General features: G+C 42.1%; 58 protein-coding genes and 11 tRNA genes (2 of these 69 cut by a window edge). 27 read left to right on the top strand and 42 right to left on the bottom strand.

Annotated features, from left to right (window positions below; all coding sequences use genetic code 11):
• The 18 genes from K8Q91_01270 to serS form a co-directional block, all read right to left on the bottom strand.
• A protein-coding gene (locus tag K8Q91_01270; GenBank protein ID MCE9628603.1) for a pyridoxal phosphate-dependent aminotransferase crosses the window boundary here: on the bottom strand, positions 1–88 show its beginning. 1,121 nt of this gene lie to the left of the window's left edge; only the first 88 of its 1,209 coding nucleotides appear in the window; the start codon lies at positions 86–88; its stop codon lies off the left edge, out of view.
• A gap of 26 nt (positions 89–114) precedes the next feature.
• Positions 115–1,377, bottom strand: a complete 1,263-nt coding sequence (locus K8Q91_01265) for a diaminopimelate decarboxylase (protein ID MCE9628602.1) — start codon at positions 1,375–1,377, stop codon at positions 115–117.
• A gap of 276 nt (positions 1,378–1,653) precedes the next feature.
• On the bottom strand, positions 1,654–2,025 hold the full coding sequence (locus tag K8Q91_01260; protein ID MCE9628601.1) for a hypothetical protein: 372 nt from the start codon (positions 2,023–2,025) through the stop codon (positions 1,654–1,656).
• Between the two features lie 2 nt (positions 2,026–2,027).
• Positions 2,028–2,438, bottom strand: coding sequence for a hypothetical protein (locus K8Q91_01255; GenBank protein MCE9628600.1), 411 nt, complete (start codon positions 2,436–2,438; stop codon positions 2,028–2,030).
• Positions 2,439–2,458: 20 nt separating this feature from the next.
• Positions 2,459–3,361 (bottom strand): hypothetical protein, encoded by a 903-nt coding sequence (locus tag K8Q91_01250; GenBank protein MCE9628599.1) that lies wholly within the window; start codon positions 3,359–3,361, stop codon positions 2,459–2,461.
• A gap of 151 nt (positions 3,362–3,512) precedes the next feature.
• A complete protein-coding gene (locus K8Q91_01245; GenBank protein ID MCE9628598.1) occupies positions 3,513–4,145 on the bottom strand; it encodes a hypothetical protein in 633 nt (210 codons plus the stop codon).
• Positions 4,146–4,238: 93 nt separating this feature from the next.
• Positions 4,239–4,829: a hypothetical protein gene (locus K8Q91_01240; GenBank protein ID MCE9628597.1), complete on the bottom strand. Its 591-nt coding sequence runs from the start codon at positions 4,827–4,829 to the stop codon at positions 4,239–4,241.
• The gene (locus K8Q91_01235) at positions 4,829–5,428 is read right to left on the bottom strand and encodes a hypothetical protein (protein MCE9628596.1); all 600 of its coding nucleotides are present in this window, start codon (positions 5,426–5,428) and stop codon (positions 4,829–4,831) included. The genes K8Q91_01240 and K8Q91_01235 overlap by 1 nt, the downstream gene beginning before the upstream one ends.
• A gap of 3 nt (positions 5,429–5,431) precedes the next feature.
• Complete coding sequence (locus K8Q91_01230; protein ID MCE9628595.1) at positions 5,432–5,617, bottom strand: hypothetical protein; 186 nt, start codon at positions 5,615–5,617, stop codon at positions 5,432–5,434.
• 281 nt (positions 5,618–5,898) lie between these two features.
• A tRNA-Gln gene (locus K8Q91_01225) sits at positions 5,899–5,972 on the bottom strand.
• A 29-nt stretch (positions 5,973–6,001) separates the two neighbouring features.
• A complete protein-coding gene (locus K8Q91_01220) occupies positions 6,002–6,688 on the bottom strand; it encodes a histidine phosphatase family protein (GenBank protein ID MCE9628594.1) in 687 nt (228 codons plus the stop codon).
• Positions 6,672–7,718, bottom strand: a complete 1,047-nt coding sequence (gene dnaX / locus K8Q91_01215) for a DNA polymerase III subunit gamma/tau (protein MCE9628593.1) — start codon at positions 7,716–7,718, stop codon at positions 6,672–6,674. Before dnaX ends, K8Q91_01220 begins: the two co-directional genes overlap by 17 nt.
• Before the next feature lie 18 nt (positions 7,719–7,736).
• Complete coding sequence (locus K8Q91_01210) at positions 7,737–8,726, bottom strand: tRNA-dihydrouridine synthase family protein (protein ID MCE9628592.1); 990 nt, start codon at positions 8,724–8,726, stop codon at positions 7,737–7,739.
• Between the two features lie 39 nt (positions 8,727–8,765).
• Complete coding sequence (locus K8Q91_01205) at positions 8,766–9,752, bottom strand: CapA family protein (protein MCE9628591.1); 987 nt, start codon at positions 9,750–9,752, stop codon at positions 8,766–8,768.
• 5 nt (positions 9,753–9,757) lie between these two features.
• Complete coding sequence (locus K8Q91_01200; GenBank protein MCE9628590.1) at positions 9,758–12,256, bottom strand: AAA family ATPase; 2,499 nt, start codon at positions 12,254–12,256, stop codon at positions 9,758–9,760.
• Positions 12,257–12,260: 4 nt separating this feature from the next.
• On the bottom strand, positions 12,261–12,650 hold the full coding sequence (locus K8Q91_01195; GenBank protein ID MCE9628589.1) for a hypothetical protein: 390 nt from the start codon (positions 12,648–12,650) through the stop codon (positions 12,261–12,263).
• Positions 12,651–12,665: 15 nt separating this feature from the next.
• Positions 12,666–13,550 (bottom strand): FtsQ-type POTRA domain-containing protein, encoded by an 885-nt coding sequence (locus K8Q91_01190; GenBank protein MCE9628588.1) that lies wholly within the window; start codon positions 13,548–13,550, stop codon positions 12,666–12,668.
• A 5-nt stretch (positions 13,551–13,555) separates the two neighbouring features.
• Positions 13,556–14,818, bottom strand: a complete 1,263-nt coding sequence (gene serS / locus K8Q91_01185; protein ID MCE9628587.1) for a serine--tRNA ligase — start codon at positions 14,816–14,818, stop codon at positions 13,556–13,558.
• A 409-nt stretch (positions 14,819–15,227) separates the two neighbouring features.
• Here serS and dprA point away from each other — a divergent pair, with 409 nt between their 5' ends.
• The gene (gene dprA, locus K8Q91_01180) at positions 15,228–16,097 is read left to right on the top strand and encodes a DNA-processing protein DprA (GenBank protein MCE9628586.1); all 870 of its coding nucleotides are present in this window, start codon (positions 15,228–15,230) and stop codon (positions 16,095–16,097) included.
• A 154-nt stretch (positions 16,098–16,251) separates the two neighbouring features.
• On the top strand, positions 16,252–18,435 hold the full coding sequence (topA, locus tag K8Q91_01175; GenBank protein MCE9628585.1) for a type I DNA topoisomerase: 2,184 nt from the start codon (positions 16,252–16,254) through the stop codon (positions 18,433–18,435).
• 58 nt (positions 18,436–18,493) lie between these two features.
• On the opposite strand, the gene K8Q91_01170 is transcribed toward topA, so the two are convergent.
• Complete coding sequence (locus tag K8Q91_01170) at positions 18,494–18,961, bottom strand: hypothetical protein (protein MCE9628584.1); 468 nt, start codon at positions 18,959–18,961, stop codon at positions 18,494–18,496.
• A 121-nt stretch (positions 18,962–19,082) separates the two neighbouring features.
• Between K8Q91_01170 and K8Q91_01165 the strand changes: the two genes are divergently transcribed.
• On the top strand, positions 19,083–20,522 hold the full coding sequence (locus tag K8Q91_01165) for a RelA/SpoT family protein (GenBank protein MCE9628583.1): 1,440 nt from the start codon (positions 19,083–19,085) through the stop codon (positions 20,520–20,522).
• 48 nt (positions 20,523–20,570) lie between these two features.
• On the opposite strand, the gene K8Q91_01160 is transcribed toward K8Q91_01165, so the two are convergent.
• Positions 20,571–21,554, bottom strand: coding sequence for a ParB/RepB/Spo0J family partition protein (locus tag K8Q91_01160; protein ID MCE9628582.1), 984 nt, complete (start codon positions 21,552–21,554; stop codon positions 20,571–20,573).
• Positions 21,555–21,623: 69 nt separating this feature from the next.
• Here K8Q91_01160 and K8Q91_01155 point away from each other — a divergent pair.
• The 3 genes from K8Q91_01155 to miaA all read left to right on the top strand — a co-directional run bounded on the left by K8Q91_01155 (position 21,624) and on the right by miaA (position 23,273).
• A tRNA-Leu gene (locus K8Q91_01155) sits at positions 21,624–21,704 on the top strand.
• A 296-nt stretch (positions 21,705–22,000) separates the two neighbouring features.
• A complete protein-coding gene (locus K8Q91_01150; GenBank protein MCE9628581.1) occupies positions 22,001–22,327 on the top strand; it encodes a hypothetical protein in 327 nt (108 codons plus the stop codon).
• 64 nt (positions 22,328–22,391) lie between these two features.
• Positions 22,392–23,273 (top strand): tRNA (adenosine(37)-N6)-dimethylallyltransferase MiaA, encoded by an 882-nt coding sequence (gene miaA, locus K8Q91_01145; GenBank protein MCE9628580.1) that lies wholly within the window; start codon positions 22,392–22,394, stop codon positions 23,271–23,273.
• On the opposite strand, the gene K8Q91_01140 is transcribed toward miaA, so the two are convergent.
• The 3 genes from K8Q91_01140 to rpmG all read right to left on the bottom strand — a co-directional run bounded on the left by K8Q91_01140 (position 23,260) and on the right by rpmG (position 24,530).
• Positions 23,260–24,087 carry a VanW family protein gene (locus K8Q91_01140; GenBank protein MCE9628579.1) on the bottom strand — a complete coding sequence of 276 codons (828 nt, stop codon included), beginning with the start codon at positions 24,085–24,087 and terminating at the stop codon, positions 23,260–23,262. The two genes, miaA and K8Q91_01140, sit on opposite strands and share 14 nt — an antisense overlap.
• A gap of 140 nt (positions 24,088–24,227) precedes the next feature.
• Positions 24,228–24,298, bottom strand: a tRNA-Trp gene (locus K8Q91_01135).
• 73 nt (positions 24,299–24,371) lie between these two features.
• Entirely contained in the window at positions 24,372–24,530 is a 159-nt protein-coding gene (rpmG, locus tag K8Q91_01130; protein MCE9628578.1) for a 50S ribosomal protein L33, read from the bottom strand.
• A 127-nt stretch (positions 24,531–24,657) separates the two neighbouring features.
• Here rpmG and K8Q91_01125 point away from each other — a divergent pair, with 127 nt between their 5' ends.
• The gene (locus K8Q91_01125; GenBank protein MCE9628577.1) at positions 24,658–25,353 is read left to right on the top strand and encodes a hypothetical protein; all 696 of its coding nucleotides are present in this window, start codon (positions 24,658–24,660) and stop codon (positions 25,351–25,353) included.
• 311 nt (positions 25,354–25,664) lie between these two features.
• Here the strand turns inward: K8Q91_01125 and K8Q91_01120 are convergent.
• The 5 genes from K8Q91_01120 to K8Q91_01100 all read right to left on the bottom strand — a co-directional run bounded on the left by K8Q91_01120 (position 25,665) and on the right by K8Q91_01100 (position 31,216).
• Positions 25,665–25,747, bottom strand: a tRNA-Tyr gene (locus K8Q91_01120).
• Between the two features lie 61 nt (positions 25,748–25,808).
• On the bottom strand, positions 25,809–28,502 hold the full coding sequence (locus K8Q91_01115; protein ID MCE9628576.1) for an AAA family ATPase: 2,694 nt from the start codon (positions 28,500–28,502) through the stop codon (positions 25,809–25,811).
• Positions 28,503–28,525: 23 nt separating this feature from the next.
• Positions 28,526–29,308, bottom strand: coding sequence for a S1C family serine protease (locus tag K8Q91_01110; protein MCE9628575.1), 783 nt, complete (start codon positions 29,306–29,308; stop codon positions 28,526–28,528).
• A 51-nt stretch (positions 29,309–29,359) separates the two neighbouring features.
• Positions 29,360–29,968, bottom strand: coding sequence for a superoxide dismutase (locus tag K8Q91_01105; GenBank protein ID MCE9628574.1), 609 nt, complete (start codon positions 29,966–29,968; stop codon positions 29,360–29,362).
• Positions 29,969–30,016: 48 nt separating this feature from the next.
• The gene (locus tag K8Q91_01100) at positions 30,017–31,216 is read right to left on the bottom strand and encodes a cysteine desulfurase (protein MCE9628573.1); all 1,200 of its coding nucleotides are present in this window, start codon (positions 31,214–31,216) and stop codon (positions 30,017–30,019) included.
• A 52-nt stretch (positions 31,217–31,268) separates the two neighbouring features.
• On the opposite strand from K8Q91_01100, the gene K8Q91_01095 reads away from it, so the two are divergent.
• The 9 genes from K8Q91_01095 (at position 31,269) to K8Q91_01055 (ending at position 36,970) form a co-directional block, all read left to right on the top strand.
• Positions 31,269–31,742, top strand: a complete 474-nt coding sequence (locus tag K8Q91_01095; protein ID MCE9628572.1) for a DUF4446 family protein — start codon at positions 31,269–31,271, stop codon at positions 31,740–31,742.
• A 5-nt stretch (positions 31,743–31,747) separates the two neighbouring features.
• Complete coding sequence (gene infB / locus K8Q91_01090; protein MCE9628571.1) at positions 31,748–33,259, top strand: translation initiation factor IF-2; 1,512 nt, start codon at positions 31,748–31,750, stop codon at positions 33,257–33,259.
• A 13-nt stretch (positions 33,260–33,272) separates the two neighbouring features.
• Positions 33,273–33,596, top strand: a complete 324-nt coding sequence (locus K8Q91_01085) for a ribosome-binding factor A (protein ID MCE9628570.1) — start codon at positions 33,273–33,275, stop codon at positions 33,594–33,596.
• A 7-nt stretch (positions 33,597–33,603) separates the two neighbouring features.
• A tRNA-Cys gene (locus tag K8Q91_01080) sits at positions 33,604–33,675 on the top strand.
• Positions 33,676–33,716: 41 nt separating this feature from the next.
• Positions 33,717–33,797, top strand: a tRNA-Leu gene (locus K8Q91_01075).
• Between the two features lie 194 nt (positions 33,798–33,991).
• A tRNA-Lys gene (locus K8Q91_01070) sits at positions 33,992–34,067 on the top strand.
• A 168-nt stretch (positions 34,068–34,235) separates the two neighbouring features.
• A tRNA-Leu gene (locus tag K8Q91_01065) sits at positions 34,236–34,317 on the top strand.
• Positions 34,318–34,898: 581 nt separating this feature from the next.
• A complete protein-coding gene (locus K8Q91_01060; GenBank protein ID MCE9628569.1) occupies positions 34,899–36,092 on the top strand; it encodes a hypothetical protein in 1,194 nt (397 codons plus the stop codon).
• Entirely contained in the window at positions 36,089–36,970 is an 882-nt protein-coding gene (locus K8Q91_01055) for a hypothetical protein (protein MCE9628568.1), read from the top strand. Before K8Q91_01060 ends, K8Q91_01055 begins: the two co-directional genes overlap by 4 nt.
• A gap of 85 nt (positions 36,971–37,055) precedes the next feature.
• Here the strand turns inward: K8Q91_01055 and K8Q91_01050 are convergent, their stop codons facing one another.
• The 10 genes from K8Q91_01050 to K8Q91_01005 are packed head-to-tail and all read right to left on the bottom strand — an operon-like array spanning position 37,056 to position 44,484.
• Positions 37,056–37,292, bottom strand: a complete 237-nt coding sequence (locus K8Q91_01050) for a hypothetical protein (GenBank protein MCE9628567.1) — start codon at positions 37,290–37,292, stop codon at positions 37,056–37,058.
• Between the two features lie 5 nt (positions 37,293–37,297).
• A complete protein-coding gene (locus tag K8Q91_01045; protein MCE9628566.1) occupies positions 37,298–37,678 on the bottom strand; it encodes a hypothetical protein in 381 nt (126 codons plus the stop codon).
• A 60-nt stretch (positions 37,679–37,738) separates the two neighbouring features.
• On the bottom strand, positions 37,739–38,269 hold the full coding sequence (locus K8Q91_01040; protein ID MCE9628565.1) for a hypothetical protein: 531 nt from the start codon (positions 38,267–38,269) through the stop codon (positions 37,739–37,741).
• Positions 38,270–38,276: 7 nt separating this feature from the next.
• Positions 38,277–38,666: a hypothetical protein gene (locus tag K8Q91_01035; protein MCE9628564.1), complete on the bottom strand. Its 390-nt coding sequence runs from the start codon at positions 38,664–38,666 to the stop codon at positions 38,277–38,279.
• A gap of 46 nt (positions 38,667–38,712) precedes the next feature.
• On the bottom strand, positions 38,713–39,189 hold the full coding sequence (locus K8Q91_01030) for a pilin (protein MCE9628563.1): 477 nt from the start codon (positions 39,187–39,189) through the stop codon (positions 38,713–38,715).
• 6 nt (positions 39,190–39,195) lie between these two features.
• Positions 39,196–40,497, bottom strand: a complete 1,302-nt coding sequence (locus K8Q91_01025; GenBank protein MCE9628562.1) for an extracellular solute-binding protein — start codon at positions 40,495–40,497, stop codon at positions 39,196–39,198.
• A gap of 8 nt (positions 40,498–40,505) precedes the next feature.
• Positions 40,506–41,033, bottom strand: a complete 528-nt coding sequence (locus K8Q91_01020) for a class I SAM-dependent methyltransferase (protein MCE9628561.1) — start codon at positions 41,031–41,033, stop codon at positions 40,506–40,508.
• A 14-nt stretch (positions 41,034–41,047) separates the two neighbouring features.
• Entirely contained in the window at positions 41,048–43,516 is a 2,469-nt protein-coding gene (gyrA, locus tag K8Q91_01015) for a DNA gyrase subunit A (protein ID MCE9628560.1), read from the bottom strand.
• A gap of 36 nt (positions 43,517–43,552) precedes the next feature.
• Positions 43,553–43,849, bottom strand: coding sequence for a hypothetical protein (locus tag K8Q91_01010; GenBank protein MCE9628559.1), 297 nt, complete (start codon positions 43,847–43,849; stop codon positions 43,553–43,555).
• Between the two features lie 8 nt (positions 43,850–43,857).
• Positions 43,858–44,484: an MBL fold metallo-hydrolase gene (locus K8Q91_01005; protein ID MCE9628558.1), complete on the bottom strand. Its 627-nt coding sequence runs from the start codon at positions 44,482–44,484 to the stop codon at positions 43,858–43,860.
• Positions 44,485–44,873: 389 nt separating this feature from the next.
• Between K8Q91_01005 and K8Q91_01000 the strand changes: the two genes are divergently transcribed.
• Positions 44,874–46,031: a S1 RNA-binding domain-containing protein gene (locus K8Q91_01000; protein MCE9628557.1), complete on the top strand. Its 1,158-nt coding sequence runs from the start codon at positions 44,874–44,876 to the stop codon at positions 46,029–46,031.
• A 572-nt stretch (positions 46,032–46,603) separates the two neighbouring features.
• Here the strand turns inward: K8Q91_01000 and pth are convergent.
• Positions 46,604–47,203, bottom strand: coding sequence for an aminoacyl-tRNA hydrolase (pth, locus tag K8Q91_00995; protein MCE9628556.1), 600 nt, complete (start codon positions 47,201–47,203; stop codon positions 46,604–46,606).
• Positions 47,204–47,358: 155 nt separating this feature from the next.
• Between pth and lepB the strand changes: the two genes are divergently transcribed.
• The 7 genes from lepB to K8Q91_00960 all read left to right on the top strand — a co-directional run bounded on the left by lepB (position 47,359) and on the right by K8Q91_00960 (position 53,562).
• Positions 47,359–47,970 carry a signal peptidase I gene (gene lepB, locus K8Q91_00990; GenBank protein MCE9628555.1) on the top strand — a complete coding sequence of 204 codons (612 nt, stop codon included), beginning with the start codon at positions 47,359–47,361 and terminating at the stop codon, positions 47,968–47,970.
• Positions 47,971–47,980: 10 nt separating this feature from the next.
• Positions 47,981–49,330 (top strand): histidine--tRNA ligase, encoded by a 1,350-nt coding sequence (gene hisS / locus K8Q91_00985; protein ID MCE9628554.1) that lies wholly within the window; start codon positions 47,981–47,983, stop codon positions 49,328–49,330.
• Between the two features lie 21 nt (positions 49,331–49,351).
• Positions 49,352–49,606: a hypothetical protein gene (locus tag K8Q91_00980; GenBank protein MCE9628553.1), complete on the top strand. Its 255-nt coding sequence runs from the start codon at positions 49,352–49,354 to the stop codon at positions 49,604–49,606.
• On the top strand, positions 49,590–50,042 hold the full coding sequence (ybeY, locus tag K8Q91_00975; GenBank protein ID MCE9628552.1) for an rRNA maturation RNase YbeY: 453 nt from the start codon (positions 49,590–49,592) through the stop codon (positions 50,040–50,042). The genes K8Q91_00980 and ybeY overlap by 17 nt, the downstream gene beginning before the upstream one ends.
• A complete protein-coding gene (ftsA, locus tag K8Q91_00970) occupies positions 49,960–51,126 on the top strand; it encodes a cell division protein FtsA (GenBank protein ID MCE9628551.1) in 1,167 nt (388 codons plus the stop codon). Before ybeY ends, ftsA begins: the two co-directional genes overlap by 83 nt.
• Positions 51,127–51,204: 78 nt before the next feature.
• On the top strand, positions 51,205–52,413 hold the full coding sequence (ftsZ, locus tag K8Q91_00965; protein MCE9628550.1) for a cell division protein FtsZ: 1,209 nt from the start codon (positions 51,205–51,207) through the stop codon (positions 52,411–52,413).
• Between the two features lie 222 nt (positions 52,414–52,635).
• Positions 52,636–53,562, top strand: a complete 927-nt coding sequence (locus K8Q91_00960; GenBank protein MCE9628549.1) for an FAD-dependent oxidoreductase — start codon at positions 52,636–52,638, stop codon at positions 53,560–53,562.
• A 50-nt stretch (positions 53,563–53,612) separates the two neighbouring features.
• Here the strand turns inward: K8Q91_00960 and K8Q91_00955 are convergent.
• Positions 53,613–53,684, bottom strand: a tRNA-Val gene (locus tag K8Q91_00955).
• Positions 53,685–54,028: 344 nt separating this feature from the next.
• Positions 54,029–54,100 (bottom strand) — tRNA-Glu (locus tag K8Q91_00950).
• An 89-nt stretch (positions 54,101–54,189) separates the two neighbouring features.
• On the opposite strand from K8Q91_00950, the gene K8Q91_00945 reads away from it, so the two are divergent.
• Together K8Q91_00945 and K8Q91_00940 are read left to right on the top strand one after the other, a co-directional pair.
• Positions 54,190–54,276, top strand: a tRNA-Ser gene (locus K8Q91_00945).
• Between the two features lie 2 nt (positions 54,277–54,278).
• Positions 54,279–55,439: a tRNA (adenosine(37)-N6)-threonylcarbamoyltransferase complex transferase subunit TsaD gene (locus K8Q91_00940; GenBank protein ID MCE9628548.1), complete on the top strand. Its 1,161-nt coding sequence runs from the start codon at positions 54,279–54,281 to the stop codon at positions 55,437–55,439.
• Positions 55,440–55,452: 13 nt separating this feature from the next.
• On the opposite strand, the gene K8Q91_00935 is transcribed toward K8Q91_00940, so the two are convergent.
• Positions 55,453–56,271 carry a DUF1189 family protein gene (locus tag K8Q91_00935; protein ID MCE9628547.1) on the bottom strand — a complete coding sequence of 273 codons (819 nt, stop codon included), beginning with the start codon at positions 56,269–56,271 and terminating at the stop codon, positions 55,453–55,455.
• Between the two features lie 90 nt (positions 56,272–56,361).
• Here K8Q91_00935 and K8Q91_00930 point away from each other — a divergent pair, with 90 nt between their 5' ends.
• Positions 56,362–57,671 carry the 5' portion of a valine--tRNA ligase gene (locus tag K8Q91_00930; GenBank protein MCE9628546.1) on the top strand. It continues 877 nt past the right edge of the window, so only the first 1,310 of its 2,187 coding nucleotides appear in the window; it begins with the start codon at positions 56,362–56,364; its stop codon lies beyond the right edge, outside the window.

The following is a 57,671-nucleotide window of genomic DNA, read 5'->3' as shown; positions in this document are numbered from 1 at the left end:
GCTGCTTCCCCTCTTCTTCCGCCTCACGGCAGATGGCCTTGATCAACTGGAACAGGTTTGCTCCAGTCTGAATGCGTGGTCTCAACATTTCAGATTCCTCACTTTTTCCTGGCGTTAAAGCGCCAAGCTTTCGGGTTCGAAGGTTAAGGTTGCGAAAAGATCGTCAATGGTTTCGGCTCGGCGGATGAGTTCCACCGTTCCATCAGATCGAAGCAAAAGTTCCTTCGGCCGCAAGCGACCGTTGTAGTTGAAGCCCATAGCCAGACCATGAGCCCCAGTGTCGTGGATCATCAGCAGATCACCCTCGCTGATGACCGGCAGTTCGCGTTGCTTGGCGAACTTGTCGCAGTTTTCGCAGATGGCTCCGACAATGTCCACCACTTCAGTGGGGCGGCCATCGCCATTAAGCACTGTGATGTGGTGATAGGCATCGTAGAGGGCCGGGCGCATGAGTGCCGTTTGGCAAGCATCGACACCGACATACTCACGATAGGTGGATTTGCGATTGATCGCTTCAGCCACCAAAACACCGTGAGGGCCGGTCATAAACCGACCACTTTCCATACACAACTCCGGCGCGTAGCCATGCTTCTGCTTGAAAGCTTCCAACAAACCAAAGGCTTCGTTGCCCAATGATTCTAGATCGAGCGGGTTATCTTCGGGGCGATAGGGTATTCCCAGACCGCCGCCGAAATTGATGTAGTCGAACTTGATCTTGTGGGCCAAGCTGATCCGCTCGACCAGTTCGAGCAACATCTTGATAGTTTCCACCATATAGGTGTAGTTCCGTTCGTTCGAGCAGAGCATGGTGTGCAACCCGAAGCATTCGGCTCCCCGAAGAATGGCTTGGCCGTAGGCGTCCACGATTTGGACATCGGACACGCCATACTTCGCCTCCACCGGATTACCGATGATGGCATTGCCGGTTCGCTTTTCGCCGGGGTTGTACCGGAAACAGATTCCGCGAGGAAAAGGTTCCGGTACTTTCGAAATGAAGCTGATATCGTCGAGATTGAGCCGGCAACCGCCGTCAGCCATAGCCGCGTCAAACTCTTCTTGCGAAGTATTGTTTGACGTGAACATGATCTGACCGGGCATGGCTCCGGCTTCGCGAGCCAAAACAAGTTCGGGAATACTGCTGCAGTCAAACCCGAAACCCATTTCGTACATGATCTGGAGAATGCGCGGATTGGGCAGGGCCTTCACCGCAAAAAACTCCCCAAAACCTGACGGGAGATTCGCAAATGCTTGTTTAAGGCGTTTGCCAGTCCCCTTGATCCCCGCCTCATCATAGATGTGGAAGGGGGTGCCGAAGTGATCGGCGATTTTTCGAAGATCAGGGTGTAGCCTGTCCTCGAACGCCTTTGACATAGGCATCTGTCTAAATCCTCCTCTTTCAAGGTCCTCTAGTTTCCAAAAATACCAAGGCATACATACCTTGGCGTCCGGATATATTTCTACCACATTTTTAGGTAAAGTAAATATTAACAACAAAAGCCGCCTCCCCGACTTTTGCCTGTCGGTAGAAGCGGCATTACAGTTTCTCCATAAGCACCCCAAACAACTCGGGATTTTCGATCACAAACGTTTATTTAAAGAAAAAATTAGAACTGGGGTTAGTTTACATATTCAATGAGTCTTCGTATATTTTTATTATTCCTCCCAATAGGCTTTAAAGTTATCAATCTCTTCCACTAGCTCTTCAGCTTTCTGACCCTTAAAGCATATAGATCGATCATCTACATAGACATACGCTATTGGTTTACCAGGGTTGTCCCCTTCTTTGTCGGGTCTTCGATTAATGTAATCAAAAGGAATATCGTATTGTGTGCAATAATTGCGCAAAAAATCATCCCCGCGCGTTGAATGGAGGAGAATTTTAAATTCTTTTTCTTTAAGCAGTTTGATTGCCTTGATAGTTTCTCCAATTGGTTCTTCAGCATGATCTTTGCCTTTGAAGCCCGAGTAATTTGCAATAACTCCATCAAAATCAAACGCAACTGTTCGGCCTGGTTTTTTGTCCATAGTTAAATTAACGAGGTTATCTTACTTTTAATTTGATCTCTAACATTGCGAGTAAATTCAAGTGTCTGACCTTTTGGATCTTGGACATCCCAACGAGTGACTTTGGGATTATTGAGTAGGTAGTTTGGAATTGGATCATCGTCATCTACCACCAAAATTATTTTGTCAGCATCCTCTGCCATTTCTTCCGTGACCTGCTTCCGTAGATTGCCAGTCACATCAAAACCTTCTTCTTTCATCACTTCAATAACATTATCAGTAGAGGGCGACAACTCTCCAATAGGCTGTTCTGGGCCACTCAGCTTAGTTCCGGCTGAGGTAATAATATGTTTATCATCTAATAAAGACTTAGCCAAGGTTTCGGCTATTTGGCTCCGGCCCACGTTACCACGACAGATAAATAGGATTTTCATAGCTATAGAGCAATTCTCATTTAAATTTTAGTAAGAATGTTTTGAGGTTTTTCTGAAATATATGCTTCGATATTTTGTATCGCTATTTCTCTCCCCTGCGCGCTTGCCTCTTTTGTAGCAAAAGCAATATGAGGTGTAACTAATATCTTTCTATGCTGGACACACTTTTGATAGAACGCATTTGTTACATCGTAGGGATCTTCCGGATCGCAGTCTATTCCAGCACCAACGAGAATGTCCGAATCAAGCGACCTGATCATTCCGTCGATGTCATAAGTATATCCTCGAACAAAGGAAACATAATAACTACCTTTTTTCAATGACATAAAAAATTCTTCATCTAGTAGATTCTTGCTTGAGGAATTGCAATTAAGAGCATTGATAATCAAGTCCGCATTAGCAGCCTTTGTTTTTAAATCGTCTTGTCTCGTAAAGTAATCAACTTCCATCTTAAAACCCTGACAGACTTCACCGATCCCAGTACCGATACTGCCTTTACCAACAACAAGAACTCTCTTTCCAGCCAAGCTTTGATTAAGAGTGAACTCGTGACTTTGTGCAGTATTTAAATATGTCGGAAACTTACGAAAAAGCGAAAGTATCATAAACATAGTCCATTCAATAATCGAGTCACGATTACTTCCTTGGGTATTAGCGACCACAACTCCGTTAGCTTTTAGTTTCTCTGAATCGAATGCGCCAAGTTCGATATATGGGTATGTTATAAAAACATTCTTGAGATTTGAGAGATTTTCTAGAAGATAACTACCATCACTCAGGATAACATCTGCACCTTGTACAGATGAAAGCCATTCTTCTGACGAAGAAAAACTGGAGACGGTTGAAACTTCTCCAAGTGCTTCCAATCGTGACTTTTGCTCTTCAGTAAAGGGGAAATTACCTGTAATAGCTATCTTTTTCATGTTTGGCATTATAACACTCATCCACAAGAAAGTTGTAATACTTCTCGGACTCCGAACCTATCTCAAGTTGGCTGACCTTCTCGAGCTAGAACCGTTTTCGATCAAGCCCCACTTACTTCGTTTAGCTTATCGGAACGACGCGTCTCGTTCACTATGGATTATAAACGTTTATGATTATCCAAGCAGAAATTGGGTTTATTACAACCGATCCCAAGATTAGAATAATCCCAGAAGTAACGAGAAGTAACGTAATTAGGTTATAGGAACGTAGTTTCTTTCTTAAAACCAGGAGGTGTGGAGATGGAGTGTTGTTTAGACCAAGATGACCCTCCACCTCTCGGGTCCTCTTTTGGTAATCAAACATTCCATTTATTCGTTTAGTTGAGTCATTGTTAACATCCTCCATTTGCCAAAGACCAAATTGTGCAAATACCCAACTAATTTCAGCTCGACTCGTTCTGTGTTCATAAGCATCTGAAAGTCTAAATAAAAAAAATTGAGATAAGATGATCGCATAAAGCAGAAAAGAAAATCCAAACATTAAAGCTAAATTGTTTATATCGAATTGATTCGCTCCAAGTAAAGTGAGCGAAAAAGGCGCGACCGTACCAGCCACAATTCCTAAATTACGCATATCATTTGAATAGACAGCTAAGAGTTCTTTTGTTGTAGAGCTAATGGCATCCTGGAGATTAGCGAGTCGAGCATTCCCATGCTTGGATATTTTGACGTATCCGGTCTCGATTGTAGAGTTAAGATCTCCCAAATCCTTTTCATTATTCATTATTCATTATTCATTGAATTATATCATTTCCTATACCCTTGCTAAAACAACAGATCTAATACTCGTTAAAAAGTGAAACATTATGAAACTTTTTTAAATAACATCATTATTAGTTAGAGTTGGTACAGCTAATCTCATTACTGAGGTTAGCTGATTTTTTGCTTCCTCTGTATCAAAATACTGTTCACTATACGGGGTACTAAATTTTTGTGCATAATCACAAAACTCATTAATAATGCTATCAAGGGTGCTTTGAGCTAGCATGATAAGGTTTTCCTTTATAATTCCTGTCCTTCTAGAATCTGGAAATTGATTATTAGGGTTACTTACATCTTGATGAGCAATTAACTGATCTCTTATTGTTTTTAATGGTCCATTATTAAATGAATCTGTTATGAGTTTCAATTCAGAAGATTTATAACTAGTAAAGTCTTTCCAATTCCAAAGCCCAATCACTCTAGAATCCTTACTATCAAGCAAAGAGCTAATGATTAATAAGCTGTCGTGAAAAAATACATTGCAGACACTTTTATAGAACTGATCTACAGCTGACAAGGGATCAAAGTTCTTTTTACTAGAAAGCCCAGGATACTCCGTAATCAAATTACAATATGCCAATTGCTCATTAGCAACACGCAGTAAACCTGCTATTTGGTATTCTTTGATATTTCCTACACCATCCATTATGTTAAAAACGGCTCTATATATTCTTCAGCCATTTGGTAAAACTGTACGACACCTTCAAGAGTTGATAGCACTGATAACCCAGCCCAAGCTTGTTTTATGATATTCTTATTGGGTTCTTTTTTAGCCAGCTGGCTTTTAATAGTCTCTATTTCTGATTGATAATCGAGCTTATCTTCATCAGAAATAGTTCCTGATTTAGTAACTTCCTCCTTCAAAAGATCCAAATTTTTATATAAATCACCAAATTCCTGATGCACAAAATTGTGATCTCCTATAACTGTAACACCTTGAATATTGTTTATATTTATTCCAGTTACCCAATGAGATTTTTGAAAAAATGACGATCCTTCAAAATGATTGATCCCCTTATCACTAATCGAATAATACGGTAATTTATTAATCTTCTCTAATTTAACCCAACCTGTCTTTATTAAATAATCCAGATTACTTACTACCTCAGGCCGAGAATGTTTTTCTTGCAAATTAAGAAAGATCTGACGTTCATTACACCTTGTTCTATCTATAATAGAAGCCTCTTTATTTATCTTATAAAGATACTTTAAAATATTCTCTCTTATTAAGTCATTATCGTTCATAATCTACCTGTAATTTTCAATATAGGGTCTTAATGTTACCGCTTTATGATCTTTGTCAAGTTCACACGTACCACAATTTGGACACTTTGTTTCATTAATAGTTTGACCTTTGAGTATATTAATCTCCTCTCTTAAATCACAGTTACCGCAGTAAACTTCTGCTTTATAAGTATCGTTTTGATTTTCCATAATGATGTTTATTGTTTTTTAGTAAGATCTTCAATATTCTTCTTTTTAACAACTTTCATTTGAACCATTTTAACACAATAAGCTAAATTAGCTGAGGCTAAAATTTGATTAGAAACCTGCACGTTTACCTAGGTAACTCGTGCTAGCTCATATTCGCTGCCAGACATACGGAGCTGGGGAACCCACGGTTCTCCCATACCTTCCTCCACGGGAGAGACTTTCTCTCCCGACCCCTCTCTCCTAGTCTGACATCTGTGTCGTTTTTTTTATTAAAAAACTCCTGGCTGCCAGACTAGGAATCGAACCTAGATAAACAGCTTCAAAGGCTGCTGTCCTACCGTTAGACGATCTGGCAATATCAAACAAATACCTGATTATTCTGCCTTATTTTTGCCCTTCTGGCAATTCCTCGATCAGATCTTGCAGATGAGCATGGTCATTCCAGGTAAGTAATTTCCAGGGGATAGTCCTAGCTGAATGATACTCGCAAATAGTAATCCCGGTGTTTTTGGTTATAAGAGTACCTAAAAAATTAACCAAATGTTCACCATGTAATTCTCCTTTAAACATCATTTCCGCAACCAAAAAGCGCATAAAATATCCATGCGTTACCACAGCAATATTATCTTGAGGCAAACTCACAAGAAACTGTAAGGCGGCTTTTGCTCGATCAACTAATTCTCTACCACTTTCAGCATCTTCACATCGCCAATCTAAATCTCCATATTTTCCCTGAATCAACCAAACAATATCTTTTGATTCTGGATCGTGAACAGTAGTGTTGTCGAAACGACTCGGTATCGATCTCTCAACCAATAAACTTGATTCAGTAATTGATGAATGTCCAGTAATAGCGGCTATGGTTTCGGCTGTTTGTTTAGCTCGCACAAAATCACTTGAAACAACAATATCAACAGGTAGTTGAGCAAGTCGTCGACCAATTACTTCAGCCTGTTTAAAACCTTTTGGAGTAAGTGGTGAATTACCACCCTGACGCAAGCCACCAGCATTAGATTCACTCTCACCATGACGCACGAAATAAAATGTTTTTTTATTATTTTGTTCCGTCATTGTTTTGGAGCAATTTAATCAAAGCCAATTCTAATGGCAATTCAGGGACCGCTGCAAAAGTGGTTAATTCATAAGCTTCGAGCAGTTCTCGCAACACTCCTGGTAAATCTTTAGCTTTGGGATGGGTTTGGGTTTCGGCCAACCACTTCTGTTCATCAGTCCCTAGACCAGCGGTCATTTCTTTAGCTAAGACAGGCGCAAAAGCTAACAGCATGACTAAGCGAATTTGACGCAATAACATTTTGAGAAAAATTTTCATATCTCGACTATCACTAGTCGCTTGTTTAACAGTTTTAAGGGCTTCTTCCAAGTTTTGATCAAGAATCGCCGAGACCATACTACGGACTAGGGACAAAGGCGCTGCCCCGGTAATTGTTGCCACCTCGGCTGAAGTTATTTTCTTATCACTCGACAAACTCATCACCTTTTGGAGTAGACCTAGTGAGTCACGGAAAGAACCATCTCCCAACAAAGCAATCAATTCTAAAGATTCGGTATCAATCGCCAATTCTTCTTTCTTGGCGATCTTTTTGAGTGTCTCAGTCAACACTTCGTTACTAGGTCGACGGAAAGTATGCACTTCACAGCGCGAGATAATAGTATCTGGTACTTTATGAAAATCAGTGGTGGCTAAGATAAAGACAACGTGAGCTGGTGGCTCTTCGAGAGTTTTGAGCAAAGCATTAAAAGCCTCCCGAGTGAGCATGTGCACTTCATCGATAATATAGACTTTGATCGGTGAACGAAAAGGTAGACTAGCCACCCCTTCACGCAATTCTCGGACATCTTCCACTCCACGGTTAGAAGCCGCATCGATTTCCACCAAATCTTCCGGGTGGCAACCTAGTTCTCGAGCCAAAATTCGAGCCACTGAAGTTTTGCCAGTTCCACGAGAACCCACAAAGAGATAGGCATGAGCGGTGGTTTTGTTCTCTAAAGCCCCTTCCAAGACAGAGACAATATGCTCTTGTCCCACCACCTCCTTAAACTTCTGAGGGCGGTACTTACGATAAAGTGATTGTTCAGACATGGAGTTAGTATAGCAAAACTAACCCCGATTCAAAAAATCTGCCACCAAGGCTCTCACCTGATCAGCAGATTCAGTTTCCATTAGTTTGGCCCGCAGATCGTGAGCATGACTAAAATCATTCACATAGGCTTTAAAGTGCTTTTTCATAATGGCAAAACTTTTGGTATGACCGTTGAATAATTTATCATTCGTCTCCCCTGGTCGGAATAATTTGGCAAATAATTCTGAGTGTTCAACTAAAACATTGAGTCGTTCGGTGATTGTTGGCACGTGTTCACTAAAAAGCCACGGGTTGCCGTAAATCGCTCGGCCGAGCATTACTCCATCAATACCATATTCCGCCACCTTGGCTTTAGCGTCAGCCACATCAGTTACATCACCATTACCCAACAATAGAACACCAGAATCACCAACCACTTTTTTGACTTCCGGCATTAGTTCCCAATGAGCTGGCACGAGTGACATTTCTTTGCGAGTGCGTAAGTGAACAGTTAGCAGAGCTGGCTTCGCTTCAATAATTTTGGGAATCCAGGTATCAATCTCCACTTTGTTATAACCAATCCGGGTTTTGACTGACACTGGCAAACCAGAACCTTCTTGAGCCGCTTTGATTAATTCTTGAGCCAGGTTAGGATTTTTGATCATCGCCGCTCCACAACCTTGTTTTTCAATATTCTTATCCGGACAACCCATATTAATATCCACTCCGTCAAAACCAAGTTCCGCCACCATTTTAGAGGCCTCATACATTTTCTCCGGTCGTGACGAAAAGAGTTGAGCGACAATCGGTTTTTCTTCAGGTACAAAGTAAAGCTCTCTTAATAACTTTTCGTGACCAGACGGATGACACAAACCATCAGCCGAAGTGAACTCGGTAAAAAAGACCGTTGGTCCGGCTGGCCGAGAATATTTAGCAATCACCTGCCGAAAAGCCGCGTCGGTGACATCGGCCATAGGCGCCAAAACCAAAATTGGCTTCTTTAATGCTTGCCAGAAATTATTAGACATGTCGCAATAGCTTAGCCGAAAAAACCCATTTTGCAAAATTTACCAAGCTGGTGAAGGTTTGAAACGAGAATCTAATTTTACCTTTTTGAGTTCAGCTGATTCTATTTTTTTGCCATCTAATTTTACAAACAAAACTCCCCCTTCCATGGTTTCTTTAGAAAAACCTTGATCAAAAATAAAATTACCTAAACTATAAATAATCACCCCATTTTTATAACGCTCTAATTCTTCAATCACATGTGGGTGGTGACCAATCACCAAACTAGCCCCGTTATCAATCGCCCGTCGAGCTAAAACTTGTTGTCTACTGGTTGAAGTGGCCAGATATTCTTCACCAAAATGAAAGGAGGTGACTAGAACATCCACAGATTCGGCCGCGGTTTTGATAATCTGATCAAATTGAGGATCGGAAGCCAACAAGATACCCGGACTAGAACTACCGACGGCTAACCAGTTGGGACCGACGTCTGAGAAACCAATAAAGCCAACCTTCACCCCTCTCACCTCTTTTATCTTCACCAAACTAGCCTCTTGATAATTATTTCCACCACCAATCGGCAAGATATTTAAATTTTTAATTCGAGCGACCGTATCAACAAACGCTTCACTAGTCCAATCACCCGCGTGATTATTGGCCACTGACAACACATCAAAACCAGCCGCGGCCACAGCTTGCAATGATTCTGGTTTCATCCGAAAAGAATAAATACTGCCAATATTACGACCCTTATCACTGACTGGTCCCTCTAGGTTACCAAAAGCAATATCCGCTTCTCGAATAAAATCTAGTTCAGTAAACAATTGATTAAAATCACCACCAAAGTTTTTCTGAACAGAAAAATTCACCCCTCGGTCAAGCATCATGTCACCGACAAAAACCAAGGAAACCTCGGGCTCTGTTGGCACAAAACCATTTTCCCAGGATAAGTTCTCTATAAAGCCAGGTGCTTGAGGAATAAAAAAAGGAATAGCCAAAAGAGAAAAGGCCACAAAGACAACCAGAGCAATCAAATAAAAATATTTCATATTATTTAACCAACCAAAACATTGAGCACCCCAGTCGCATCTGGAGAAATAGAAATTTTAGAACCACGACCGACAGTGCCAGCAATCAGCTTTTGAGCCACCACTTGTTCGACATTATCTTGAATAAAGCGTTGCATTGGTCGAGCGCCGAAAGCTTTATTGGCCCCTTGATTAGCCACAAACGAAATTAATTCTGGTGTTAGTTGTAATTCTACTCCCTGAGTAGACAACCTTTTAACTAATTTTTTCAACATCAAACCAGCAATCTTGTTTAACTCGTCTGGCAACAGTGGATGGAAGATAACAACCCCATCGAAACGGTTGATCAACTCTGGTTTATAAATACCACCCTTAATAATCTGGTTAACCAATTCATCTTGAGCCTCGACTAAATTTTTTCCCTGCTCAGACAAGGTCCAAATAAAATCTGAACCGGCATTGGAAGTAGCGATCACAATCGTATTACGAATATTAATTCGTTTACCCAACATGTCAGAGAAGAAACCTTCGTCTAACACTTGCAAAAAGAGGTTATGAACTTCGTCAGTGGTCTTTTCGAATTCATCCAACAAAAGCACACCATATGGTCGTTCTCGCATCATCGTAGAAAGAACACCTGGTTTATTATCCGTAAATGAGCCAATCAATTTCTCTAAAGCTCCCTCTCCTTGGTACTCGGACATATCTAGCCGATTCATCGCTTCGTCGGAGCCAAAGAAAGCTTCCGCTAAAGCTTTAGCTGTTTCGGTTTTACCCACTCCCGTTGGACCCAAAAACAAAAAGGAACCGATCGGTTTTTTAGGATTACGAATAGCGGTTCGAGCCCGACGCATCGCATTGGACACCACTGAGACTGCCTCTGTTTGACCAACCACTCTTGCCCCCAAGAAAGCTTCTAGATTGAGTAATTTATCTTTTTCTATTTCTTCAATCTCGCCAATTGGAACGTTGGTTTTAGATTTGATATAAGCATAAACATCTTTTTTGGTAATATCAGCATCCAAACGAGAACCGTAAGCAGAAATAATCTCCACCAACAAATCAACCGCCTTGTCCTGCAAACCACCATCTTGAAAATAATTTTCCGCACTTTCAATAATGGCTGTCAGAGCGGGATAGGTGATTCTTACCCCAGAAGCGTATTCAAAATCCAACAATTTAATTTCCAACATTCGCACCAACTCATCATAAGACAGATCCTCTACTTGGATTTTTTCAAACCGATTAAGTAGACCCGGTTGAGGATTTATCACTTGATAAAAAGCATCGGTATCAGCCAAAGCAATTACTTGAGTCAAAGAGGAAGCCAAATAAGGATCCAACAAAGCGGTCAAATTAGATTCTAGAGCCATCGCCCCTTTTACCAGGTTTGGCAAATCATCAATCACAAATAAAATATTACCCGCTTTGACCACTTGATTAAACAAAGATAAGAAAGCTGTTTCAAAACTAGCTTTATCTTTAAAACCCGCCAAAAAGACTCCCGTTTGAAATAAAATTGGCCGTTTGTATTTGAGTTCTGGCACCACATTACCCTCTCTGATCTTAGAGACCAATTCGTAAATAACATCCATCTTGGTCCCACCAGTCTCCGCCACCAAGATCGCATTAGCCTCCAACTGCCTAGATAAAACTGTCTCCAACAACCTCACCTCTCGTTCCCGACTACCAATCTTAAATCTTTCTAAATATAAAGCAGGGTCGTCAAATAAATCTCGACTGTATTTGTCTAACAAAAAAGTATAACCGTAACCCCACGAGGCACCGACACTAGGTATCTGATCCAAGTTTTCTTTACTCCACCAGCGTTCTTTACGATCAACCACTTCTTGCTTCCACACTACCCAATCAGCCGCTCCCGTAGCTTCGACTGGTTGAACACCATTTTCCGCTAAGAAAGTAACGAAGGTTGGATAAACAGAGGTCAACAAGGTAACAAATTCCGGCAAAGTAATCTCATCAGTCTTATCAATCGGTAACTCTGGCACAGTAAAAGCCTCTGGATTATTAACTAATTTTTCAACAAAAATATTGATCTGATCCTCAGTAATGCCCAACCGGCGCATAATCTTCCGCCCATAAATTGAAGTTAAAAAAGCTACCAAGGGATCCATCGATCGAGACCAGTGTAAAACCCAAGCTACTTCAAAGGAAAATAAGGTACTAGCCAGCGTGGCCTTACCACTAATATCATCAAAGTAATGTGATCGGAAAAAAGACTCCAAGCTCACACAAAACATCGCCACGGAAATCAAAACAAACAGTAGACCAATAAATTGGCTAGATAAAAATAGATCTAAAACTTTCAAAAAAGTAGGATCAAGTGGAACCGTTAAAGACAGCCGCGATAAACCAAAACGTAGAACAACCGCCAAGCTACCCAACACCCCGACCCCGACAGTCGCGTTGATAATCCAATGTCTAACCCGGTGTGGTAAATAAGTTTCCAGGGTTAAGACAGAGCGCCACGGACTTAGTTTGGTATAACGACGAAGTGGATACATGGAGTTAGCGTAAAATAAAATACAAACCATTAACGAATAAAATAAAAATCAGCAACGGCCACAATAACCACAACACCACCAGCAATCCACTGACCAATAAGGCCGAGGTCAGAACCACCAAGCCAACCGTGATGGTAATAAACCTAATCACAAATCCCACCACTCTCATTAAAGTATTAACAATAACGACAGTAGCAAAGTCTTCCAAATCAAAACCTTCTTTACGTTCCTCGCCTAGTCGGCGCCAAGGAGTAAATAAAGTTCCCGCCAAAATCGGAATAGAAAAAAAGTTAAGCAAAAAAGTTAAAACATTAGAAATAGCAGCTAATAGATTACGAATCGCTCGAGTATAATGCCACTCCATATAAGCAATCGAGAAAGTCACCAAATTCATAACTCTAGTATACAACTATTTAAACTTGTAGAACACTTTTTTACCAAATCGCAAATCAATATAATCTAATTGATGATCGGCTGAAATTAAATCAGCTTGAAATTCTGGAGTAGCAAAAACTGTATTTAAGTTACTAGCCAAGGTTGGTAAGTCTTGAGTTTGATTAAAAACAATCGTCCAAGTACCGGCCGTCGTCGAAGAAGCGGTAGTGTTTGATCCACTAATTAGTACTCGGCAGTCCCCAGCTCGATCAATAGTTAAACGTCGAGGGACGGCGGGAGTGATACCAGCACTTTTTACTAAACCAGGCAAAGAATCAATAATAGACAGCAAGCCAGAAAACCTCTCAGCCGATAAAGGTCTGCCCCCAATCGGATCGGAATCAATCAAGCCATAAACTTTAAACAAAATATTGTCAGAAAAGTTTGGGGCTGGAGCAAACAAAAATCCAGTTTTATCAGCGTAAAAACACTCATCACCCTCCACTGCCGATAAACACCAGAGCAGCTTTGGCGAACGTTCTGAAACTTTAACTTCCAACTTAGTAAAACCCTCCCGCTGAACAGTCACATTTTCAATATCAGGAAAATTTTTAATAATATTCTGACCTAAATAAAAAGGACTGAACAAGAAATTATTATTTTTAGGAATAACAAACAGATAATTACCAGCTAGTCTTTTTTCAGTCAAAGACATCAGAGATTCAGTTTTGACAACCTTATTACCAACGATATTTATTTCCTGAATTATAAAAATATTTAATCGCAACACCAACACAAAACCGATCAAAAAAACCACCACCAACCCTATAAACAAAGACAGTAAAATCTTCCGCCGACGAAGTGAGCGTTTCTTGGACTCCTTAAACAGTTCCTTCCGAGCGTCAACGGGTTTCCCCATAAAATTTATTTGATTACCTCGCGACCTAAATATGGTCTAAGAACTTCCGGCACGATAATAGAACCGTCAGCTTGTTGAAAATTTTCTACTAGCGACACCAGGATACGAGGGGTGGGGATAGCGGTACAGTTTAGAGAGTGGGCAAATTTTAGTTTATTTTCATAATCCCGATAACGAATATTTAAACGACGGGTTTGAAAGTCATGGAAATAAGATGCGGAACTAATCTCGCGATAAGTCTGTTCCCCAGGCACCCACAATTCGATATCATATTTTTTGACCTGACCAAGACCGAGATCGCCGCCACAGTTGGCTACAGTGTGATACGGGATACCGAGCGACTGAATAAATTCTTCAGTATTGTTATTGATCTCTTCGTGGTATTTAACACTTTCTGCATGACTGGCTTCACATAAAACAATTTGTTCTAGTTTGAAAAATTCATGAACTCGAATTAAACCTTTTACATCTTTACTATGACTCCCCGCTTCTCGTCTAAAACAAGTAGAGAAAGCCAGCACCTTGATTGGAAATTTACTTTTTTCTATAACTGTATCAGCAAAATAACTCATCGCTCCCACTTCACCAGTACCAGCTAAATAATCTTCATCTTGAGTTTTATATAAATCATCTTCCCCTTGTGGTAAATAACCACTACCTAGCAAAGTTTGTTTACGAACCAAGGACGGCACGATCATAAATTGAAAACCGCGCTTTAACCAAAAATCTTTGGCGTACTGCCAAATCGCAAACGACAACTCCGCTCCACCATTCTTTAAAAAGTACCCCCGGAAGCCAGACACCTCTACCCCCTTAGCAAAATCCGCCATATCAAGAGCTTCCATGATCTCCACATGACTTTTGGCTTGAAAAGCAAAACTAGTTTTTTCACCCCAAGTCCGAATCTCTTGATTATCAGCATCACTCTCACCTTCGGGCACTGTCGCATCCGGTAGGTTTGGCACTTGGACCATTAGTTTTTGCCAAGCTATCATTACTTCTTTTAATTCCCCTTCTTTTATTTGCAAAGTTTCTTTCAGTGCCTTCATCTCAGCAATTAATTCATTCCGTTTAACTGGGTCCTGAGTTTTGGCTACTTCATCGGAAACTGTATTTTGTTTGGCCCGCATTGTTTCCACTTCCAACAAAAGAGCCAAGCGAACATCATCAGCAGTTAGCAATTCTTTCACATCAAAAGTAATCCGCTTCTTGCGAGCCGCTTCTGCTACCAACTCACTATTTTCTCGGATGAATTTGATGTCCAACATAATAAATAGAATAACAGAAAGTTATCTTAAAAAAAAGCGGGCCACACGCGCGAACGCATGGGCCCTGTATTTGTCCTTCCCCAAGGACTACCGCCGACCACCGCCAGCAAAACTCTGTCGAGGCTGTTGTTGCCGATGGTGCCGACGGCCAACATCCCCTTTCAGGTGACGATCGTCATATCCATCCTGTCCTTCAACGAGATTAAAATTTGTCGGACGACCTTCTCTTTCCCATATCTGGACCGCCTCTCCAAGGGTTACCCCTTTACCACTTCTCAACGCCCGCTCAATCTCCAACTTAAGATCTCCTTAATAGGGAATAAAAAAACACCCCCTTGGTGCTACTTCTCCCCAACTTCTATATGTCACTATAGCACACCTATGGATAATATGCAACAATAATCTAAGTATGAGCCCTATCAAGCCTCTTATTCGTGCTAGCTGGCCACCCCAATTCGACCACATCCCCCAACCCCCGAAAGAACTATATTATCAAGGCACCTTACCAGATTGGGACGCCAATTTTCTGACCGTCGTCGGTTCTCGCAAATTTTCCCGTTATGGCCAGGAAGTTTGCGGACACTTAATCAGCGGTTTAGCTGGTTATCCTATTATTATTGTCTCCGGCCTGGCTTTAGGGATCGATAGCCTAGCCCACGAAGCTGCTTTAGCCAACAATCTAACCACCATCGCCTTCCCTGGTTCTGGCCTAGATGAAAAAGTTTTATATCCACATACTAACCTCAGACTAGCCAGAAAAATAGTCGAGGCGGGTGGTGCTCTGATCTCCGAATTTGACCCTCTTCTGCGTGGCGCCCCTTATACCTTTCCTCAACGCAACCGCTTGATGGCCGGATTAGCTAAAGCCACTCTAATAATAGAAGCCTCTGATAAGTCTGGTACTTTGATCACCGCCCGGATGGCTCTCGACTACAATCGCGAAGTCTTGGCGGTCCCAGGCTCGATCTTCAATCAAGGTTCAAGTGGACCAAACCGATTGATTCGTGACGGGGCTACACCTATTACTTCCAGTGCTGACATTTTATCAATCTTCGGCTTTGACCAGACGACCGAAGAAACAAAAATGAACCCCACTTTATTTGATTCTCTGTCCGACCCCGAAAAAATGATCTGTGAATTATTAGCTCAGGAAACTCTGCCACGAGATCTTCTGATTGACCAACTTGATTTTGATATTCAAACAATAAATAGCACCTTATCGATCATGGAAATCAAAGGGCTTATCAAAGAAGTCGGCGGCGAATTCAGACTTTTATGAGCCTGGAGTGAGTAATACCAGAAAAGGGGGTTTGCCAAGTGGCGACGAGGCAACTTCAGGATTTTTTAAGCTTCAAAAAATCCGTACCCTTTTCTGGTATTACTCACGTAATTATTTGCCAGATAAAAATATCTGTAGTATTACTTATGACACAATGTCAAAACTTTTGATTGTAGAGTCGCCAGCTAAAGCGAAAACAATTTCTAAATATTTAAATAACGAATACACGGTCCGAGCCTCTGTCGGACATATTCGTGATTTACCAAAATCAAACAAGAACGCCATCGATATTGAAGGTGGTTTTATTCCCCATTACGAAATTTCAAAAGGCAAAGAAAAAGTCGTTAGTGAGTTAAAGCAACTCGCGAAAAAAGCGACTGAAGTTATCTTAGCAACAGACCCCGACCGTGAAGGTGAGGCTATCGCTTGGCACATTGCCGAAAGCTTGGGTCTAAAAAATCCGAAACGTGTCGCTTTTCACGAAATCACCGAAGGAGCTGTTCAAGAAGCGATCAAGCACCCTCGCCAAATCGATGATAATTTGAAACAAGCCCAAGAAGCTCGGCGAGTTCTTGATCGTCTCTTTGGTTACGATTTATCTGGTTTGATCTGGACCAAACTGCGTTATGGCTTATCAGCCGGCCGAGTTCAATCCCCAGCTCTTCGAATTTTAGTCGAACGCGAGCGAGAAATCCGTGCTTTTATACCGGAAGCCTATTGGGTAATCAGTGCTGAAATGTCGACCGCTAAAAAAGAGTTCATTCCTTTTGTCTGTTCGGTTGAACCAAAGACCGCCGAAGAAGCCGAAAAAATAGTCAAAGCGGCAGAGACTAGTACTTGGACAGTGGCTGAACTCAAAGAATCTGACGCGGTCCGCAAAGCCCGAGCCCCATTCACCACCTCAACTCTCCAACAAGCCGCTTCATCCCGTCTCGGCTATTCTCCATCCATTACTATGCGTTTAGCGCAAAAATTATACGAAGCAGGACACATCACCTATATGCGTACAGATAGCACCAACTTGTCACCGGTTGCTTTAGCCGAAATAGAAACAGTAGTTAAAGATATTTTTGGCCCAGACCTTCATGCGCGCCAAGTCTATGCCACCAAAAGTAAAAACGCTCAAGAAGCTCACGAAGGTGTCCGACCAACTCACGCCAACAAAAGGTCTGTTGGTAACTCTCCTCAAGAGAAAAAATTATATGAATTGATTTGGGCTCGAACTATCGCATCCCAGATGAAAGAGGCTCAGGTAAAAAAGACCGTTCTAATCGCAAAAGCTAGCGATCAAGTAGTACCCAACTTTCAAGCCAATGGTTCGCGCGTCATTTTTCCAGGTTGGTTGTTAGCCGATCCGCGAGCGCGGGGTGAAGATGTTGACCTACCTAAAGTGACGGTGGGTGATAAATTAAATTTGGAATCGATAAACAGCGAAGGCAAAGAAACTGCCGGGCCAACTCGCTTTTCTGAAGCAGGTTTGGTCAAAGAATTAGAAAAAAGAGGTATTGGTCGCCCATCCACTTATGCCGCTATTATCTCCACTCTTTTAACTCGTGGTTACGTGGAAAAAGAAAGCCGCTCACTCAAACCAACCGATACCGGCGAGACCGTCAGTGGTTTTCTTGAAGAACATTTCGGTGAATATATCAGTGACTCTTTCACAGCAGAAATGGAAAATGAATTAGACGAAATCGCTAGTGGTGACCGAGCTTATGTAAAAACCTTAAAAGATTTTTATGGACCTTTTACTCAAGCAATCAAAAGTAAAAAGAAAATTGAAAAAATAACTAATCTCGGCTCAGCGCCCGCCGATATGATCTGCCCTGTCTGTGGTGGTGAGATGATTATAAAACTAGCCAGGAATGGCAAGTTTTATAGCTGTGCTAAATTCCCTGATTGTAACGGCGCTCTCACTTTGGAAGGTAAAGCCTTGGAAGGCCCAAAAGATACTGGCGAACTTTGCCCAAAATGCGAGAAGGGAAATTTGATCGAACGCGAAGGCCGTTTTGGAAAATTTATTGCCTGCGCCAATTATCCAAAATGTAAATTTATCAAAAAAGACCCTAACGCCGAACAAGCCGGTGATACTGGTATCACTTGTCCGATTTGTCAGACAGGGACTATGGGTGAAAAACGAGGCCGGTTTGGTATTTTTTACGGTTGTTCCAACTACCCCGACTGTAAACACATAATTAAAACCAAACCAACTGGCGCTATTTGTGGCTACCAGAGAGAAACCGGTCCGTGTCCCCACTTGATGATGGCTGGCTCAAAAACTATCCCAGACCGCTGTTCTGATAAGACTTGCCCAAATCATAATCCACATAAGTTGAAATAAAAAAGCCCGTCTGGCAGCTTATAAGCTGCCAGACGGCTGTCTTTTGGATTGGATATACTTATCGGTACGGCCACCACGGACCAGGGGGAACACCAAAGACCCTTGTCGGCTCATGAACTGGAACAGACCTCTGTTCTCCTCTTCGCTTACCAAGATCAACACAATGATCGCAGGACCACTTTGCCTTAGGTTGTTCTGCGGCCACCGACACGCACAACTTCTCGGCAAGACAACCTTGGGTGCCACAACGGCGATGTGTTAGGAAAATATCCTCTTGTCGACAACGCCCTTCAGTCACCCTTAAAACTTCTCCATCAAAAAATCTCTCAGGCACATCAGAGTTGATAAAGAGCTCTAATTCACTTTGGCCGGCCATGGCCATTTCCATGAGTTTCTTCTTAATCATCTCAAACAGCTGATCAGCCAAACTCGTGACAAGTGTCGTCCTTTCTTTTTGTATTGCCAACTCGGCCTCTATCCTAGCTGTATTGCAAGCCCCAAGCAATTCCCGACCAATTGTCTTCATTGTGAAAACCCTTTTTTGTAAACCCAAGGTCAATCCAATTTAGATCCTAACTCAAACATAGGTTTTTGTCACCATATATAGCCAATAACTACGAAGTAAAATTTCTGGTACTATTACAGTCATGGATATTAAAGATATTTTTGACCTAATGAAGAAACCGCCCACCGAAGCGGATAAAGAAAAGATTGGTCGGGCGTTAGAATTTGCCACCAAGGCCCACGCTGACCAAAAACGTTTTTCGGGTGAACCCTATATTATTCACCCATTCGAGGTCGCCAAGATTTTGGCCGATATGCGGGCCGATGTTGATACCATCTGCGCCGGCTTACTCCACGACACGTTCGAAGACGGTCACGTCACCCTGAAAGACATTGAAAAAGAATTTGGTAAAACGGTCGCCTTTATGGTTGATGGTGTCACCAAACTTGGAAAATTAAAATACCAAGGAGTAGAGCGTCATGTCGAAAGCTTACGCAAACTCTTTATCGCTATGGCCAAAGACATCCGGGTTATTATGATCCGCCTCGCCGACCGTCTCCACAATGTCCGCACCCTCGAACATGTCCGTCCAGATAAACAAAAAAGAATTGCTATCGAGACTTTAGATATTTACGCCCCTTTGGCTAACCGCCTGGGTATTTGGCGTATCAAAGGTTTACTCGAAGACGCTTCTTTTCCTTATGCTTATCCCGAAGAGTACAAAAAAGTAGTAGCTCTTCGTAAAACCAAAGGAAAAGAGAGTATTAAGAGATTAGAAAAAATTTACCGCACTTTATCTAAAGAAGCTGCCACTCAGGGTCTAGTTGATATTAATATTGATTATCGGGTTAAGTATCTCTATAGCTTGTATCAAAAATTGAAACGCAAGAATATGGATATTGACCAGATCTACGACATCTCGGCTCTGCGGGTAGTAGTACCAACCGTAGCTGAATGTTACCAAGCTCTCGGTTTGATCCATATGTTATGGAAACCAGTCCCGGGACGGCTCAAGGATTATATTGCTAACCCAAAATCGAACGGCTACCAAAGTATACACACTGCCATTTTTACTGGCGACGGCACTGTGTCTGAGATTCAAATTCGTACTACCGAAATGAAACGAGAAGCGGAATATGGTGTCACCTCTCACTTGCTTTATGACGAACAAGGTAAACCTAAGTTTGGTAGCAAGTTAACCAAAAAAACCGCTTGGCTTAAAGATCTCCTCGACTGGCAAAGACAAGTTGATAATCCAGCTGAATTTTTAGAAAATCTAAAAACCGACTTTTTCCAAGATCGAATTTTCGTTTTCACACCCAAAGGCGACGTGATTGAATTACCAAAAGATTCTACCCCAATTGATTTCGCTTACGCGATCCATTCGGATATCGGCGAACATGCGGCTGGGGCTATCGTCAATGGAAAATTTTCTAGCATGGAAACAGTTTTGAAAAATCAGGACGTAGTAGAGATTGAAGTCAAAAAATCCAGTAAACCGACAGCCAAATGGCTCAACTCTGTTCGCACCACCATGGCCCGAAAACATATTAAAAACTTTTTAGGTAAAGGAAAGAAATAAAAAAATGGCCTAGTCAGGCCATTTTTTTGGTGAAATCGATTTTACCGATTATAAACTAAAATTCTTGATCGAATACAGGTCACTGTCATCTTCTTGATCACCTTCGCGAATCGCTTCATGACGACTATCGGATGTCTCCTCATCAGACACCGCGGCCGCCATAGCCGCTTCGTAATCCCCTGGTGGCAACTGAGCACCTTGATACATCATATCCATAATCTTTTGCATATCTTCTGGCGAGAAAAAATCGATAGTGATCCGCCCAGCCCCTTCAGCTGTCCGATTTTCTACTTTCACTCGGGTACCATATTTTTCAGTTAATCTATTTTCCATCTCAATCACCTCTGGTTTAACAAACGTATCTTTGTGACGCACCTTGTCATAAGCCACCCGACGAGCTATCGCTTCAGCATCACGAACCGTCAAGCGCTTAGCAATAATTTCTTTAAATAAAGTCAGCTGCTCTTCTGGTCGATCAGCCAACATCAAAATCGGTCGAGTGTGACCTTCAGTTATTTTCCCCGACACTACTGCTTCTAAAATGTCTTGAGGTAAAAGCAGAATACGAATACTATTGGATACGTATTCTCGACTCTTCCCCACCCGCTTACCAATCTCAGCATGTTTTAAATTAAATTCAGCCGCTAGTTGAGAAAAAGCTTGAGCCCGATCAACTGGATTGAGATCCTCGCGTTGAAGGTTTTCAATAATCGCCAATTCCAACTTCATCTTGTCAGTCTGGTCACCAGCGCGGATAACCGCCGGCACTTGATATAGCCCAGCGATCTTGGAGGCTCGGAGACGACGTTCTCCAGCGATCAGTTCGTACTCAACCGCTAAACCACCATCCTCTTTCACTATTTCTTTCCGGGTCACAACCAGTGGCTGAAGTACTCCATACTGACGAATTGAGTCAGCGAGATCACGCAAGCGATCTTCGTTAAATTCTTGCCGCGGTTGATAAGGGTTTGGTTTAATTTTATCAACTTCAATCAAAAAGACTGAGTGATTATAAAGTGGATCGTCAGACATGGTCCCATTGTAACAAAGGATTTGATTTTGCTCAAAAATCCAGTAGAATCTCTGTATCACTCAATATTTGCCGGAGTGGTGGAATGGTATACACGCACGACTCAAAATCGTGTGGCGCAAGCCTTGTGGGTTCAAGTCCCACCTCCGGCACAAAATTAATGAGCTTGATGCGTTAGCATTAAGCGGCTATATATTTTGTAGGCGGAGGTGGGACTTGAACACCGGAGCGGACGGGGTCCAAAATTAGCAAATTTTGGCCGCGAGGTGGTGCCCAGACTAAAATTTTCGGGTAGAAAATTTTAAGTCGAGGGAAATGTCCCACTTGTGACCAAGACCCTCCGGCACAAATTAATTAAAAAATGTCCCACTTTACTAACTTCCCCTTTTTGCTATATTGAAAAAGAACTTGGGTCTTTGTTGTATAGCACCTCTTGAAGGAGTTATCCATGTGGACCACTCTCAACACGAAACCCATTGAGCCACCGAAGCATCGATCAAAACACAGAGGGAGACCCGAATTTACTGGAAAGAATCATCTACTGAAGGAGATTCGCAAAGTAGTCGAGTATTACTATCGATTCACTAAAGCCTATAGTGCCAAACCGATGCCGATTACAGTGTGCACTCTGACGGTCGAAGAAACAGAACGAATTTACGTAAACAAGAAGGGATTTACTGTAATTGTCGAAGAAGTAGCCCGAGAGACCCAATTCATTCGGTATCGTTTCAGTATTTTGACTCACAGCCAGGAGGTCGTTTTCTCTCTGAGGTAATTCAGACATAACCCTAGGGCGAAGCGCTTGCGCTTCGCCCTAATTTCGTTAAGGTATTATAAATATGAAGACGTCTAAAATAATAGTCATCCTCGGCCCCACCGCTTCAGGCAAGAGCGATTTGGGGGTGATAATCGCTAAAAAAATAAATGGTGAAATTATCTCAGCCGACTCACGTCAGGTTTATAGGGGTATGGATATTGGTTCCGGTAAAATCACCAAACGAGAAATGATGAGTATTCCCCACCATTTATTAGATGTAGCGAGTCCAAAACGAACTTTTACCGTCAGCCACTACCAAAAATTAGCTAATCAGAAAATTACGGAGATTATTAACCGAAACAAAACCCCGATCATCGTTGGCGGTACCGGCTTATATATTCAATCAATCGTTGATGGTATAGTCCTACCGGAAGTCGAACCAAACCATGATTTACGCCAAAAACTGGAAAAGTTATCGGTTAGTCAATTATTTACCAAACTTCAACACCTGGACCCAGCTAGAGCTAAAACTATTGATGCCAAAAACCCAAGACGCTTAATCAGAGCGATTGAAATAGCTACCGCTCTAGGTAAAGTACCCAAATTAAAAACCAAGCCTTCACCTTATGATTTCATTTTGATCGGTTTGAATCCCGGCGAAAAAATACTTAAACAAAATATTCACAAACGTTTGGAAAAAAGACTTAAGCAAGGCATGATCCAAGAGGTCAAAAAACTTCGGGCGGCTGGCTTATCTTGGAAAAGATTAGAAAGTTTTGGCCTCGAATATCGCTTTATTGCTCAATATCTACAATCAAAAATCACCAAGGAAGAAATGAAAACTCTAATTGAAAAGGAAAGCTGGCAATACGCCAAACGGCAGATGACGTGGTTTAAAAGGGACGAGAGGATACGGTGGATTGCAAAACTTATAGATGTTATGGGATTAATTAAAACGAAATAATTTTATACCCAAACTCTTTCAAGCGACTTTCTTCAACGTCATAGGCCACAGGTGCAAAATTGGTGAAAATAATCTCTTCACCTATTTTTACTCCTTGTTTATAAGTCTCCCTATGAATTTCGTTGTAACGAAAAAAATCCCCTTTTTGACTTATAAAACAATGTTCCTTTTCTAAAATATGATATTTATTTTCAGATGGTTTATCAGACAAAAGCTGACCTTTTAAATAATCATCAGTCAGCCACAATTTCAGCTGTAAAGAACTATTTGAAACATTCTTTATCTTTAAATCCAAATAATTATTAAAAATAGTAGCTCCGCTACCAAACGGTAAAGTCCGTCCAGAATCCGGAAAACTATCTACAGAGTGGTGATGTCTTTCCACTATCTCTATATCAGAATGGAGAAATATCCACATCAAAAAGTTAGACAGCTGGCACAAACCACCGCCTACCCCTCTAGATATTTTACCATTAGACAAAAGCATTCCGTCAACATAGCCTTTCTTTTTACTAACACTGCCAACTACATTCCAAAATGAAAAAGTTTTTCCTGGTGGTATAACCAACTCATCGAGTGCTGAGATAGCGATCTCTAGGTTGGTGACTTTATTTTTCTGCAAATCAAAATCAACGTCTTCTAATTTCCTATACAAAGGACTCGAGTGTCGAGCGATAATATTAGCCAATAATTCCCCTTTATATAATCGCGGTAGAGATATTTTATTTTTAATATTCCTAATTGTTCTTTTAGTAAAAACTGCAGGACTAACAAGAAAAGGAAATCTATTTGATATAGCTTTCCTTTTTGGAATTTCATACTCCTTGATATATTTCCTGATTTTTTCCATTATTCGGCCAAGTAGGTTAACAGTAGTCTATTTACTTACTGCGGGGCCGCCACCAAGTGGTCGGCACCCTGCAAAAAGCATAGTCGCTACACTCGTTGTTTTTGCGGGCCCACGAGGATTCGAACCTCGGTCAACGGTTTTGGAGACCGCTATTCTACCACTGAACTATAGGCCCTTATTTGAATTTCAAACAAAAATGCTAGACCTGTACAGTCTAGCATTTTTGGGTAAACAGTAAATATTAAGTCTTACTTCTTGGTTTCCAAGTGGGTAGTCTGCTTTTTACACCACTTACAATACTTCTTGAGCTCGATTTTGCGCTCAACAGTACGGCGGTTTTTACGGCTCCAATAGTTAATCCTCTTACAGGACTTACAAGCCAATCTGATTAGGTTATCTTGTGACATGGGAGACACTATACCCTACCGGCCTATAAAAATCAACTGTTTACAACTAATATCCCTTGACAGTCCCTCTAAACAGGCGTACCGTTTTGAGTTGCGTTCAAAAACACTTTAACTGGAGGGTTCAATAGTGTTGTCCAGGTCTTTTTTATGGAGAGTATTTGGAATTTTGTGGGGTATTGGGCTTCGTCTCCAAGTTAGGCGACACCGGACGCCTAGTCGGCGCGTATCGACCAGGGAAGATGTTATCCGATCAGTAGAACCACTACTGGCAGACGGCACCCTGAAGGAGCTAGGGCAAAACGGCATCGATCTTGGTCAAACCAGGTCTGTGATTATAGCCTGCGGCGACGCTGACAGATTCCCAGAGCTGTTGGGGTTCCATCAAAACACCACCAACAACGTCTATCACCATGTGATAGCCGTCAATGGCGGAGCCTTCTTGATGTACCGTTTCTGGACCCGTTGGGCGTTGTTTGCTCAAATCATTTGGGCCATCCGGCTCAAAGAACTGGAAATGATTGCTCTGTATGTTCATTGGCCCTGCGGAGCGGCCATGAACATCCACAACCTGGAGTTACGTGAAGTTATCCGCAGACTCCAGTGGGTTCGTCAGTGGCTGGAGAAAGCTCTGACTGTTATGGCTCAGGGCAAACTAGCTATGATTAAAGAGCCTCCTCAAGTAGTCGCCCTGGTCCACGTGGACCGCTGTTGTCACAGTCATGAGACCAATGGCAAGGTTATGACCACTTACTTGGTAGAGGGCAGTCCCACACCGAGAAAGTTGGGGGACATAATAAAACTCCGCAAAGCAGTGAACAGGTAGGTCAACCTATTTCGGCCGGAACGCACACGCGTTCCGGCCGGTTTTTTTATATAAAAAATACAGGGAAGGATTCTCCCTAGAGTAAACTTTTGTCCAGACAAAAATTTCTCTGGGCACTATGTGTGTGCAGAGTGCACAGGGAAGGGATTCTGCTACAAGTAATTTACTCGTCGTCACTCGTAAATTCTCGCAGCCCCGCCTCGACTATTTTTTCTACTGAAAAAATTATGCCTGCGGCTTTCGAATCCTTCACGTGACTGAAGTAGTTCAGTCACTCCTACGCAAAAATCCGCCTAATGGCGGATTTTTTGTGCGCAGGGAAGGATTCGAACCTTCGTAGGCCGAAGCCGACAGATTTACAGTCTGTTGTAATTGACCACTCTACCACCTGCGCAAAATGTTAGCTGTCCAAATTGGACGCTTTGTATTATGGCACAGCCAACAATAAAATCAAATTAACTTTTCGTACCTAAACCTATTCGCCCCCGAGTACCAGACTTAGTCTTGGTTGATTTTTTCAATTCAATTTGAGGCAAATTATCTTTCATGACCACCTCAACTATTCCACCATGTTCTACTTTTCGGCCAATAATAAATTCCGCTATCGGGTTAAGAATTTTACTTTGGATCAAACGCTTTAGTGGTCGAGCTCCGTACTCAGAACTATAACCTTCTTTGGCTAGATAATCCAAAACTTCAGGCAAGACATGGAGAGCAATCCCCTTCACCGCCAATCTTTTCTCTACTACAGCTAACTGAATATTAACAATCTCTTTAATCACCTCTCGATCTAATGGATTGAAAACAATAATTTCATCCAAACGATTCAAAAACTCTGGTCGGAAGTGATCCTTCAAGCTATCCATCATTTTAAGTCTCAAATCTTCTAGTTCTACTTCTTGGGCACCACTACCGAAGCCCATTTTTTGATAACGATTTAAGAATTGACTACCAATATTAGAAGTCAAAATAATGACTGTATTTTTAAAGTTAACAACTCTACCTTTGGAGTCCGTCAGCCGACCATTGTCTAAAACTTGGAGTAAAATGTTAAAGACTTCTGGATGGGCTTTTTCTATTTCATCAAACAACAGAACTGAGTAAGGTCGATGACGAACAAGTTCAGTTAAAGAGCCCCCTTCTTCATGTCCGACATAACCAGGTGGTGATCCAATCAATTTTGAAACTGAATATTTCTCCATATACTCGGACATATCCACCCGGATCAAAGATTTCTCGTCATTGAACATAAACTCAGCCAAAGCGCGAGCTAACTCAGTTTTACCAATACCAGTCGAACCCATAAAGATAAAAGAACCGATAGGTCGATCTGGGTCGGCAATACCAGCCCGTGAACGTCTAACTGCTTCAGAAATAAGCGCAATCGCTCCATCTTGGCCTCGGACCCTCTTCTTGAGGTCATCTTCCATCCTGGTCAATTTTTCAGCCTCCTCTTCCAACATCTTAGTCACCGGTATACCAGTCCAACGAGACACCACTTTAGCCACATCATCACCAGTCACATCCTCTTTCAAAATCTTACGAGCAGTTTGCAACCTTTTTAAGCGAGTATCTTTTTGTTTTAAGTTTTTTTCTAATTCTGGAATTTTAGCATAACGAATTTCCGCCGCTTTAGTTAGGTCACCCTTCAATTCCGTATGATTACCCTCCAAGCGTAAAGCCTCCAATTCATTTTTAGTTTGACGGATTTCGGAAATAATTTGTTTTTCATTTTTCCAACGCAACTCCAACTCAGAAGTTTTTTCTCGACTCTCTTCAATTTCTTTATCAATATCTTTAATCCGAGCTTTAGCTTCTTTATTGTCAGAATTATGCTCCACCTCTTTTTTAAGCGCTTCTCGTTCCACTTCCAAACGACGAACTCGCCGTTCAGCGTCTTCCAAGATGGTCGGTTTGTTTTCTAGTTGTAACCGTAAAGCGGAAGCAGCTTCGTCAATCAAGTCGATCGCTTTGTCAGGCAGAAAACGATCACTGATATAGCGACTAGATAGATTAACCGCTGTCACAATCGCGTCATCAGCAATATGGACACCATGATGAAGTTCATACTTGTTCTTTAATCCACGTAAAATAGCCACCGCGTCTTCAATACTCGGTTCTTCAACATTGACCGGCTGGAACCGCCTGGTTAAAGCTTGGTCTTTTTCAACGTATTTTTGATACTCCTTAATAGTAGTGGCACCAATCACTCGCAACTCTCCTCGAGCTAAAGCTGGTTTAAGTAAGTTGGAAGCATCAATCGCTCCCTCTGCCGCTCCCGCACCGACTAGAGTGTGCATTTCATCAATAAATAAAATAATCTTACCTTCAGCTCGTTCTACCTCTTTTACAATATTTTTGAGTCGTTCTTCAAACTCACCTCGGTATTTAGTACCAGCTACCAGTAAACCAAGATCGAGAGAAACTATTTCCTTATCGCGCAATGACTCGGGCACATCACCAGCCGCAATTCTAATTGCCAAACCTTCAGCAATCGCTGTTTTACCAGTACCCGCTTCTCCCACCAAGACTGGATTATTCTTAGTCCGACGAGATAATATTTCCATTACTCGACGAATTTCTTGTTCGCGACCAATCACTGGATCAAGTTTATCTTGGCGCGCTGAATCAGTCAGATTTTTAGTAAACTTTTCAATAGCTTTAAATTTTTTGTTTTCACCTAAATCTTGAATTTTACCGGCTCGTAATTCTTCTACTATATGCGTTACACCTTCTTTGGTAACTTTAAAACGTTGTAATATCTCTTGGGCTTGACTAGTGGTTTCCAATAAAGCTAGAAGTAAATGTTCAGTAGAAACAAATTCATCATTAAGTGAAGAAGCAATCTTTCCAACCGTATCAAACACGCGCACCAATTCCGGCGTTAGATACATTTGATAAGAAGGGGTGGCCACTGACGCTGTTTCGCCAGTTTCCATAGTATCTAGCAAATAGTCAGTTAACATGATCGAGTCAACCTCTAAGCGGTCAACAATCGATACTGCCGTACTTTCTTCTTGAAGTAAGAGCGCAGCCAACAAGTGCACCGGGTTAACATGATTTTGACCACGTTCAATAGCCAACTCATGAGCTTTTCTAATAGCGTCACGGGCTTTAGCTGTAAAATTTTGAAATGGAGGTAAAGACATAGATGTCTCAGACTATAAAATAATTATTTAACTGAGTCAATAATCAATTTGAGTAACTCTTTAGGTAAACCAGTTCCCGAAGTTAAGTTCATACCCACTACCTCACCATGAATATCAAGCAACGGTCCACCACTGTTATCAGGAGTCGAGGCGTTGGTTTTAATCAAGGCATCGGTACTAGAAGCGTTGAAGCTAGCAATAATACTGACAGAGACAACGTTATTACCCCCAGCTCCAGATCCCATCCCAATCACACTTTGACCAACAATCACATCTTTAGTTGAAATCTTTAGAGGGTCAATTTTTTCTGTTTGTTTAATGAAATCATCAAGTCTATCAGCTTTAACTTTCAAAACCACCACTTTGTCACTTTTATCTTGTTTGACTACTTCTACCGGGAAAGTCTGACCGGATTCTATTGATACTTGATAAACCGGTTTCGTACTAGAGACTTCAGATTTAGTCAGGATAAAACCTTTCGGTTCCACTAGAAAACCAGAACCAACTTGTTTGGTAGGTGAGTTGGAAGTATCGAGAATTTGAACCACCGCTCCAGAGGCACTATTGATCGCTTTTACAACCAAAGCCTCCTCCGTTACGATGACAGGCACCTCTTTGACAATAGTTTGAATCCCACCAGGGACCACCCTTTCAACCGTGTGTTCTACTACTCGATTAATAGTTCTAGTCACCTCCATCGGAGCCTGATCAAGAAAGGACACAGTCAAAATACCAGTAGCAACAGAGGTCACAAAACTAACTAGTAGGGTTAATAAAATAAGTTGATGATTATTTAATTCGTGCATTATCTTAATACTAAGTTAGTAAACTAAAAAAGGCAAACCCCTAGTAAAGCTTTATTTTTCAGTCATTTTTTTAGCTACCTCTGACCAATTAATGACAGCAAAAAAATTATTCACGTAATCGGCCCGACGATTCTGATATTTCAGATAATAAGCATGCTCCCAGACATCTAAACCCAAGATCGGTTTTTTCCCTTCCATTAATAATGAATCTTGATTAGCTGAGGTGGTAATCACTAAACTATCCCCTTCGACAACCAACCAAATCCAACCCGAACCAAAAACAGTCAAAGCGGTGTCTAGCCATTTTTGTTTAAATTCTTCAAAACTACCGAAACTGGCTTCCAATTTGATCAACAACTCTCCCCCGGGAAGATTTTGACCGCCAGTGGCTGGACCAATAATTTGCCACCACAAAGTATGGTTAGCGTGGCCACCACCATGATTCTTCACCACTTTTTTTATAGCTTCTGGCACAGAGGAAAAATTTTGCAACAAGTCTTCAATTGATTTGTTTTGCCAATCCGGATAATCCGCCAAAGCAGTATTCAATTTATCAACATAAGTCTGATGATGCTTAGTGTGATGAAGTCTCATCGTCTCAGCATCAATATATGGTTCTAAAGCGTCGTAACCGTAAGATAAAGCTGGTAGGGTGTGCATTAAAAAAATAAGTTAAATTAATAATTACCGCTAATTATATCACATTAATTAAGCCACTAATTTTTGACCAATTTTAATCCGTTCAATCACCTTTTTTAGACTCTTGGCAATTTTAGAAATATCTTTTAGCGAAGCTCGACGATCTAAAGTAATCCGAACTGAAGTTAGTTTATTATTAGCATCCAATGCTTTCAACACATGAGATTCTGGTTTAGCTTTAGAAGAGCAAGCACTGCCAGTCGAAATTGAAATCCCTAAAGCATCCAGACCAATCACCACCGCTTCGGCTTCAACTCCTGGCCACCCAACGTTAACATTATTTGGTAATCGCTTATCACCCACTGGACCATAAAAAACAGCCCCTGGTATTAATTGATTGATTAAATTTATCAGTTGATCACGCAAACCACTTAAATAAATCACTTCTTGAGCTTTTAAAGTTTCTGTTAGTTGTAGCGCTTTAGCCAAACCAGCAATCGCTGGAATATTTTGGGTACCCGATCGTAAACCAAATTCCTGGCCACCACCAGGCAAGATTGGTGTTATTTTTTTACCTCGACGAATATACAAAGCCCCCACTCCTTTTGGACCGTAAATTTTCGAACCGTTGAGCGTCAGCAAATCAACACCTAAAGACTCAACTTTCAGTGGTAGAAATCTTGGAGCCTGACAGGCGTCCGTGTGAAAGTAAGGATAATCACTATCGCCATTTTGCTTGCGCCAATGTCTTAACACTTTAGCAATAGCGGAAATATCAGCAATTGTTCCTATTTCATTATTAGCATAAGCTACTGATACGAGGACCGTCTTATCATTAAGAATCTCTTTCAAAACTTTAATATCAACAAAGCCTTGTTGATCAACCGGCAAAATTATTATCTTAGCTCCCAGTTTTTCACAACTTTTGGCCGCTTCCAGTACAGACTGATGTTCTATAGCCGAAACAATAATCTCCCCATCACTACCAGTCTGTTGTTTAAAAGCTTCATACACCCCTCTGAAAGCTAAGTTGTTGCCCTCAGTTCCTCCACTAGTAAAAACAATCTCGTCTGGTTGAGCACTTAAAATAGAAGCTACCACTCGTCTGGATTCTTGCAATATTCGATCAGCTTTTACCCCTTCGACATACAAACTAGAGGCGTTACCAAAACTATTTTTTAAATTTGACCATAACACCGCCAAGACTCGTCGATCAATCGACGTTGTGGCTGCAGTATCGGCGTAAATCCTTTGACTAAATAAACCCATCTCCGCATTGTACCGTTTACGGTCTTTTTTGCAAAAAGCCGTAAAATAAGGTATGATTTTTGGCACTGTGCCGACACTTGCTTCACAATTGGTCGTCCCAGGCCTCCTAGTTTTGATCTTGATACTATTAGCCTGGATTGTTTATCTAGAAATACGTCTAGGTCGCTTGTTTCGTGGTAAAAAAGCAACCAACTTTGAAGGGATTATCGCCGACATCGGTCAAGCGATAGACGAACTTTTTAGTCAGACAAATCAAGGAACCAAGCGCTTAGATAATATTGAACAAAGACTTCGTCGCACTCTAAGCAAATTCCACACCGTTCGTTTTAATCCTTTCAAAGATCATGGTGGCAATCAAAGTTTTGCTACCTGCTTGATGGACGATAGTGGAGACGGCGTCGTCGTGTCTAGTATTTATACTCGAGATAAAGTCTCAGTTTATGCTAAACCTTTGACCCATCAACAATCTACCTACGAGCTAACTGAGGAAGAGAGACAATCAATTGCTGAAGCCGCCAAACGTTAAAATATATGACTAATAATTCTCAATCTACAATTAAAGCCAAACCACCTGTCGTGGTTGTTGTTGGTCATATTGACCACGGCAAATCAACCTTGCTTGATTATATTCGTAAATCAAACACTGTCGCGGGTGAAGCGGGTGGTATTACTCAACATGTTAGCGCTTATGAAGTTAAACATGTCACCGAAGGAAAGGAACACACCATCACCTTCTTAGATACACCTGGTCATGAAGCTTTTTCTTCCATGCGTAACCGTGGCGCCCAAATTTCTGATATTGCTATTTTGTTGGTCTCCGCTGAAGAAGGAGTCAAAGCTCAAACTATTGAGGCTCTCAAATCAGTCAAAGAAGCTGGGGTGCCCTTTGTTGTTGCTATCAACAAAATCGACCGACCCAATGCCAACCCCGATAAAGTCAAACAAGAATTAGCCGAACAGGAAGTCTTTGTTGAGTCATATGGAGGTACTATTCCTAGTGTTAATATTTCAGCTAAAACTGGTGAGGGGATTGATGATTTACTGGATCTACTTATTTTAGTTTCAGATCTAGAAGCAAAAAGTGGCGACCCTAGCCTGCCTGGCGAAGCTTTGATTTTGGAAACCAATCGTGACCCAAAAATTGGAGTGACCGTTACAGCTATTATTAAAAATGGAACCCTACACTTAGGTGACTATGTTGGCGTCGAAGGAGTGGTAGCTAAAATTAAAAAGATGGAAAACTTTTTAGGCCAACCCTTAAAAGAAGCCACCTTATCCTCCCCTGTTCTTCTTTACGGTTTTGCTGAAGTACCAGCCGTCGGAGCTATTATCAACGGCTTAAAGGACAAGAAAGCGGCTGATCATCATGAAAAAACTGGTCGCACCCTAGGTGCTAATACCAACAACCCAAGTCACACTCCAGAACTAGGAGCTGATGCAATTGAAATACCAATCATTATCAAAGCTGATACTATTGGCACCTTGGAAGCAGTCGAAAAAGAAGTTTTAAAAATTGTTGATGAACGAGTTCGCCTGAAAATTATCGGCAAGAGTATTGGAGCTATCACCGACAACGATGCCAAACTAGGCAGTGGTTCAAACTCCGCTATTATTTTAGGCTTCCAAGTCAAAACTGACACTAGTGCCAAAGATATTGCTGAACGATTTGATGTTACCATTGTCACTTTTGATATTATTTACAAACTAGCTGAGTGGCTAGCTGAGGAGGTATCTAAACGCCGACCAAAAGTGACTATCGAAGAAACAACCGGCCGAGCCAAAATTCTAAAATGTTTCAGTGCCAACAAAGATAAACAAGTAGTCGGGGGTCAAGTCTTAGACGGTGTCTTTGTTAAAGGCAAAGAAATTAAAATTATCCGTCGCGACATTGAAATTGGTCGAGGTAAAGTGGCCGAACTTGAACAACATAAAGCCAAGACCGACCGCGTTGAACCACCTGGTCAATTTGGAACCATGATTGATTCCAAGATCGTTATTGCCCCTGGTGATATTTTAGAAATATTTGAACGAGTGGCTAAATAGCCTATAATTAACCATGGACGATTACACCAAACATCACAAACGAGTTGAAGAGGTTATTACTCGCACCGCGGCAGAATTTTTTGTGCGCAATGTTGCTTCTCGAGCTCTAGTAACCGTCACTGGTTGTGTATTGGAAAAAAACAACGCTAGTGCGACTGTCTTCGTCTCAGTTCTCCCAGATACCGCTACCGATGAGGTATTGAAAGAACTTAAGCGTCTCAGAACCGACCTGTATGAATATTTGCGTAATGAGACAAAAATCGGTAATGTGCCTCGTATCGACATCGCTCTTGCTTCGAATGAGGCATTAGTTGATATCGAAGCAGATACAATTTAAACTTACAGGCGTGGTGGCCAAGTGGTAAGGCGAAGCTCTGCAAAAGCTTTATACGCGGGTTCGATTCCCGCCCACGCCTCAAAAATCAAATTGCAGTAGCAAATTGATTTTAAAAAATATGCCCGGGTGGTGGAATGGTATACACGCACGACTTAAAATCGTGTGGCGCAAGCCTTGTGGGTTCGAGTCCCACCCCGGGCACAAATTTAACAAAGTTAAATTTTGGGTGGGACTCGAACGCCGGAGCGCACGAAGTCGAAATGTAGCAACATTTCGGCGCGAGGCGGTGCCTAGACTAAAATTTTCGGGTAGAAAATTTTAAGTCAAAGGAGAGTCCCAACTTACTTGGTTATAAAATTGAATTTCCCCCTCAAATAAACTATAATCCTACAATTGCCCTGTTAGCTCAGTTGGTAGAGCAACTCCCTCTTAAGGAGATGGTCGGGGGTTCGAATCCCTCACAGGGCACCAAACAAATGAATTCAATATAAAATATTGAATGAATATTGTTTGGTAGTCCCTGTGAGGGATTCGAAAGCCACAGGTCGCAAAGCCAGTCGAAGACTGTGACCGAGGCGGGGTCGCGAAAATTTTGCACAGCAAAATTATTTGTGACCGAATTTCTCACAACAAAACATCGGGCGAGTGGCGGAATTGGTATACGCGCTAGTCTTAGGAACTAGTCCCTCACGGGTTGGGAGTTCGAGTCTCCCCTCGCTCACAAAATATTAAGTCTCAAAGCGATAGCTTTGGGGCTTTTTATTTTGTAGGGGCGAGGGGAGACTCGAACACCGGAGGCCACGCAGTCCAGACTCAGCAGAGTTTGGGGCCGAGGTGGTGCCCAGACAAATTTTTTGTGTCGACAAAAAATTTAGTCGCGGGCGAGTCTCCCCTCGCCTGGATTTGTAGTAAAATCCCCCTAATTCTCAGGGGTATTTTGTTATTTAAGACCCCTTGACTTTTTCATAAAACCTGATATAATAGAGAGTGGAAGTAAAGATACTCAGTTGGGGCTATTATCCCCTGCTGTAGAGATATTGAAAGGTCGTTGACAGTTGATTGGAAACAAACAAAAAGGTGTTTGCTTAAGGGCAAAAACCAGGAGAAAAGAAGATGACAACCCGTCAGTATTCAGGATGGTCCATCGTGGTTATGGTAGCAATCTTTGTGATCATCTACTTGGCAATGCCTAACGGCCTGCCGGTGGAAAATCAAAATGAGACGTCCACCAGTATCAACTGGAGAAACGTCGTACTGATCTGGTGGATTGCCTACTGTCTCTACGGCACCATTCACACCAAAGTGGACGGCGCGAAAGATGTGGGGGTCCTTCAATTTCTGGGCTATCGCATCGGATCAATCGATGCTGGTATCGTCCCTGGATTTTGGGGACTGACAACCGTCAATCGTTACCCGAGAGCGATCATCACCCGAGAAGTACCTGCCAACCCAGAAGATCTCTGGAGGGGAAAGGACGACCAAGGAAATCCGCAACCACTACCCTCTGAGCCAAAAGGGATGAAAAAGGATGCCAGTGGGAAGATGGTACCAGATTATTGGATAGAACCAATTTTTGTGCCGTTTGAATCCGCTGATCCTGCCGACGAAGAAGATATACTGAGTCAGACGGTGACAATTACTCCAACTTTGGGAGATCCCGCCACCGAGGAAAAATACAACTTCGTCCCGGCAGTGGTGGTAAAACCAGACAAGGGACAAGTTAAGGATGAGATAGCCGATCAATACAAGGACCCGCTTAAAACCCGGGTCATTGCGGAGGTGTCGGCGTCCTACACAATGCAAATCACCAAAGGCTTGCGGTTTGACATCGCTTTCGACTCGATCGAGGACGCCACAAATTACGTCCGAGACCTGATCGAAAGTGGGATGCGCTCAGTCTGCCAGGTAGGCACGGCGGCCCGCGCACAACGTAATGTTGATGCTATCAGCCGCTACGTCACCCGATATGTCCTGGAAGCTCTCGCAGAGAACAGGATAGACTACAAAGAGGTGACCACCACAACCAGACCAGATATCAAAAGACTATCGGTTAACGCCCTGCGAAAACTGATAGAAGACGAGATTGGCTTGAGATTCACTCAGGTCAAAAACTTCAAGGTGTTGACCAGTCACTCCCTCAACGCAGAGATCCAAAAAATCGCTGAGTCTATTGGGAAAGGGGTGGAAACACAACGCGCAGGGGAAGCTCTCGCTAACAACCACCTGCGAATGATGACTGCCGAGGCGGCTGGACTCAAAAAAATCCAAACCGCCACGGGAGTGTCGGGCCAAGAGGCCCTTGTCATTGACGCGGCCAAGGCAGGCCTGAGCAACCCCAATGCCGTGCACATTATCGGCGATGGGGGTATCTCGGGGATAGCAACCCAAATCGCCCAAACCCTGAAAAAAGTCTCTGAAACAAAACCGGAGACTCAACCTACGACTCCGCCAGCCACTCAAAAGCCGGCGAGGAAAAAGAAAGGTTCTACTTCATGAGTTCGGTAGCAATCGCCTTACTCGGAATCGGGTTAGTAGCCCTCTTCCGATACTGGGATGATGTCAGAAAAATGTGGAAATCTACAGGAGGCCCAACTCCCAGGACAACCACTGCTGGTGGCACTCCCGTAACAGCCCCTAAACCGAAAGGTCCAGAGTGGGATCCATTCCTAACTGGTGCCTGGGTCGCCTACTGGACTGTGGTGGTCTTCGCCACCTGGTGGGTGTTCCCAGCCTGGTTCTTGTGGTTCGTGACCAACACGGGCTACACCATCATCGCAATGGTAGTCCTTCTCATGGCTGGCGGTTCGTACTTTCTCTCCTACGAGAAAGACGCCGTCAGGATTGGAAGGTCACGCTTCTGGAAAGCGGCCTTGACCACTGGGTTACTCTTGTTGATTCTGACTCCACTAGCTAATGCTAATGGGTTAGGTGAAACAGACCCTAAGGTTGTTTTCCAGAACTTGAGTCTCCCCACCCTACCTGGAACCAAGGTCGACCCCAAACGGATCGGCCCGTTACCGGAGGGAGCACACGACATCGCCAAGTTCACTGTCTCTGTACCAGCCACCGGCTGGTCCAAGACTATTGGCGAAACAGCGAGCGCCGGGGAAGGCAAGATGAAGGCCAAAACCGGCGAGAAGGACCTGGAAGTGACTCTTGTGGTTAGCCACTACAAGGTCACGTTCAATCCCCACGACGTGGTCATGGTCGTGGGAAACGGGGTGAGGCCATATATGGACGCGCCCTACACCGATAACCCTCAAGCCGAGAAAGGTGTCAACCACGGCATCAATCTCAACAACCTCGGAACACTGAAGTTCCAATCAACCAATGGTAAGGAAACCACGGTGACTGTCTACCTATACAAGATGTAGGGACGATTTGTCACCTTGAGTTTCCCAACCACAAAGCCGCCAAGCGTTTACGCGAGGCGGCTTTATTATTTCCCTTACTTAAGATTTATTGACACTGAACAGTGTTACAAATAGTCCACATGATCCCAAACACGGCTACCATGATGAACATTCCAAACAATCCCCACAAGATACTGTCGCGACCTTGCTGTCGGCCAGTATCACTATCAGCATTTTGAATAAATTGGAACACTCCCCACACAAAGTAGAGGGTGGCCAACACAAACAAGAAACCAATCAAGGGGTTTAATATCTGACTCTTAAGATTTTCAATGATAACCACGTTAGCTACTGAATATCTGTACCTGTTACTGTTGGAATATCAATACCACCAGCGTCTACGTTAGATTCCGCTCCAGTAATATTTTGAAGAAGCCCTACTAGACCCCAAATACTAACCATAACGAACAAAATAACTATACCATAAATCATATACCACTTTGAATCTGAGCGCTTTTCTTCATTACTAGCATTAAGCAAGTAAGTGATCAAACCCCAAATAAAAACCAAAACGGCCAAGGTAACCAAAATACCGATAAGCACATTAATCCAACCACTAAAGGAAGTTATGATACTTGCGATATAACCATTCGGATCAAAACTTTGAGCTAGAGCCAAGAAAGGCGTCAAAGCTAAACCAGAACCAATTGTTGCAACAACTTTCTTCATATAATTTAAAAAATAAAATAATAAACGACCCAATTTAATAATAAGAACATTATACCACCCTTATAGAGTAATACTAGCTGGCAACTGAGGAACCGGTGGATTAACACCTGCTGGACCACTAGCCCCAAAAAAAGTTCCAGTTAACAAACCAACTATCCCCCAAACACTTACCATTACAAAAAGTCCAATGATCCCAAAAGCCATCAAACTTTTACCTTTGGTCCGCTCAGCGTCGTTATCACCTTTATATAGATATTTGACTAAGCCCCAAAAAAAGACCAAGACCGCCAAAGCCAAGAGTAGGTTAATAATAGGCACCACGATTGAATCACGAACACAGTCGACCAGCGTCTTAAAAGTAGCCGTTGATAGATCGCAGCCCTGGTTGGTATTATTCGGAATAGTCCCAGAACCACCATCACCACCAGGAATATCCCCCCCTGAAGGACCCCCGTTCCCGCCCGACCCGTTACCAGCTCCACCAGGCAAACCACCAGGTTGAGCTAAAGCTAAAGTTGGAACTAAGATGATAGCCACTAAAAATAAACCGAGACTCAAGCAACTAAACTTCTTTGATTTTAAATATGTCATGATTTAATTAAACACCACCACCCAAGGCAGCGACAGTTGTTTTGATAATAGCTAAGATTGAACCAACCCCCAACACAATTGCTGTCCCGATTAGGACCCATTGTAAATTTTCTTTGGCTTTGGTCACTTCACCCTCTTTACCTTGAGCTTTAATAAATAAGAAACCAGACCAAATGATCATAAAAGTGACCACCGGTATACCAATCTGTAATAAAATTTTCAGTAATAAATCGAGCAGCCCCTCTAAACTACCAACACTGAGAGGGTTAACAATCTGCAGCGAAAAAGAGTCCCCTCCACCAGGGTTAACGTCGGTTGTCGCCGAGCTCAATAAAGGCACCAGAAACACCGAAATACCCAACCCTTTTAAATAAAGTGATTTGCATATTTTTTTCATACCAGTAATCATAACAAATTAAATATTCAAAGGGAAAAGATACTTACTAGTTTGGTGACTGGGAAGTATTTGGTAAATCTTGAAAAGTATTATTAACCGCCTCAATCAAATCCGCCTTATCAGCTGGATTAGCGTCATCAGCCGAAGGGCCGACCACACTAGTAACCAGGGTTTTAACAATGAGATACGCTCCCATCATAATAAGTAGGCCCACGATCGAACCAGTAATCATTTTTTTGGCAGTATCTTTGTAACCTGGTTTATAAGGATACAAAACATAAAGCACCCCACCCCAAATAATCACAATGGTGGCTACCAATATTCCTACTTGAAAAATCAGAAACTTAATCACCGCCGTGATCAAAAGAGCTAAATCTTTAAAAGTGCAGTCTGGTCGTCCAGCGTCACCACAAGGAACCAACTTGCTAACCACTTGAGCATCAACCACCGGCGCAATAAAAAATAGCCCAACAAAAACTAGAGATAAAATAATTAATCCTGAAGATAATTTATTTATATTCATTGTTAATTAAAATAAATTTTTTAATTGTTCGAACATTTGAGACATAGATTTTTCTGGTCCATTAATACCAATCGTGACAGCGTTAGCGCTGGATTGAAATACCTTTTTGGAAGCATCAGGATTTGGATCCAGCCACGAACTAGAAATCAAAGCTGAGTGATTAAAGAGATCTTTAAATTCATCATTGGAAATACGCACCAATAAATCTTTGCGAGGAGAGGCTAATGATAAAGCCTCAGATAATTTAGCACTATTTTCTCGATCAAACATCGCTATAGCTACTGAAAAAGCCACTGATTTATTTTTGGAGCTTTTCAAAACCGCCACTCCATCCAAACGACCATACGTCAAAGGTCGAGGAGCCTCGTCTATTTGAGGTAAAGAAGTGATCGCTAAGTTTAAATTAGGATTGAGAGCTCGCAGGGTTTGGATTTCACTAGCGAAACCAAAATAATTAGCTGTAAAGCCATTAGTGAAGGTGGTAGCTGCTTCTGGAAATGAATTATTCCAAGAATATTCCGCTCGGCCTGGAGTAGCAAATCTGGTAAAGAAATCTAAAGCTGAGTAAATACTATTACTATTGCCAGAAATATCACCCAATGACACTTGGTAATTATTATTAGGTGTTCTAACAACCAAAGGGGCACCAGCCTGCATCAATAAAGTCAGTAAAATTTCTTTTGCGTTTTTTATGTTAGGGAAATTACCTAAAGCTACCCCGCTTTGAGAGATGATCCCCTGGTCACTAACCGAGTTTAAAACCTTATGATTGTTTTGGAAACCAGACCAATTTTGAGGCGGTTGAAAAATATTAGCTTTAATATAAAGATCTTTGTTGTAATACATCACCAACGGATCAACACTGATAGGAATAGCTAAAGTGCCAACCGAGGTCAAGAAAACACTAGCTCCATCAATAAAAGTATTCTTAAAATCAGTTACCCGTAAAGAAGTATAAGGTAGTGGCTCGATCAATTTTTCTAACTTAACAATTGATCTGTCATGAAGAAGAATTAAATCCGGACCCTTACCGTGAGCTAGTGCATTGATTAACTCAGTCTCATAAGTACTAGGGTCCTTATAAACATAACTGACAAAAAAAGAATCTTTGTTTGCTCGATTAAGTTCAGCTATAAAATTAGATGCTTTACTGACTGCTATATCCCCCCACATGACCACTGACTTTTGACTGACAGTGGTTGTCTTTTTAAAACCAGGTAATATACCCGAAAAGATTAACACCCCAATGACCAAACCAAACCCAAAGATGAAAAGTAGAACTATCTGAAAAATATTGATTTTCTTCATAAAAAAAATTAGCCCTTCACAAATATCATAGCATAATGTTGATCACTAACATCAATTGTTGATTGCTCCACGAAACCAGCTTGACCAAACACCTCCTGAATTTCTTTAGCTGAGACAACGTCTTCCGCTTTTGGTCCGATACCACCAAAAGATTCCTTCCACTCAATCACCACCACCTGACCGGTGCGTTTTAGAATTCTCTTAGCCTCTAAAGCGATCGAATATTTCAACTTACTTTGAAATAAAATATTCGCAATTAAAACCACATCGACTTCCTCATCAGCTAACTTACTACCACCGCGACTCTCTAGATCACCCTGCAAGTAATGAATATTGGCTAGACCAGCTTTTGTGGCTTCAGTTTGCAAACTACCCAACAATTCTTTTTGGATATCAATCGCATAGACGGTTCCCCCGGTTAAATATTTGGAGAGCGCCAAAGTCCAGGCCCCAGAACCAGCTCCAAAATCAGCCACCGTTGAACGAGGACTAAGATCTAGCTGTTTAACAAATTCTTGAGGATTAGCAAATGCCATACCCTCTTATTATATTACAAACAAGTTATGGATGCCAAACTATCATCGGCTCGCAACTTCATAATTCTGACTCCTTGAGTCTGTCGGCCGAGACTAGGAATCTCATCTAAGCCAGTGCGAATGATTTGACCCAGCTTAGAAATAGCCACCACTTCTGATTCTTCGCCAGTTAGTACTCGACTAGAGATCAACTCTCCAGTTTTGCTGGTTAATTTAATCGTCTTAATACCTGAACCGCCACGTTTTTGAATTTTGTAATCTTTGATTGGGGTTTTTTTACCAAAACCATTACGACCCATCACGAGCAGCTCAGCATCAGTTGCCTCTTTTTTGACCGTATCAGCTCCGACAATAACGTCAGCTTTGCCAAGCTTCATAGCTCGCACTCCAGCGGCCCCGCGACCCATTTCCCGAATATCAGCTTCTTTAAAACGAATAGATTGACCAAGTTTAGATGTCAAAATTACACTATCACCCTTATCCACCGGGCAAACAGATAACAACTCATCTCCATCACTTAATTTGATCGCAATAATACCGCTGCGACGAACATCTTTAAAGCTCTCGGCTGAAACTCGTTTAGCCACGCCTTGTTTAGTTACCATCATAAGTGACAATTTGGTGTCTTTGAGGGCCTTCGGGAAAGCTAAAATGGAAGTCACTTTTTCTTCAGCTGACAAAGAAATAAAGTTCATGATCGATTTACCCCGAGTCGCCCGTTTACCTTCTGGAATTTCATACATTTTGAGTTGATAAGCCTTACCGGAATCAGTAAAGAATAGTAGATCACTATGAGTGTTTGCGGTTAGCAGGTTAGTGACAAAATCTTCTTCTTTCACGTTTAAATCAACCACTCCAACCCCACCCCTCTTTTGAGAACGATACTCGGTCGGATCAGTTCGTTTGATATAACCACCCGCTGTCAAAACCAACATGTTTTCTTTTTCAGGAATTAGATCTTCGACGTTAATTTCTTTAGCACCAGAAGAAATCACCTTAGTTCGACGATCGTCACTATATTTTTCTTTCAATTCAGCAAATTCAGTGCGAATAATTTTGATCATCTTCTTCACATCAGCCAAAATTGATTTAAGCTCTGCAATCAAAGCTAATTTTTCTTTCAACTCATCTTCAATTTTCTGACGTTCTAGACCAGCTAGTTTTTGTAACCGCATTTCCAAAATAGCAGTCGCCTGAATGTCAGACAATTTAAACTGCTTAACCAAATTGGTATGAGCCTCGCCAGTATCCTTGGATTTTTTGATCAACTTGATGATTTCATCAATGTGATCAAGAGCTTTTTTCAAACCTTCTAAGATGTGAGCCCGCTCCTCTGCTTTGCGTAAATCGTATTGAGTGCGGCGAGTTACTACCACCTTACGATGAGCAATAAACTCTTCCAAAATAGATTTGAGTGACAACAATTTCGGCACCCCATCCACAATAGCCAACATATTGAAGTGGAACATGGCTTCCAGGTCGGTATGTTTGTAGAGACCATTTAAAACTTTCTGAGGATGAGCCCCGGTTTTAAGGTCAATCACCACTCGAATATCTTTCGTTGATTCATCACGGATATCACGAATCCCTTCAATTTTTTTATCACGGACCAAGTCAGCAATCTTCACAATCAGATCAGACTTGTTTACCTGATAAGGAATCGAAGTAACAATAATCTGATGATTACCGGCTTTTTGTTCCACAATCTCCGCTTCACCACGAGTCAAGACTCCCCCTCTACCAGTAGCATAGGCATGGCGAATATCAGCTGTATTAAAAACTAAACCGCCAGTTGGAAAATCTGGTCCAGTTACAAATTGCAACAAGTCCTCTGTCGTTACGTCCTTGTTATCCATCATGTGGATCAGAGCGTTCAAAAGCTCCCCAGCATTGTGAGGTGGAATTTTGGTCGCCATACCAACCGCAATACCTAAAGTTCCATTCAAAAGTAAGTTTGGTAACACTGACGGCAAAATCACCGGCTCCCGGCGACTACCATCGTAGTTAGGAATATAATCAACAGTTTCTTTTTCGATATCACGCAACAACTCACCAGCAATCCGAGACATTTTTGCTTCGGTATAACGATAAGCCGCTGGTGAGTCACCATCAATTGATCCAAAGTTACCTTGACCAAAAATAAGTGGGTAACGAGTCGAAAACTCTTGAGCCATACGGGTCAAAGCGTCATAACAAGCCACGTCACCGTGCGGGTGATATTTACCTAACACATCACCGACAATAGTCGCTGACTTACGGAATTTAGCTGAAGCAGTTAAGCCTAGTTCGTGCATAGAGAAAAGAATGCGACGGTGAACTGGTTTGAGGCCATCACGGACATCTGGCAAGGCTCGAGCCACGATCACTGACATCGAGTAATCTAAGTAAGATTCTCGCATCTCAGTCACAATGTTAACCGGGACTGTTTTATTAATCTCGTTAACCTCACTAGTTTCAATTGGTTTTTTGTTCTTTTCAGCCATAATTTAAGATGTGACGCTTTAGTATATCACCAGTTTTTACTTGAGGGAATCAACTTTTTTAGTCGTAATTTCGGTCAACACCTGAAAACCGACCTTTACTCTCTCTAGATTATCGGTGATTCTGGTAAAAAAACTTTTTTCAGGCTCGATCACCTTCACTGTACTAGAAGCTGTTTGTGGGTCCACTTTAGGTGTTGGTAGAATAAAAAGCAAATTAAAGATCCAACCACCAACGATCAATAAAGTACCCAAAGAAGTCCAAACCACCAACAACCGGCGTCGCTCTATTTCTGGTCTTTGGCGCACTTTATCTAGATATCCAAGTAGCCACATAAAAACGATTAATTAACCGACGACAAGACTATTACTTCACCCTCTTTCCCTTCTAAATCTTTTTTCTTTAAAGAAAGTTTGTCTATGGGACTGACTTTATCAGCTCCTATATCTTTTAAAAATAGAGCCAAATAATCATCCTTTTTATCGCCACACAAAACTGGAATAATAATCTTAGGACCAAGACTAGTGGCAAATTTAGCTGCCGATTTAGGATCAAGAGAATCTTGCCCACCAATCGGCACAATCAAAATATCCGGACTAGAAATCTCCTCAAGCGCATCTGGAGTTAATTTGTCTAAAGCAAGGCCACCCAAGTGAACAACACTCATACTTTCAAGAACCACACTATAAATAGTATTAATCCGTCCGTGCGGACCAACTGACGGCAGGCCTTTAACAAACACCCCCGACAACTCATATTCTCCTGGAGAATCAATCACAAAAGCTTCTTTAGTGCCAAAAGAAACACTATCGCGGCCATTCATTGACGGGTGTTTTTGGGCAATTAACGCAATATCAGCCCCAAATTTAGACGCTTTAGCATCAAAATCACGACTAATCGGATTGGTGGCAATAACCATATCGCCAAATTGCAACCGCACAAAAGCTTCACCATAATATGTGATTACCATCCTCTAATAATAACAGAAAACTTGGCCATTTCCAAGTAATTATGTAGACTACGTGTGGGCTGCAGATAGGCTCCACGTGAGGAGACAGCAGGCGCCCCCTTGCAAACGTTGTAAGGGGAAGGGTTCCGTCGGTCACGGCAGAACCAAGACCGTATGCCCCTGCAAAGGGGGCCAGGTGAAAACTAATTCCCTGATCGCTCTGGGAACGAAGTCACCTGTCTTGCGCTAAGGCGCCTGGGCTGGAAGGGGAACACTTGGGCCCCCCTTCCAGCCCTTTACTTTTTCCTTTTTTCTTAGTATTCTTAGCTTATTATTAATCTGAGTACGGCCCAGCATAATGGCTGGTGAGTCTCGGGCTCCGCGCAAGCAGGAGTTAAGGTTATTTTTTTATGTCTGAAACAAAAAAACCAAAAGTTGTTAAAGCAACTGACGAAGCTGCAGAATCAGCTGAAGTAAAAATAGTTAAAGGCCCAATGGATGACGTGATGAAAAATTCACCTAGTTCACCAGAAAAAGGTAGCTTAGTGGAAGGTCGCGTTATTGCCAAAGGTAAATTGACTCTTTATATCGACATTCCTCCATTTGGAACTGGTTTGATTTTTGGTCGCGAATATCTAAATGCCCGCGACGTGATCAAAAAAGTTAACATTGGCGACTCTGTTACAGCTAAAGTAGTAGAAACCGAAGGTGAAGATGGTTACATTGAGTTATCTCTTAAAGAAGCCAAGCAGGCTCTGATCTGGAACGAGGCCGAGAAGATGATCAAACACAAAACTGTAATCGAATTACCTGTTAAGGATGCTAATAAGGGTGGTTTGATTATCGAATGGCAAGGAATTGATGGCTTCTTACCAGCCTCTCAACTGAAAGCGGAAAATTATCCTCGAGTTCAAGATGGTGACAAGGATAAAATCATGGAAGAGTTACAGAAATTTGTTGGTAAGCCAATTGAAGTCACAATCATTGGCGCCGACCCTCGTGAAGCCAAGTTAATCTTCTCTGAGAAAAATACTGACAACAAATCTCGTCGAGAAATCGTGTCTCGTTACAACCTCGGTGATGTCGTAGAAGGTGAAGTCACTGGAGCAGTTGATTTCGGTGTCTTCTTAAAAATTGAAGAGGGTCTAGAAGGCTTGGTCCACATCTCAGAAATTGACTGGGCTTTAGTGGAAAACCCTCGCGAGAGTTTCAAAGTGGGAGATAAAGTAAAAGCAAAAATCATTGAAGTCAAAGAAGATAAAATCTCTTTGTCAATCAAAGCTCTTAAAACCAACCCTTGGATGGAAGCTGACAAAAAATACAAAAAAGGTGACTTTGTGTCTGGTGTTGTAATCAAATACAACAAACACGGCGCTCTAGTTTCCATCGAAGAAGGTGTGGCTGGCTTGGTTCACATTTCCGAATTCGGCAACGATGAAGATCTGAAAAACAAACTAGAATTAGGTAAGACTTACAAGTTTACGATCAACTTGTTTGAACCAAAAGAACAAAGAATGACTTTGTCATTTGGTGAGAAAAAATTGGAAGAAATCAAAGAAGTGAAATAAATTTTTAGGCAAGATAAGACCCCGCCGGACCTTCAGTCCGGCGGGGTCTTTCTGTACACCCAAACCAAGGCGTGTTACAATTTTCCCCGGACCACAACCAGGAGGAATTATTGGTAATGAACACCGCAGTCGCTCCCCCGCGGAGCCAAGAAATCACAGTAGTGGAAGAGGGGCGTTTTTTCACCCGACCAACGTGCCCAGACGGGGTCTGGAATAAGCCGCCGGGACGCCGTATTCGACTGGCTCCTTTTGAGACGCCGGATGACAAGCGGCGCCAAGAACGAAACTAAGCCAATCATCCCACTCCATGTATCACCGGGACCCAGGTACACACGTACCAGGGCCCGGCTTTTTCTTTATCCCTAAAATACTTGACATAAATCGAAAAGATGCTACTATTAAGTGAGCCGTTGGCCATTTTGCCGACCGGTTTCTTTTTGCGAAGGGGAAGACCCACACATCTTCATTGTTGTGGAATCCTTCTCCCTGCCAAAGCCCCTTAGATCTACCTGAATCGGGATCTAGGGGCTTCCTTTTTTATTTTAATACCACTACTCAAAAAAAATATTTACCTAATTAAACTGATTCATCGCTACTACTCGGCCAGATTCCATTAACACCAACAAGCTATCTACAATTTCTTTCTTCATATTTTTTAATATTTCCTCTTCTCTTGGTTTCCATTGACCCAACACAAAATCTTGAACCGCCTCATCACCTTGAGGTTTTTTTATTTTACCAGTTGGGGTACTACCAGAGATGCCCACTCGCACCCGCACAAAAGCCCGAGTCTTGATATTTTTAATGATTGATTCCACTCCTTTATGACCACCTGACCCTCGATCAAAACCAATTTTAAATCTCCCCAACGGTAAATCTAAATCGTCGTGAATCACCACCAAACTCTCGGCTTTTTTAACACTAGTAATTAGTGGACCAATTGTCTTTCCCGACAAATTCATAAAAGTATTTGGTAAAACCAATTTCCCTTTTTGCTGACCGTATTCAAAAGTCGCCACTTCGGCTTGTATTTTTTTATCAGTCTTCCACTCACCCACCTCCAAATCTTTTACTTTTTTATTAGCCAACAAAGTCACCACCTCGCGGCCAATATTATGACGAGTGTTATCGTATTCTTCTCCGGGATTACCTAAACCAGCAATGATGTACATGAAAATTAAGAATTTAAAACGGGTTGAATGAGCTATGTCTGTGAGAAAAATATTTCGCTGGCCGACTGGGCCGAGTATAGCAAAATTTCACCAGAAATTTATGCGCATTTTTTCGAACAGATCATGGCGAACGAATTATACAATGGAATAGTCCCTTGCGTCAAAGCCTTTTTTCCAGTACAATCTACCGCATCTTTATTACTAAAAAATATCTCATGACTCCAGAGTCAAAAAAATCACTCATTGAAGCTGTTCGTTTCGCTCTTACCATCCTCATCATTGTTGTCCCGATCCGTACTTTCGTCGCTCAACCTTTTATCGTTAGTGGCGACTCCATGTTTCCCACTTTTAAAAACCGCGAGTACTTAATAATAGATCAACTATCCTATCAATTTCGTTCTCCTATCCGCGGCGAAGTAGCTGTCTTCCATTACCCGAAAGATCCATCCAAATATTTTATCAAACGAGTAATTGGCCTACCTGGTGAGACAGTCACCATCAGAGGTAAACAAGTTTCGGTCACCTCTAGTACTGGCGAGGCAGTTAAACTAGACGAGTCTCAAGCCAACTACACTAATGGTTTAGGGGCTGTTAATTTAAATCGCAAACTAGAAGCTGGAGAATATTTTGTCATGGGTGACAATCGTGACTGGAGCCTAGACTCACGCGCCTGGGGACCAGTCCCAGAAGAATTATTCCGGGGCCGAGCTTTAATTCGACTGTTCCCTTTCAATATGATCGATTTTTTACCAGGTAGTATTAACTAAATAAATATTTATGACTCAACCAACTAATGACAAAAAAAATACTACCAAGAAAGTAAAGGCTGCCAACCCTGAAAGTAGTTTGCAGACCCCTAAAGGCATGCACGACTTGATCGGTGATGACGTTTTTCTATACCAAGGGTTTGCCGAAAAAGCGGCTGAGATTGCTTTATACTACGGCTTCAAACCAATTGAAACTCCTATTCTAGAAAAAGAAGAGTTATTTGCTCGTGGTGTCGGTGCTGGCACTGATATTGTCGACAAAGAAATGTACACCCTCAAAACCAAAGGTGGCGATAAGTTGGCTATGCGACCAGAAGGGACTGCCCCAGCTATGCGAGCTTACATCGAACACGGCATGCAGTCAGAATCACAGCCAATCATGCTTTACTATCACGGCCAATATTTCCGCCACGAAAATCCTCAACGTGGTCGCTATCGAGAATTCCGCCAATTTGGTTTGGAAATTTTGGGCACCAAGAAAAGTATTGCTGACGCTACCATTATTCGCGTCACCACTTTAATCCTCGATGAAGCGGGCGTAAAAGACTTAGGTGTCAAAATCAACAGCATCGGAGACAACGAATGTCGCAACTCTTACCGCCGGGAATTAGTAAACTACTACAAAAAACACATCAAGGACATCTGTGTTGATTGTCGAGAACGTCTAAAAGATAACCCTCTCCGTTTACTTGATTGTAAAAATCCAAAATGTGAACCGATCAAAGCCGCCGCCCCAGAATCAATCAGCTTCTTGTGTAGTGACTGTAAAACCCACTTTAAAGAAGTATTGGAGTATCTTGATCAAATGGGAATTACTTACGAGATCGATAGCTCACTAGTACGTGGACTAGATTATTATTCTCGCACTGTTTTCGAAGTTTTCACTACCGAAGTACCAACCGAAGAGGACACTGAACCAACCAAAGCCCTCGCTCTAGGTGGTGGTGGTCGCTATGACTACTTGGCCAAAATTTTATCTGGCAAAAAAGATATCCCAGCGGTTGGTTCAGCTATTGGTATCGATCGCATCGTTCGTCTCCCTCAATACGCCAAGTTGACCCCGCGAATTGTTAAACCGCCTAAAGTCTTTTTTATTCAGCTATCATTCGACGCCAAACTAAAAAGCTTCGAGGTAACCGAAATCTTACGAAAAGCCAAAATCCCAGTTTCTCACTCGATGTCTAAAGACTCACTAGGCTCTCAACTTGGTATCGCTGAGCGACTAGGTGTGCCTTATACGATCATTCTTGGTCAACGAGAAGCCATCGACAACACTGTTATTGTCCGGAATATGGAGACTCGCTCACAAGACACAGTTCCTCTACCTAAACTGGCTGAATACTTGAAGAAAATTAAATAAGATGTTACACTACAACCCATTATGATTTCTGCTGAAGTAACCAAAGCCACAACTGAATCCAACGCTAGTGTCTTGCGCCGTTTTACCAAAAAGGTTCAAGGCTTAGGCACTGTCCGACTAGTGCGTAAATTACGCTACAGTGCTCGCCAATTATCTGATTTCAAAAAGAAAAAAGAGGCTCTTAAGAGAATTGAGAAGCGAACCAATATCGACCGTCTTAAAAAGCTAGGCAAAATTAAAGAACGGGAAGGTAGAAAAGATGCTGTCCGTAAGTAACAAAACAAGGCAGTCCCTCCCGGGACTGCCTTTATTGGCTATTGCCGACAAAGTACTGGGTAAATCCTACGATCTCAGTTTAGTTTTTGTTGGTCACCGTCGTTCTCGTCGTCTGAACAATACTTACCGCGGTAAAGATAAACCAACCAATGTTTTATCTTTTCCTTATGACAAAAAATCTGGAGAACTAATTATTGATTTAGCAAAAGTAAAATCAGAGTGCCAAAAATTTGATAGCACTTTCACTTATCATCTCGGTTTTTTGTTTATCCACGGCGTCCTTCATTTGAAAGGACTCGACCATGGTAGTACAATGGAACGTGAAGAACGTAAGTTAACTAAAGCTTTTTTAGATGGCACGAATAATCGCAACCGGACTGGACATCGGAACATCATCAATTCGCGTCGTCGTATGCGAATACAAACCAGGCAGTAATGTCCCGGAGGTTTTAGCATTAGTCAGAAAATCTTCTCGTGGTCTCAGGCGGGGCTATATCATTCAAGTTGACGAAGCTGTTAACAGTATCAAAGAAACTCTAAACGAGGCCGAGCGCCTAGCTGGTGTTAAAATCAAAAGTGTCCTCCTGGCCGTTGGTGGTGTGAGCCTTGAATCCAAAGTGGCCGACGGTAGTGTGATTGTCTCCCGCGCTGATGCTGAAATCGGTGATTTAGATATTAATCGAGTTTTGGATTCCAGTGAACAAAGCCTGGCGACCGACATCAACAACAAATCAATCCTCCACCGTATACCACTAGCTTTTAAGTTAGATAACAAAAAAATCCTTGGCCGACCAGACGGGATGAAAGGAGCTAAACTCGAAACAAGGACCTTGTTTGTAGTCTGTGGTACTCAACATTTAAAAGACCTTATTGGTGCCGTCGAAGCCACCGGTGTGCGGGTCGACGATATTGTCGCGGCTCCCCTAGCCGCTAGTTTTTCCACTTTAACCAAAATCCAAAAAGCCGCCGGCTGTGTCTTAGCCAATATCGGCTCTCAAACCACCAGCACTGTTGTTTTTGAAGAAGGTATTCCTATTTCCCTCCAAGTTTTTCCACTAGGTTCAACAGATATTACCAACGACATTGCTTTAGGTTTTCAAATCCCCCTGGAAGATGCCGAGAGAATCAAACGTGGCGAATCAGAACCAGCTTCATCTCGCAAAAAACTAGATCAGATTATTGATGCTCGTTTATCTGATATTTTTGAGTTCGTCGAAAACCATCTTAAAAAAATAGGCCGTAACGGATTACTACCAGCAGGAATTGTCATCACAGGTGGCGGTAGTGGTATTAGTAATATTGAAGATATGGCTAAGTCTTACTTTAAATTACCAGCCAAGACCTCTCAATCGGCTATTTTAGGTAGCTCCCACAATCAAATAAAAGACTCTGCTTGGTCAGTCGCTTATGGCTTATGTCTGTTTGGCTCTGATGCCGAAGCTGAAGAATCTATCGGCCGACGAATGTTCAAAAACACCAAGTCTAGCTTCATAAAATGGCTAAAAGAGCTTCTTCCTTAGCCATTTAGGCCCGTTGCATATTTCCTCCAGTCTGTTAACATAGACGCATCATTATTTAAAGCGTCCCTATATATCTTTATGGCTAGAATTCAACCCGAAATAGAAGCATTTGCTCGCATCAAAGTAGTTGGTGTTGGTGGATCAGGAACAAACGCTGTCAATCATATGGTTGAGTCAAAAGTGCGTGGCGTAGAATTTATTGCCATGAACACTGACGCTCAACATCTTCACCACTCTCTCGCTTCTAAAAAAATTCACATTGGTAAAAATCTAACTCGTGGTTTAGGTACTGGCATGGATCCAGAAATTGGACGCAAGGCAGCTGAAGAAAGTTTGGAAGACATTCAAAATGTTATCAAAGGCGCCGATATGGTCTTTGTTTCTTGTGGACTCGGTGGTGGTACTGGTACTGGTGCCGCTCCTGTAGTGGCTAAAGTCGCCAAGGATCAAGGTGCTCTGACAGTAGCGGTAATTACTCGTCCTTTCTTTTTTGAAGGCAAAAACCGCATGACTCTAGCTGATCGCGGTATGGAAGATTTACGAAAAGAAGTGGATGCGATTATTGCGATTCCAAATGATCGTCTAATGAATATTATCACCAAAGACACAACCGCCGTGTCTGCTTTTGCTATGTGTGATGAGATTCTTCGTCAAGCAGTCGAGGGTATTTCTAATACTATTACTAGTCCTGGTTTGATCAACGTCGACTTTGCCGATATTCGTTCAGTTATGCAAAATGCTGGCTCAGCCTTGATGGGTATTGGTAGTGCTTCTGGCGAGAACAGAGCTGTGGAAGCTTCTAAAGCCGCCATTAACTCTCCTCTACTCGATCTATCAATCCACGGTGCCCGCGGTGTCCTCTTTACCATTGCTGGTGGTTCAGACCTAACTATGCACGAAATCCAAGAAGCCGCTAAGGTGGTGACCGAGTCTATCGATTCTGATGCTCGAGTTATTTTTGGAACTATTCATGATGATAAAATTAAGAAGGGTGAAGTTAAAGTCACTGTTATTGCTTGTGGTTTTCCAACCGATATAGCTCGAGGTAAGAAAAATGAATCTAGTATTTTTGGTTTTAATCAAACTAAAGAAGAAACAACCACCACCCCTCCTCCTGCCGCCAAAGAAAAAGAGATTATTCCTCCACCGCCAGTTGTCAAAGAAAGACCCCCAGTCCGAAACGCTTTTGATACCGTCCGTGTTGATAGAGAAGAAACCGCCGACAATGGCGAAGATGACGACTGGTCATCAATCCCCGCTTTCCTAAGACGGTCAAATAAAAAATAAATCACTCAACTAGCTTCTGCTCCAAACCACAGAAAACCACCCCAGCGGGTGGTTTTCTTCTGCTCCACGTCGGCTATTTTGCCTTACTGGAGTACCAGCCTAAAACCATGAGGCAAAAACCAGCTAGTCGACAGTTACGCAAGGGTTTGTTACAGAACTAGTCTCGTTTAGCTCTTAAAAGCAGTGGCTAGTGAAAACTTTTATGTTACAATAGACAAACTTATGATCTACGATTTAGCAATTATTGGTGGTGGTCCAGCCGGCAATGCCGCTGGTGTTTATGCTGCTCGCAAACAACTAAAAACTATCTTTTTGACAACTGAGTTTGGTGGTCAATCCATCGTCTCACCTGAAATTTATAATTGGATCGGTGAACAAAAAATCTCCGGTGAAGATTTAGCTAAAAAACTAGCCGACCATGTCAAAAGTTACGAGGGTGATTTTTTGACCATCAAGACTGGATCCAAGGTTTCTAATGTAACTGGCCAAGATAGCAACTTCACTATTACCACCGAATCAGGAGAAGTTTATCAAGCCAAAACGATTCTAGTAGCCACCGGTTCAAACCGTCGAAAACTAACCGTACCAGGAGCGGCAGAGTTCGATCAAAAAGGTTTAACTTACTGTGCTTCTTGTGACGGACCTTTGTTTGCCGGACAAGATGTCGCTGTCCTTGGTGGTGGCAACGCCGCTTTTGAAACCGCAGGCCAATTGCTAGCTTATTGTAAATCAGTCACCCTAATTCACCGCTCAGCCGAATTCAGAGCTGATCAAATAACTATTGATACCCTACTTAAAAAACCTAATTTTAAAATCGTCACCAACGCTGAACTAGCAGAAATTAAAGGCGATAAATTTGTTTCTAGTCTAACTTACAAAAACAAGGAGACAGCAGAACTAACAGAACTACCAGTCAAAGGAATCTTTGTTGAGATTGGTCATACCCCTAATACTAGTTTTGTTAAAGATCTAGTAGATCTAACTTCTTTTGGAGCAATTATTATTAATCACAAAACTCAAAAATCTAGCTGTGTAGGTATTTGGGCCGCTGGCGATTGTACCGACGCGCTTTATCAACAAAACAACATTGCCACCGGGGATGCCATCAAAGCAGTAGAAGATATTTATAATTACTTACATCTAAAATAATCTAAATAAAAAATCCCAGAGTCTGACTCTGGGATTTTTTATTTAATTAGTGCGCCCTATAGGAATTGGACCTATGGCCTTTACAATGTCAATGTAACGCTCTACCACTGAGCTAAGGGCGCTTCTTTTAATGAAATTAAATCTATCAAATTTAGTCAATTTAGTCGAGAAAAGAAAAGGTCCCCGGGCAAGGCTTGTGGGGACTTAAAGAGGAAGGTGACACCAATGTGGCTAGGGACTAGCAATCTCCACCACATAGAGTCAAATCAAGGGGAGCAAAGTCACCCACAACGGAGAGACTCGCAATCTGGAACAGATTGCAGGGGGGGGGAAGGAGTTTGAGATTGTAACTGTGTGTTGAGTCTACCTAGCCCGGGAAAAACCTAGACACCACACTTGCCTCCACAAGCGCTTTTGTATCCATGAATTATCATAAACCTAAATAGCAGATAAGTAAAACTTAATGTGACCCTACAGGGAGTCGAACCCTGCTTCCAAGCTTGAAAAGCTTGTGTCCTAACCGATAGACGATAGGGCCTTAAACGAGGATACTATAACACTTTTTTGAAAAATCGCAAAAAAGTGTTAGGATTCAGGCGTTAGGGTAAAAACAAGGTTATTGCCCACGGAGGAGTGGCTGAGTGGTTGAAGGCACCGGTTTCGAAAACCGGCATACGGGAAACCGTATCAAGAGTTCAAATCTCTTCTCCTCCGCTATGAAAATATTAGCCATCGAAACCAGTTGCGACGAAACCGCTATCAGTCTTGTGGCTGCCAGCGGGTCAAAATCAGCCCCTAAATTCAAGGTTCTAGCTCACCAGATATCCTCTCAGGTTAAACTCCACGCCCAATATGGAGGCGTGGTGCCATCACTAGCCAAACGAGAACATTCTAATAATTTAGTGCCAATTCTGATTCAAGCTCTCACTGAAGCTAAATTATTAAAATCATCTAAGGCTTCACTAATAAATACCCGAACTGAAAAAACCATAACCCAGATTTTGGTCCGCGAACCAGACCTATTAACTAATATCAATCAATCACTAACTCACATCGCAGTACCTAAAATAGATCTAATTACTGTCACCACTGGCCCAGGCCTCGAACCAGCCTTGTGGGTCGGCATTAACTTTGCTAAAGCTTTGAGTGTCATTTGGAATAAACCAGTGTTGGGTGCGGACCACATGGCTGGCCATATCCTTTCACCCCTTCTCATCCCTAAAACCAAAGTTATTTTCCCTGCCCTAGCTCTATTGATTTCTGGCGGCCACACCGAATTGATTTTAGTTAAAGAACCATGGAAATATAAAAAAATTGGTCAGACTCGTGATGACGCTGTTGGTGAAGCCTTCGACAAAGTCGCTCGCTTAATGAGCTTACCTTACCCAGGTGGACCAGAGATTAGTAAGCTGGCCGAACAAGCGTCAAAACAAAAAATAAATAATATCGATTGGAAATTTCCTCGTCCCATGCTTCACTCCGGTGATTTTGACTTTTCTTTTTCGGGAATTAAAACTTCAGTCTTGTATGCGATCAATAAACATGGAGACCTAAATCAGGCTGACAAATTAGCTATTGCCAAAGAATTTCAAGACGCAGTCATTGATGTTTTAACGACTAAAACTTTAAAAGCCCTCACTAAACACAAGATTAGGACTTTAATCATCGGTGGTGGGGTTATTTCCAACACCGCTTTACGGGAAGCCTTTAAAACTAAACTCCAAGAACAACACCCCCAAGTTAAGCTCTTGATTCCCGAATTTACTCACGCCACGGACAATGCCACTATGATTGCCGCCGCTGGTTACATTGGTCAATTTTCGAAAAAGCCAAGCAAAAACCCTCGACTAAAAGCCGAAGGTAATGCCTCACTTTAAAACTGTTTAAAAATTACTTCTTCAAGTTTACTCCCACCACCGCCAACAAGATCAAAGTTCCCAAAAAAGGAAACTCCACCACTGGCAAGAGAAAAGCTACCGCTCCTACTACAATAGTTAAGGTAGCCCCGTGAATAGCTAGTTGATATGACCGACTATAGTTAGCGGGTATTTTTAAGATTTTTAACAAACCAAATACCAACAAAGCGGCTAACAATAGATAGATTAGATAATAAATAATCAGGCCGGCGTAAATAATTGGGAATAACACCAAAATAAAGACTCCAAAAGCGCCTTTCAAGAACATCGCTACTTTTGGATACCACACATCAACCAACATTTTGTTGATTGTTACATTAGGAAACTTTTCGAGAGAAACAATCGTTACTTGACCGTCTTCGTTTTTATACCAAGCTGTTTTTTGACTAACTAAAGCCAAGGTTTTGTATTCCGAAAACTTTTCATAAGTTGGTTCATTAACCACGTCAATCACCAAAACATTCGTAATTGATTCTGCCCCCGCCTTAACTTTATCGGCTGGCAGGGCAATCATATATGGGGAGGCTACATTAGTAGAAACTTGTCCATTCTTTACCACCACTTCTAATTCGGCAGGATATTGATTAACCAACTCTGGACCTATCACCTTAGCCCCAAAGTAGAGAAGTCCTCCAGCCGCTGAAGCCAGCATGAGCCAAGACACTAAAGTAGCCAACGCCAACAACTTTAGTAAGTAACGAACCGATGTCCCGAAGGGCACTCCCCCAGCGACCAGTTTTTTATATAGAGCAGGGCCATAAACACTGTCTTTAATGGATTGTATAAATTTCATAATTTAATAAGCTAATTAATACCTAGAGTATCATTATACCACATTAGGGCTGTGTTTTAAAATATCAGTTTCTTTGCTACTATTGGCAATATGTCCCAAATCCCAGATAAATTGACCAAACCTTATGAACCAACCTCAACCGAGGGTCGGATTTACGATATTTGGGAAAAATCAGGTTACTTTAACCCCGACAATTTGCCAGGCGATCGCCCAGAGGCTTTCAGTATTGTCTTACCACCACCAAATGTGACCGGCGTCTTACACTTAGGCCATGCTTATGAAAACTCTCTTCAAGACGCTATAATCCGCTACCAACGCATGACCGGTAAAAAAACCGTTTGGATTCCCGGTACGGACTCAGCCGCTATCGCCACTCAAGCTCGCGTTGAAAAAAATATTCAAAAAGAAGAGGGGAAAAACCGTCACGATTTAGGGCGCGAGGAGTTGGTTAAACGAGTAGCCGATTTTGCTAAACAAAGCGAAAACACTATTTTAAGTCAAGTTAGAAAAGTTGGTTCCTCACTTGATTGGTCTCGTTATGCTTACACAATGGACCAAGTTCGTTACAATGCCGTGACTACAGCTTTTGTAAACATGTATCAAGCTGGCCTAATTTACCGTGGTCATCGCATTGTTAATTGGGACACCAAAGGACAAACCACTATTTCAGATGATGAGATTGTCTATGAGGAAGAAAAGACCAAATTTTATTACTTAAAATACGGGCCGTTTGTGATTGGGACCGCTAGACCTGAAACTAAATTTGGCGACAAATATGTCGTCATGCACCCTAAAGATGAGCGCTATCAAGATTACACTCATGGCCAAACTATTGAATTAGAGTGGATTAACGGCCCAATTACGGCCACTATTATTAAAGATGAAGCGATCGATATGGAATTCGGCACTGGAGTGATGACCATTACTCCTTGGCACTCGATGGTTGATTTTGAAATCGCGGAACGTCATCAACTTGATAAAGAGCAAATCATTGATCAATACGGCAAACTTTTACCAATCGCTGGCGAATTTGCTGGACTAAAAATTAAAGATGCTCGCGAAAAAATTGTTGAGAAACTAGCATCTAAAAATTTGGTTGAGAAAATAGAAGACTATACTCACAATATCTCTACCGCCGAACGTACTGGTGGAATTATTGAACCTCAAATAATGGAGCAGTGGTTTATTGACGTTAACAAGAAATTTACCCTACCTCACTCAGAAATCCCAGGTATCGAAAGTGGATCAGAAACCACCCTCAAAACCATCATGCTAACTGCCGTAAACAGTGGTGCAGTTGATATGCCCCAAGAAGGTTTTCGTAAAGCCTACATGCACTGGATTGAAAACTTGCGTGACTGGTGTATTTCCCGTCAGATTTGGTTTGGTCATCGAATTCC

Source organism: Candidatus Vogelbacteria bacterium (genome assembly GCA_021414225.1).
Lineage (GTDB): Bacteria > Patescibacteriota > Minisyncoccia > Phycocordibacterales > XYD1-FULL-46-19 > JAIOOX01.
Note: the sequence above shows the minus strand (reverse complement) of the source record. Positions and strands in the feature narration are given on the sequence as shown.

Coding starts and splice junctions, on each gene's coding strand:
- K8Q91_01210 (MCE9628592.1), bottom strand. CDS start 8,726: ATGTCTAATAATTTCTGGCAAGCATTAAAGAAGCCAATTTTGGTTTTG.
- K8Q91_01170 (MCE9628584.1), bottom strand. CDS start 18,961: ATGAAGACAATTGGTCGGGAATTGCTTGGGGCTTGCAATACAGCTAGG.
- K8Q91_01165 (MCE9628583.1), top strand. CDS start 19,083: ATGGATATTAAAGATATTTTTGACCTAATGAAGAAACCGCCCACCGAA.
- pth (MCE9628556.1), bottom strand. CDS start 47,203: ATGTACATCATTGCTGGTTTAGGTAATCCCGGAGAAGAATACGATAAC.
- K8Q91_01040 (MCE9628565.1), bottom strand. CDS start 38,269: ATGACATATTTAAAATCAAAGAAGTTTAGTTGCTTGAGTCTCGGTTTA.
- rpmG (MCE9628578.1), bottom strand. CDS start 24,530: ATGTCACAAGATAACCTAATCAGATTGGCTTGTAAGTCCTGTAAGAGG.
- K8Q91_01250 (MCE9628599.1), bottom strand. CDS start 3,361: ATGAAAAAGATAGCTATTACAGGTAATTTCCCCTTTACTGAAGAGCAA.
- K8Q91_01100 (MCE9628573.1), bottom strand. CDS start 31,216: ATGGGTTTATTTAGTCAAAGGATTTACGCCGATACTGCAGCCACAACG.
- K8Q91_00935 (MCE9628547.1), bottom strand. CDS start 56,271: ATGAAATTTATACAATCCATTAAAGACAGTGTTTATGGCCCTGCTCTA.
- K8Q91_01255 (MCE9628600.1), bottom strand. CDS start 2,438: ATGAAAATCCTATTTATCTGTCGTGGTAACGTGGGCCGGAGCCAAATA.
- K8Q91_01160 (MCE9628582.1), bottom strand. CDS start 21,554: ATGTCTGACGATCCACTTTATAATCACTCAGTCTTTTTGATTGAAGTT.
- K8Q91_01005 (MCE9628558.1), bottom strand. CDS start 44,484: ATGGTAATCACATATTATGGTGAAGCTTTTGTGCGGTTGCAATTTGGC.
- K8Q91_01020 (MCE9628561.1), bottom strand. CDS start 41,033: ATGGCATTTGCTAATCCTCAAGAATTTGTTAAACAGCTAGATCTTAGT.
- K8Q91_00940 (MCE9628548.1), top strand. CDS start 54,279: ATGAAAATATTAGCCATCGAAACCAGTTGCGACGAAACCGCTATCAGT.
- K8Q91_01260 (MCE9628601.1), bottom strand. CDS start 2,025: ATGGACAAAAAACCAGGCCGAACAGTTGCGTTTGATTTTGATGGAGTT.
- K8Q91_01110 (MCE9628575.1), bottom strand. CDS start 29,308: ATGCACGAATTAAATAATCATCAACTTATTTTATTAACCCTACTAGTT.
- K8Q91_01245 (MCE9628598.1), bottom strand. CDS start 4,145: ATGAATAATGAAAAGGATTTGGGAGATCTTAACTCTACAATCGAGACC.
- topA (MCE9628585.1), top strand. CDS start 16,252: ATGTCAAAACTTTTGATTGTAGAGTCGCCAGCTAAAGCGAAAACAATT.
- K8Q91_01205 (MCE9628591.1), bottom strand. CDS start 9,752: ATGAAATATTTTTATTTGATTGCTCTGGTTGTCTTTGTGGCCTTTTCT.
- gyrA (MCE9628560.1), bottom strand. CDS start 43,516: ATGGCTGAAAAGAACAAAAAACCAATTGAAACTAGTGAGGTTAACGAG.
- K8Q91_01240 (MCE9628597.1), bottom strand. CDS start 4,829: ATGGATGGTGTAGGAAATATCAAAGAATACCAAATAGCAGGTTTACTG.
- K8Q91_01000 (MCE9628557.1), top strand. CDS start 44,874: ATGTCTGAAACAAAAAAACCAAAAGTTGTTAAAGCAACTGACGAAGCT.
- ftsZ (MCE9628550.1), top strand. CDS start 51,205: ATGGCTAGAATTCAACCCGAAATAGAAGCATTTGCTCGCATCAAAGTA.
- K8Q91_01200 (MCE9628590.1), bottom strand. CDS start 12,256: ATGTATCCACTTCGTCGTTATACCAAACTAAGTCCGTGGCGCTCTGTC.
- K8Q91_01195 (MCE9628589.1), bottom strand. CDS start 12,650: ATGAATTTGGTGACTTTCTCGATTGCTTATATGGAGTGGCATTATACT.
- K8Q91_00980 (MCE9628553.1), top strand. CDS start 49,352: ATGATTTCTGCTGAAGTAACCAAAGCCACAACTGAATCCAACGCTAGT.
- K8Q91_01055 (MCE9628568.1), top strand. CDS start 36,089: ATGAGTTCGGTAGCAATCGCCTTACTCGGAATCGGGTTAGTAGCCCTC.
- K8Q91_01265 (MCE9628602.1), bottom strand. CDS start 1,377: ATGCCTATGTCAAAGGCGTTCGAGGACAGGCTACACCCTGATCTTCGA.
- hisS (MCE9628554.1), top strand. CDS start 47,981: ATGACTCAACCAACTAATGACAAAAAAAATACTACCAAGAAAGTAAAG.
- K8Q91_01095 (MCE9628572.1), top strand. CDS start 31,269: ATGATTTTTGGCACTGTGCCGACACTTGCTTCACAATTGGTCGTCCCA.
- K8Q91_01235 (MCE9628596.1), bottom strand. CDS start 5,428: ATGAACGATAATGACTTAATAAGAGAGAATATTTTAAAGTATCTTTAT.
- K8Q91_00960 (MCE9628549.1), top strand. CDS start 52,636: ATGATCTACGATTTAGCAATTATTGGTGGTGGTCCAGCCGGCAATGCC.
- infB (MCE9628571.1), top strand. CDS start 31,748: ATGACTAATAATTCTCAATCTACAATTAAAGCCAAACCACCTGTCGTG.
- dnaX (MCE9628593.1), bottom strand. CDS start 7,718: ATGTCTGAACAATCACTTTATCGTAAGTACCGCCCTCAGAAGTTTAAG.
- dprA (MCE9628586.1), top strand. CDS start 15,228: ATGAGCCCTATCAAGCCTCTTATTCGTGCTAGCTGGCCACCCCAATTC.
- K8Q91_01035 (MCE9628564.1), bottom strand. CDS start 38,666: ATGAAAAAAATATGCAAATCACTTTATTTAAAAGGGTTGGGTATTTCG.
- K8Q91_01025 (MCE9628562.1), bottom strand. CDS start 40,497: ATGAAGAAAATCAATATTTTTCAGATAGTTCTACTTTTCATCTTTGGG.
- ybeY (MCE9628552.1), top strand. CDS start 49,590: ATGCTGTCCGTAAGTAACAAAACAAGGCAGTCCCTCCCGGGACTGCCT.
- K8Q91_01190 (MCE9628588.1), bottom strand. CDS start 13,550: ATGGGGAAACCCGTTGACGCTCGGAAGGAACTGTTTAAGGAGTCCAAG.
- K8Q91_01105 (MCE9628574.1), bottom strand. CDS start 29,968: ATGCACACCCTACCAGCTTTATCTTACGGTTACGACGCTTTAGAACCA.
- K8Q91_01230 (MCE9628595.1), bottom strand. CDS start 5,617: ATGGAAAATCAAAACGATACTTATAAAGCAGAAGTTTACTGCGGTAAC.
- K8Q91_01115 (MCE9628576.1), bottom strand. CDS start 28,502: ATGTCTTTACCTCCATTTCAAAATTTTACAGCTAAAGCCCGTGACGCT.
- K8Q91_01220 (MCE9628594.1), bottom strand. CDS start 6,688: ATGACGGAACAAAATAATAAAAAAACATTTTATTTCGTGCGTCATGGT.
- ftsA (MCE9628551.1), top strand. CDS start 49,960: ATGGCACGAATAATCGCAACCGGACTGGACATCGGAACATCATCAATT.
- K8Q91_01010 (MCE9628559.1), bottom strand. CDS start 43,849: ATGTGGCTACTTGGATATCTAGATAAAGTGCGCCAAAGACCAGAAATA.
- K8Q91_01150 (MCE9628581.1), top strand. CDS start 22,001: ATGTGGACCACTCTCAACACGAAACCCATTGAGCCACCGAAGCATCGA.
- miaA (MCE9628580.1), top strand. CDS start 22,392: ATGAAGACGTCTAAAATAATAGTCATCCTCGGCCCCACCGCTTCAGGC.
- K8Q91_01045 (MCE9628566.1), bottom strand. CDS start 37,678: ATGAAGAAAGTTGTTGCAACAATTGGTTCTGGTTTAGCTTTGACGCCT.
- K8Q91_01085 (MCE9628570.1), top strand. CDS start 33,273: ATGGACGATTACACCAAACATCACAAACGAGTTGAAGAGGTTATTACT.
- K8Q91_01030 (MCE9628563.1), bottom strand. CDS start 39,189: ATGAATATAAATAAATTATCTTCAGGATTAATTATTTTATCTCTAGTT.
- serS (MCE9628587.1), bottom strand. CDS start 14,818: ATGTTGGACATCAAATTCATCCGAGAAAATAGTGAGTTGGTAGCAGAA.